This is a genomic window from Telluria sp. LT2P80 (assembly GCF_059685955.1).
Genome location: NZ_JCASIO010000008.1, coordinates 56,212 through 113,882, shown reverse-complemented (window position 1 = coordinate 113,882; position 57,671 = coordinate 56,212). Strand labels below are relative to the sequence as shown.

At 65.0% G+C, this 57,671-nt stretch carries 45 protein-coding genes (2 of these 45 only partly in view); 24 read left to right on the top strand and 21 right to left on the bottom strand.

What is annotated here, in order from left to right; genetic code table 11:
* Nucleotides 1–1,214 carry the 5' portion of an XrtB/PEP-CTERM-associated polysaccharide biosynthesis outer membrane protein EpsL gene (gene epsL, locus AC56LW_RS19400; protein WP_499636889.1) on the bottom strand. The gene continues 16 nt to the left of window position 1, outside the view, so only the first 1,214 of its 1,230 coding nucleotides appear in the window; the start codon lies at nt 1,212–1,214; its stop codon lies off the left edge, out of view.
* 341 nt (nt 1,215–1,555) lie between these two features.
* Nucleotides 1,556–3,061: an undecaprenyl-phosphate glucose phosphotransferase gene (locus AC56LW_RS19395; protein WP_499636887.1), complete on the bottom strand. Its 1,506-nt coding sequence runs from the start codon at nt 3,059–3,061 to the stop codon at nt 1,556–1,558.
* An 830-nt stretch (nt 3,062–3,891) separates the two neighbouring features.
* Between AC56LW_RS19395 and AC56LW_RS19390 the strand changes: the two genes are divergently transcribed.
* The 3 genes from AC56LW_RS19390 to AC56LW_RS19380 all read left to right on the top strand — a co-directional run bounded on the left by AC56LW_RS19390 (nt 3,892) and on the right by AC56LW_RS19380 (nt 7,501).
* A complete protein-coding gene (locus tag AC56LW_RS19390) occupies nt 3,892–4,407 on the top strand; it encodes a dihydrofolate reductase (RefSeq protein ID WP_499636885.1) in 516 nt (171 codons plus the stop codon).
* Entirely contained in the window at nt 4,404–5,039 is a 636-nt protein-coding gene (locus AC56LW_RS19385) for a DUF4337 domain-containing protein (protein WP_332532737.1), read from the top strand. Before AC56LW_RS19390 ends, AC56LW_RS19385 begins: the two co-directional genes overlap by 4 nt.
* 203 nt (nt 5,040–5,242) lie before the next feature.
* Complete coding sequence (locus AC56LW_RS19380) at nt 5,243–7,501, top strand: arginine/lysine/ornithine decarboxylase (protein WP_183551936.1); 2,259 nt, start codon at nt 5,243–5,245, stop codon at nt 7,499–7,501.
* A gap of 85 nt (nt 7,502–7,586) precedes the next feature.
* Here AC56LW_RS19380 and AC56LW_RS19375 read toward each other — a convergent pair whose 3' ends face one another.
* From AC56LW_RS19375 to AC56LW_RS19355, 5 genes are all read right to left on the bottom strand, one after another.
* The gene (locus AC56LW_RS19375) at nt 7,587–9,095 is read right to left on the bottom strand and encodes an alpha/beta hydrolase (protein ID WP_499636883.1); all 1,509 of its coding nucleotides are present in this window, start codon (nt 9,093–9,095) and stop codon (nt 7,587–7,589) included.
* Nucleotides 9,096–9,348: 253 nt separating this feature from the next.
* Nucleotides 9,349–9,915 carry a dCTP deaminase gene (gene dcd / locus AC56LW_RS19370; RefSeq protein WP_332532740.1) on the bottom strand — a complete coding sequence of 189 codons (567 nt, stop codon included), beginning with the start codon at nt 9,913–9,915 and terminating at the stop codon, nt 9,349–9,351.
* 82 nt (nt 9,916–9,997) lie between these two features.
* The gene (locus AC56LW_RS19365; protein ID WP_499636881.1) at nt 9,998–10,807 is read right to left on the bottom strand and encodes an alpha/beta fold hydrolase; all 810 of its coding nucleotides are present in this window, start codon (nt 10,805–10,807) and stop codon (nt 9,998–10,000) included.
* Nucleotides 10,808–10,920: 113 nt separating this feature from the next.
* Nucleotides 10,921–11,832: a dioxygenase family protein gene (locus tag AC56LW_RS19360; protein ID WP_499636879.1), complete on the bottom strand. Its 912-nt coding sequence runs from the start codon at nt 11,830–11,832 to the stop codon at nt 10,921–10,923.
* Nucleotides 11,829–12,371 (bottom strand): Spy/CpxP family protein refolding chaperone, encoded by a 543-nt coding sequence (locus tag AC56LW_RS19355; RefSeq protein WP_499636877.1) that lies wholly within the window; start codon nt 12,369–12,371, stop codon nt 11,829–11,831. The genes AC56LW_RS19360 and AC56LW_RS19355 overlap by 4 nt, the downstream gene beginning before the upstream one ends.
* A 123-nt stretch (nt 12,372–12,494) precedes the next feature.
* On the opposite strand from AC56LW_RS19355, the gene AC56LW_RS19350 reads away from it, so the two are divergent.
* On the top strand, nt 12,495–13,181 hold the full coding sequence (locus AC56LW_RS19350; protein ID WP_183551907.1) for a response regulator transcription factor: 687 nt from the start codon (nt 12,495–12,497) through the stop codon (nt 13,179–13,181).
* Nucleotide 13,182: 1 nt separating this feature from the next.
* A complete protein-coding gene (locus AC56LW_RS19345; RefSeq protein ID WP_499636875.1) occupies nt 13,183–14,628 on the top strand; it encodes a sensor histidine kinase in 1,446 nt (481 codons plus the stop codon).
* Nucleotides 14,629–14,638: 10 nt separating this feature from the next.
* On the opposite strand, the gene AC56LW_RS19340 is transcribed toward AC56LW_RS19345, so the two are convergent.
* The 9 genes from AC56LW_RS19340 to AC56LW_RS19300 all read right to left on the bottom strand — a co-directional run bounded on the left by AC56LW_RS19340 (nt 14,639) and on the right by AC56LW_RS19300 (nt 27,740).
* Entirely contained in the window at nt 14,639–16,990 is a 2,352-nt protein-coding gene (locus AC56LW_RS19340; protein ID WP_499636873.1) for a DNA internalization-related competence protein ComEC/Rec2, read from the bottom strand.
* A 21-nt stretch (nt 16,991–17,011) separates the two neighbouring features.
* A complete protein-coding gene (locus AC56LW_RS19335) occupies nt 17,012–17,137 on the bottom strand; it encodes a hypothetical protein (RefSeq protein WP_499636871.1) in 126 nt (41 codons plus the stop codon).
* Between the two features lie 54 nt (nt 17,138–17,191).
* A complete protein-coding gene (locus AC56LW_RS19330; protein WP_499636869.1) occupies nt 17,192–18,895 on the bottom strand; it encodes a T6SS immunity protein Tli4 family protein in 1,704 nt (567 codons plus the stop codon).
* Nucleotides 18,892–20,601, bottom strand: a complete 1,710-nt coding sequence (locus AC56LW_RS19325; protein ID WP_499636867.1) for an esterase/lipase family protein — start codon at nt 20,599–20,601, stop codon at nt 18,892–18,894. Before AC56LW_RS19325 ends, AC56LW_RS19330 begins: the two co-directional genes overlap by 4 nt.
* Nucleotides 20,598–23,483 (bottom strand): type VI secretion system Vgr family protein, encoded by a 2,886-nt coding sequence (locus AC56LW_RS19320; protein ID WP_499636865.1) that lies wholly within the window; start codon nt 23,481–23,483, stop codon nt 20,598–20,600. The genes AC56LW_RS19325 and AC56LW_RS19320 overlap by 4 nt, the downstream gene beginning before the upstream one ends.
* A gap of 124 nt (nt 23,484–23,607) precedes the next feature.
* Nucleotides 23,608–24,414 (bottom strand): TatD family hydrolase, encoded by an 807-nt coding sequence (locus AC56LW_RS19315; protein WP_499636863.1) that lies wholly within the window; start codon nt 24,412–24,414, stop codon nt 23,608–23,610.
* Nucleotides 24,415–24,418: 4 nt separating this feature from the next.
* The gene (gene lolD, locus AC56LW_RS19310; RefSeq protein ID WP_499636861.1) at nt 24,419–25,150 is read right to left on the bottom strand and encodes a lipoprotein-releasing ABC transporter ATP-binding protein LolD; all 732 of its coding nucleotides are present in this window, start codon (nt 25,148–25,150) and stop codon (nt 24,419–24,421) included.
* Entirely contained in the window at nt 25,143–26,408 is a 1,266-nt protein-coding gene (locus AC56LW_RS19305) for a lipoprotein-releasing ABC transporter permease subunit (RefSeq protein ID WP_332533639.1), read from the bottom strand. The genes lolD and AC56LW_RS19305 overlap by 8 nt, the downstream gene beginning before the upstream one ends.
* Before the next feature lie 48 nt (nt 26,409–26,456).
* Complete coding sequence (locus AC56LW_RS19300) at nt 26,457–27,740, bottom strand: lipoprotein-releasing ABC transporter permease subunit (RefSeq protein ID WP_499636859.1); 1,284 nt, start codon at nt 27,738–27,740, stop codon at nt 26,457–26,459.
* Between the two features lie 195 nt (nt 27,741–27,935).
* Between AC56LW_RS19300 and AC56LW_RS19295 the strand changes: the two genes are divergently transcribed.
* From AC56LW_RS19295 to AC56LW_RS19285, 3 genes are all read left to right on the top strand, one after another.
* Nucleotides 27,936–28,952, top strand: a complete 1,017-nt coding sequence (locus AC56LW_RS19295) for a hypothetical protein (protein ID WP_499636857.1) — start codon at nt 27,936–27,938, stop codon at nt 28,950–28,952.
* 43 nt (nt 28,953–28,995) lie between these two features.
* Complete coding sequence (recJ, locus tag AC56LW_RS19290) at nt 28,996–30,699, top strand: single-stranded-DNA-specific exonuclease RecJ (protein ID WP_499636855.1); 1,704 nt, start codon at nt 28,996–28,998, stop codon at nt 30,697–30,699.
* A 292-nt stretch (nt 30,700–30,991) separates the two neighbouring features.
* A complete protein-coding gene (locus AC56LW_RS19285) occupies nt 30,992–32,101 on the top strand; it encodes a metallophosphoesterase (RefSeq protein ID WP_499636853.1) in 1,110 nt (369 codons plus the stop codon).
* Between the two features lie 28 nt (nt 32,102–32,129).
* Here AC56LW_RS19285 and AC56LW_RS19280 read toward each other — a convergent pair whose 3' ends face one another.
* On the bottom strand, nt 32,130–33,230 hold the full coding sequence (locus tag AC56LW_RS19280; RefSeq protein WP_499636851.1) for an MBL fold metallo-hydrolase: 1,101 nt from the start codon (nt 33,228–33,230) through the stop codon (nt 32,130–32,132).
* 269 nt (nt 33,231–33,499) lie between these two features.
* On the opposite strand from AC56LW_RS19280, the gene AC56LW_RS19275 reads away from it, so the two are divergent.
* The 6 genes from AC56LW_RS19275 to AC56LW_RS19250 all read left to right on the top strand — a co-directional run bounded on the left by AC56LW_RS19275 (nt 33,500) and on the right by AC56LW_RS19250 (nt 37,750).
* The gene (locus AC56LW_RS19275) at nt 33,500–34,666 is read left to right on the top strand and encodes a sialidase family protein (protein WP_499636849.1); all 1,167 of its coding nucleotides are present in this window, start codon (nt 33,500–33,502) and stop codon (nt 34,664–34,666) included.
* Nucleotides 34,667–35,395 carry a hypothetical protein gene (locus AC56LW_RS19270; RefSeq protein WP_499636847.1) on the top strand — a complete coding sequence of 243 codons (729 nt, stop codon included), beginning with the start codon at nt 34,667–34,669 and terminating at the stop codon, nt 35,393–35,395.
* A complete protein-coding gene (locus tag AC56LW_RS19265) occupies nt 35,385–36,212 on the top strand; it encodes a hypothetical protein (RefSeq protein ID WP_499636845.1) in 828 nt (275 codons plus the stop codon). Before AC56LW_RS19270 ends, AC56LW_RS19265 begins: the two co-directional genes overlap by 11 nt.
* 77 nt (nt 36,213–36,289) lie before the next feature.
* Entirely contained in the window at nt 36,290–36,727 is a 438-nt protein-coding gene (locus tag AC56LW_RS19260) for an MbcA/ParS/Xre antitoxin family protein (protein ID WP_499453514.1), read from the top strand.
* The gene (locus AC56LW_RS19255) at nt 36,724–37,413 is read left to right on the top strand and encodes an RES family NAD+ phosphorylase (RefSeq protein ID WP_499636843.1); all 690 of its coding nucleotides are present in this window, start codon (nt 36,724–36,726) and stop codon (nt 37,411–37,413) included. The genes AC56LW_RS19260 and AC56LW_RS19255 overlap by 4 nt, the downstream gene beginning before the upstream one ends.
* 16 nt (nt 37,414–37,429) lie before the next feature.
* Nucleotides 37,430–37,750: a DUF2288 domain-containing protein gene (locus tag AC56LW_RS19250; protein ID WP_332533648.1), complete on the top strand. Its 321-nt coding sequence runs from the start codon at nt 37,430–37,432 to the stop codon at nt 37,748–37,750.
* A 45-nt stretch (nt 37,751–37,795) separates the two neighbouring features.
* Here AC56LW_RS19250 and AC56LW_RS19245 read toward each other — a convergent pair whose 3' ends face one another.
* A complete protein-coding gene (locus AC56LW_RS19245; protein ID WP_499636841.1) occupies nt 37,796–39,817 on the bottom strand; it encodes a bifunctional 2',3'-cyclic-nucleotide 2'-phosphodiesterase/3'-nucleotidase in 2,022 nt (673 codons plus the stop codon).
* 133 nt (nt 39,818–39,950) lie between these two features.
* Here AC56LW_RS19245 and prfB point away from each other — a divergent pair.
* The 3 genes from prfB to lysS all read left to right on the top strand — a co-directional run bounded on the left by prfB (nt 39,951) and on the right by lysS (nt 43,328).
* Nucleotides 39,951–41,055 (top strand): peptide chain release factor 2 gene (gene prfB, locus AC56LW_RS19240; RefSeq protein WP_258837984.1). Its coding sequence is split into 2 segments (ribosomal slippage): nt 39,951–40,031 and nt 40,033–41,055, totalling 1,104 coding nucleotides; the frame shifts between segments, so codons are not numbered across the junction.
* A 13-nt stretch (nt 41,056–41,068) separates the two neighbouring features.
* On the top strand, nt 41,069–41,740 hold the full coding sequence (locus tag AC56LW_RS19235) for an HAD family hydrolase (RefSeq protein WP_499636839.1): 672 nt from the start codon (nt 41,069–41,071) through the stop codon (nt 41,738–41,740).
* Nucleotides 41,741–41,792: 52 nt separating this feature from the next.
* Nucleotides 41,793–43,328: a lysine--tRNA ligase gene (gene lysS, locus AC56LW_RS19230; protein WP_332533626.1), complete on the top strand. Its 1,536-nt coding sequence runs from the start codon at nt 41,793–41,795 to the stop codon at nt 43,326–43,328.
* A 58-nt stretch (nt 43,329–43,386) separates the two neighbouring features.
* Here the strand turns inward: lysS and ppnN are convergent, their stop codons facing one another.
* Nucleotides 43,387–44,808, bottom strand: a complete 1,422-nt coding sequence (ppnN, locus tag AC56LW_RS19225) for a nucleotide 5'-monophosphate nucleosidase PpnN (protein WP_332533625.1) — start codon at nt 44,806–44,808, stop codon at nt 43,387–43,389.
* Nucleotides 44,809–45,125: 317 nt separating this feature from the next.
* On the opposite strand from ppnN, the gene AC56LW_RS19220 reads away from it, so the two are divergent.
* Nucleotides 45,126–46,574, top strand: coding sequence for a peptide MFS transporter (locus AC56LW_RS19220; RefSeq protein ID WP_499502031.1), 1,449 nt, complete (start codon nt 45,126–45,128; stop codon nt 46,572–46,574).
* Nucleotides 46,575–46,962: 388 nt separating this feature from the next.
* Here AC56LW_RS19220 and AC56LW_RS19215 read toward each other — a convergent pair whose 3' ends face one another.
* Nucleotides 46,963–49,209 carry an OPT family oligopeptide transporter gene (locus tag AC56LW_RS19215; RefSeq protein ID WP_499636836.1) on the bottom strand — a complete coding sequence of 749 codons (2,247 nt, stop codon included), beginning with the start codon at nt 49,207–49,209 and terminating at the stop codon, nt 46,963–46,965.
* A 205-nt stretch (nt 49,210–49,414) separates the two neighbouring features.
* Here AC56LW_RS19215 and AC56LW_RS19210 point away from each other — a divergent pair, with 205 nt between their 5' ends.
* On the top strand, nt 49,415–51,871 hold the full coding sequence (locus AC56LW_RS19210) for a penicillin-binding protein 1A (protein ID WP_499637114.1): 2,457 nt from the start codon (nt 49,415–49,417) through the stop codon (nt 51,869–51,871).
* Nucleotides 51,872–51,967: 96 nt separating this feature from the next.
* A complete protein-coding gene (locus tag AC56LW_RS19205; protein WP_332532875.1) occupies nt 51,968–52,327 on the top strand; it encodes a DUF1428 domain-containing protein in 360 nt (119 codons plus the stop codon).
* A 14-nt stretch (nt 52,328–52,341) separates the two neighbouring features.
* On the opposite strand, the gene AC56LW_RS19200 is transcribed toward AC56LW_RS19205, so the two are convergent.
* Entirely contained in the window at nt 52,342–53,568 is a 1,227-nt protein-coding gene (locus AC56LW_RS19200) for an AMP-binding protein (protein ID WP_499636834.1), read from the bottom strand.
* A 154-nt stretch (nt 53,569–53,722) separates the two neighbouring features.
* On the opposite strand from AC56LW_RS19200, the gene AC56LW_RS19195 reads away from it, so the two are divergent.
* From AC56LW_RS19195 to AC56LW_RS19180, 4 genes are all read left to right on the top strand, one after another.
* Nucleotides 53,723–54,145, top strand: coding sequence for a phosphonate transporter (locus AC56LW_RS19195; protein WP_332532877.1), 423 nt, complete (start codon nt 53,723–53,725; stop codon nt 54,143–54,145).
* A complete protein-coding gene (locus AC56LW_RS19190) occupies nt 54,142–55,506 on the top strand; it encodes a sensor domain-containing diguanylate cyclase (protein ID WP_499636832.1) in 1,365 nt (454 codons plus the stop codon). Before AC56LW_RS19195 ends, AC56LW_RS19190 begins: the two co-directional genes overlap by 4 nt.
* A complete protein-coding gene (locus tag AC56LW_RS19185) occupies nt 55,496–57,274 on the top strand; it encodes a putative bifunctional diguanylate cyclase/phosphodiesterase (protein WP_499636830.1) in 1,779 nt (592 codons plus the stop codon). Before AC56LW_RS19190 ends, AC56LW_RS19185 begins: the two co-directional genes overlap by 11 nt.
* Nucleotides 57,275–57,414: 140 nt before the next feature.
* A protein-coding gene (locus AC56LW_RS19180) for a hypothetical protein (protein ID WP_183551816.1) crosses the window boundary here: on the top strand, nt 57,415–57,671 show its 5' portion. The gene runs 4 nt beyond the window's last position; the window shows 257 of its 261 coding nt (coding positions 1–257); it begins with the start codon at nt 57,415–57,417; its stop codon lies beyond the right edge, outside the window.

Below are 57,671 nucleotides of genomic sequence, written 5' to 3'. Positions count from 1 at the left end.
ACAGCGCTCAGCGAGGCGCCGTTGGCCTTGTAGCTGTTCGTGCCGGCTGCAAGACTACCATTGCGCTGGTCGCGGAATACACTCGCCTTCACCGTGATGTTACGCAGCGGCTTGTAGACAAGTCCCACGGAGGCTGTATCACGGCTGTCGCTAGCCAACGGGGACGCCATCACCTGGGCCGTCCCGGTATAGGGTGTAAATTCGCGCGTTTCGGTCTTCCAATCCACCTCACCATTGATTTTTGCGGAGAATTCCCAGGTCACGAGCGCACTCGCGCCCTTCGTCAATGCGCTGTCGATAAGGGCGCCGTCAATGGCGGTAAATTCACGCCAGCCTTGGGCGACGACTTTCACGCGACTTGCTGGTGACCAGTTGATAACCATGCGTGCATTCGTCCCGCTGTCATCACGATCGAACGCTGATTCTTGCTTGCGTTTCACCCACCCGCCGAGAAACGAGACCTGCGTGCTGCCTGTCGCCATCCACAGCACGTTGATCTTTGCCTCATCCTGGACATAGCCATTGATCAAGGAGCCCACGCCGCCAGCCATCACCGCGTTGGGATAATTTCCTTGCAAACGGCGCAACTGGAACCCGGCTGTACTGCCACTGCGCGCCAGATAGTCCACACCTGCTACCCAGGAATTCTCGACGCGATCACTGGCGCGCTGCGAGGCCAGCTCATAGGAGTTCTCCTCTTTCGAGACCTCACCACGCAACTGCCAGCTCGGATGAAACTGCCATCGACCGTCCGCATAACGCCTCTTGCTGATCCGCAGATTGCGCTGGACGACGTCAAAATCGGCAAACGACGCCAGCTCTTGCCGGTAATAGCCGCCGACATGGCCATCGAAACGTGATGCAACGAACCAGTGCCAGTCACCGCGGATGTCTTTGCGGAGATAGTCCAGCTGGCTATTGCGATCAAATTTCACGGACGCGAAGTCTGCAACGCCGCTGAACAACTGACGACTGACAGGACGCTCAAAACGCACGCCACCGCCGGCACTCCGGTAAGTGTCGGAACGCGCACCCGACCGTGCCGATTCATCGTCCGACGCGCGAAACAGGTTATCGTCATGTTGTATACGGGCAGTGACGAACGGCTGCAGAGTGCCCGACACTGCCGGCATGCTGGACAGGGAATAAATCAGCGCTATGCAACCCGCCCCTGTCAGCCTGGAACACAGGCGGCTGACTGGCAGCCGTCGCATTGCTCGCGTTGCGACGGACTCAACATGACGTTCGCAGATTCGCAGTAAGTACAAGAAGAATCCAATCCCAAATAATATGTTTCACGCTTCTTCCCGCTCGCTTGCAAAACATGCACGCCGTGCACTTTCAAACAGTGTCCAAAGACTGAATGAGCCCAACGGGCAAACATGTCTTTTTATCAGGATAAGTTGCAATTCTACTACATAACAGGACTGACACGTGTTCGTTACGCGCGCTTGGCAACGACGGGTTGGGAGCTCAGTCCGGCCTTGATCGAACCGGCGCGGCCGGGGTCGAGACAGACCTGGCAGAATCACGCGCTCCCCATCCACGGCACATGTCAATACGCCGTCTTGTGGAACCAGACGGAAAATGCCGTCATGACGAGGATCTTCAAATCCAGTGCGAGTGACCAGTGCTCTATATAGTGCAGGTCGTGCTCGACACGGCGCTGCATCTTGTCCAGCGTATCGGTCTCTCCACGAAATCCGTTCACTTGCGCCCAACCTGTGATGCCTGGCTTGACGTTGTGACGCGCGTAGTATTCCGAAATGATTGCGCCGAATTCCAGGTTGTGCTTGATCGCATGGGGCCGCGGACCGACGATCGACATATGCCCGAACAACACATTGAAAAGCTGTGGCAGCTCGTCCAGGCTGCTGCGGCGCAGGAAGCTGCCGACACGCGTGACCCGGCTGTCGAAACGCGTTGCCTGCTTGACTTCCGCGCTGGCGCAGTCGTCGAACTTCATGGAGCGGAACTTCCAGACTTCGAATTCCTGATTGTTGAAACCATGGCGCCGCTGCTTGAATATGACCGGGCCGGGACTGTCGAACTTGATCGCGAGAGCGATGATTGCCAACACGGGGCTGACCAGGGCGAGCAGTATGCTGGAGATCACGAGGTCTTCGATCCGCTTCAGACGGCCCATCTGCTCACCGATGCGGCTGTTGGCGATCGTCAGGACTGGAACGCCTGCCAAGCGTTCCATATTAATGGACGGGAATTGCCAGACGACGTTGTTGGGCACCAGGTCAATCCTGACAGGCACTGTGCGCAGTTTCTTGAGCAACGCTTCGACACGCTCGGTCGCGAGCCAGGGTAGCGCTACCACGACACGGTCAACGGGATTTGTGCGGATGTAATCGAGCATCGTGCATGTCGAACCCAGCATGTGCTGGCGCAGCGATTCCGGAATGCCCCGCTCGACGCGGTCGTCGAACACGCCCAGCACGCGGATGTTCGCGTGGCTGTTTCGCTTGATCGCATTGACAATCAGTTCAGCGCGCTCGTTGGCGCCGACGACGATGATCGACTCGTCGAGCATGTTTGCCAAGCGCGCACGGTAAATCATCCGTGTGAGGATGAGGCGATTTGCAAGCAGCAGCACGAACCAGGCGCAGGCACTGGTTGCTACCCAGACGCGCGAAAACTCCGGCAAGGTACCGGACAGGTAGCCGACGATCATGATCAGCGAAAGACCACCGAAGAAGCCCAGACTCAACTTACTCAGGAGGGCATTGAGTGACAGGATCTCGCGCTCGCGATAGGCCTGCGCGCAGTGCAGCGACACAATGATGACGAGCGTGCTCAGGTAAATAAAGAGGTGGCCAGCCGTCGTCAGTCTGGCATCGAAGCCGAACCGTACGAAGAAGCCGCCAAAGCCGGCGAGCAGCAGGACGGCGATGTCGGCGATCTTAAGCAGATTGATGAAGAACGGCAGCCAGTACCGAGCCGACGATTGCGCACTACTCTTCTTGAGCAGTGACCCAAGTTCGCCAGCGGCATCCAGCGATCGATGTTTATCGTGTTCGCCAACAACGGTAGCAGGGTCGAGGTTTTTCATCGTGACAGATCCAATCATCATGAATTGAATAAGGTGCGCAAATTTCAGCCAGCAGGTATGTCATCTTGCGAGCACCTACTGAGAACGCTTGCGACCACGATAACGGCGCAAAGAGCTGCTTGCGCAGATGTCTCAGCTACCGGATACCGCTCCTTTGCGGCCGCAGAGGCTGGATTTGCGTCCCTATCCAATTGTTTGCTGCAGCGCCGCGAAACGCGTACCACTCAAAAATAAGAAAATGAAACCGACTTCATCAAGGACTAAAGCAAAATTATGTTTGCATCATTTGATGCACATCAATAACATAAATAGACTATATGCTAATTAAGCTTCAAAGTCATTAGTTTTGACGCGACGCAGCAAAATATATAAATTACAACTAGCAACGTAAATTTCCCCTTCGCAAACCATCCTCGTTTCGCGTCCACGTGCTGTTCTCGACAGGCAACCTGGATAGTCGATAAAGGGCGTTTACCCGGGGTTTCACATTGCAAAGACATGCGCACCATGCGCTGCTTGCGCCCGGTGCCAACCTGGCGCTGACATTACCCCGGCACTCGGGGACGGTACATACTGCTTACTTTTTATTACTGTTTTCCCGACGCAGCCTGCATGCCCGGACTGGGCGATCAATCGCGAGCCGCTTGATATGGTTTTCCCTCCCGGCGACGCCAACCTGTTGTCAGTACAGCGCATACCGTGCAGATTGCTGCACCTGCTGTCGATTAACGGTATAAATATTGGTATGATGCAAGGTCTTGATTCCTTCAGACACCACAGGACCCTCTGATGCCAGTTTCCAACGCCGCGACCGTCACGCGCCCCCTGCCATGACCGCGCACCTGACCCTGGTAGTTGCCATCGACCGGGACAATGGCATCGGTATCGACAACCGCATGCCATGGCACCTGCCGCACGACCTCGCACACTTCAAACGCGTCACGCTCGGCAAACCGGTGATCATGGGCCGCAAGACGTTCGACTCGATCGGCCGCCCGCTGCCGGGCCGGCGCAATATCGTCATTACGCGCAATGCCGACTGGTCGCATGACGGCGCCGAGCGCGCCCCATCGCTCGATGCCGCCATCGCGCTGCTGGACGGTGCGCCAGCCAGCATCATCGGGGGCGCGCAGATCTTCAATGCCGCAATCGACCAGGCCGACGCCATGATCGTCACGCACATCGATCACCGCTTCACCTGCGACACGTTCTTCCCGCCGATCGACCCTGCCGTGTGGATAGAGACCGCGCGCGAGACGCACCATCAGCCGCAGCGCGACGACGCGCCCGGATTCGATTACGCCTACGTCACTTACCAGCGCAGCGCCAGCAAGGGCGCGCCATGAGCAGCGCGCTCCGCCCCCCTGGTTCGCGCGGCGGTGACGGCTTCGCCGGCCGCGTCGCTGTCCTGATCGCGGTGCTGGCCACGATCGGTACGCTGTTTGCCTTTCTCGGCACCTCGTCTCACAACGACGCGAGCCTGTTCAAGACGACGGCTGCAATGGAAAAGACCAGTGCGGCCAACGCCTGGGCCCATTACCAGGCCAAGTCGAGCCGCCAGAATCTGGCCGAACTGGCCGCCACGCTGCCCGGCGTCGATGCTGGCCGCTACACCCAGCAGGCCGAGCGCTATCGCCTCGAGAAAGACGTGATCCGCAAGGAAGCAGAGCGCTGGGAGGCGTCGTCGCGCGACTGGAACCGGCGCTCCGAAGAAGCGCTGCACCGCCAGCGCCAGTGGGCGGCAGCGTCGGTGGCGCAGCAGATCGCAATTTCACTGGCCGCGATCACGCTGCTGGCGCGCCGCACGTGGCTGCTGACGCTGACCGGCGCCGTCGCCACCTTCGGCATCACGCTCGGTCTGTTCGCGTTTCTGGAAGGGACTACGACGGCATTGTCGCCCGTGCCGCTGGGCGCGGCGCTGGCTGCCGCGCTGCTGACCGAGGGGGTTAGGCGCGCCGGGCGCCATCTGGACAGCTAGGGTGCGACACTGAACTGCGTGAGTGGTTAATGTAGCAAACAAGCTGGCATCGATGCTGGCAAAAAAACCTCACCGGAGCCCGCAATTTCTGCGAAAATCCGCTACTCATTTTCTACGGTGCCGTGCGCGGCGGCCCTGCTCCACTTCGGAATGATCCGGGATGGCGCGGCCGCTCCCCACGGCGCTTCGCTTTGGAGCTGTCCATGAAATTTCGTTTCCCCATCGTCATCATCGACGAGGACTTCCGCTCGGAGAACACCTCCGGCCTTGGCATTCGCGCCCTCGCGGCGGCGATGGAACAAGAAGGCATGGAGGTCGTTGGCGTGACCAGCTATGGCGATCTGTCCCAGTTCGCCCAGCAGCAGTCGCGCGCATCGGCATTCGTGCTGTCGATCGATGACGAGGAATTCGGCAGCGGCTCGCTGGAAGACACCGATTCGGCGCTGGTCGGCCTGCGCGCCTTCGTCAAGGAAATCCGCCACAAGAACGCGGACATCCCGATCTATATCTATGGCGAAACCCGCACCAGCCGCCACATCCCGAACGATGTGCTCAAGGAGCTGCACGGCTTCATTCACATGTTCGAAGACACGCCCGAATTCGTCGCGCGTCACATCATCCGCGAAGCCAAGGCGTATCTGGACAGCCTGGCGCCGCCATTCTTCCGCGCGCTGGTGAACTACGCCTACGACGGTTCGTATTCATGGCATTGCCCTGGCCACTCGGGCGGCGTTGCCTTCCTGAAGTCGCCGATCGGCCAGATGTTCCACCAGTTCTTCGGTGAGAACATGCTGCGCGCCGACGTCTGCAACGCGGTCGAGGAACTCGGCCAGCTACTGGACCACACGGGCCCGATCGCCAAGTCCGAACGCAACGCCGCGCGCATCTATGGCGCCGACCATTGCTACTTCGTGACCAACGGCACCTCGACCTCGAACAAGATGGTCTGGCACTCGACCGTCGCGCCGGGCGACATCGTCGTCGTCGACCGCAACTGCCACAAGTCGATCCTGCACTCGATCATCATGTGCGGCGCGATTCCCGTGTTCCTGATGCCAACCCGGAACAACCTGGGCATCATCGGTCCGATCCCGCTGTCCGAATTCACGCCCGAATCGATCGCCCGCAAGATCGAAGCCAATCCGTTTGCCCGCGAAGCCGTCAACAAGAAGCCGCGCATCCTGACCATCACCCAGTCGACCTACGACGGCGTGGTCTACAACGTCGAGACGCTGCGCGAAATGCTGGACGGTAAAATCGACACGCTGCACTTCGACGAAGCGTGGCTGCCGCACGCGACGTTCCACGACTTCTACAAGAACATGCACGCGATCGGCCAGAACCGTCCGCGCGCGAAAGAGTCGATGATCTTCTCGACGCAGTCGACGCACAAGCTGCTGGCCGGCCTGTCACAGGCTTCGCAAGTGCTGGTGCGCGAATCGCAGTCGGTCAAGCTCGACCAGGATGCGTTCAATGAAGCGTACCTGATGCACACGTCGACCTCGCCGCAGTACTCGATCATCGCTTCGTGCGACGTCGCCGCTGCGATGATGGAAGCGCCAGGCGGCACCGCGCTGGTCGAAGAGTCGATCCTGGAAGCGCTGGACTTCCGCCGCGCGATGAAGAAGGTCGACCAGGACTTCGGCACCGACTGGTGGTTCCAGGTCTGGGGTCCCGACAAGTTCTCGGAAGAAGGCATCGGCACGCAGGACGACTGGATGATCCGCGCCGAAGAATCGTGGCACGGTTTCGGCGACCTGGCACCGGGCTTCAATATGCTCGACCCGATCAAGGCAACCATCGTCACGCCTGGCCTGAACCTGTCGGGCCAGTTCGGCGAGACCGGCATTCCGGCCTCGATCGTCACCAAGTACCTGGCCGAGCACGGCGTCATCATCGAGAAGTGCGGGCTGTATTCGTTCTTCATCATGTTTACGATCGGGATCACCAAGGGCCGCTGGAACACGCTGGTCACGGCGCTGCAGCAGTTCAAGGACGATTACGACCGCAACGCGCAGATGTGGCGTGCGATGCCGCAGTTCGCCGCGGCCAACCCGCGCTACGAAATGCACGGCCTGCGCGACCTGTGCACCGAGATCCACACGTTCTACAAGTCGCACGACGTGGCGCGCCTGACGACCGAGATGTACCTGTCAGACATGATCCCGGCGATGAAGCCGTCGGACGCATTCGCGCACATGGCACACCGCAAGATCGAGCGCGTGGCGATCGACGAACTCGAGGGCCGCATCACTGCGATCCTGCTGACGCCGTACCCGCCGGGAATTCCGCTCCTGATCCCGGGCGAGCGCTTCAACCGCACGATCGTCGATTACCTGCGCTTTGCACGTGACTTCAACGAGCGCTTCCCGGGCTTCGAGACCGATGTGCACGGCCTGGTCAAGCGTGAAGTCGATGGCAAGCGCGGCTACTTCGTCGACTGCGTGCAGCAGGACGACTGATCCCGCAGACTGCGCCGTCAGGCCAGCCAGCCAGTCAAGACAACGCCAGCCAATCGGCTGGCGTTGTTGCATCAAGCGTGCGTGTTCAGCGCGGCGCGCACTGCGGCAACGCGGCCCGCGTGGCCAGCAACGCACGGCTGTCGTCCACCGACGGCGTGTTGTCGGTGAATTTGCAGCCGTACTGCGGATCGGCCACGATGGACGGCGTCAGCACGTCGTCACCCTCGGGCTTGACGCCCTGCTGCTCCCATTTGACCATCGCGTCGAACGCGGATGCCTGTTCGGCGATCGTGAAGTCGCAGTGGGCGATCCCGCGGATGGCGCGCTGGACCAGCAGGTTCGACGTGCCCAGCGCATCGGCGCGGCGCTTGTAGATCTGCTCCATCTTGAACGGCACGTACAGGTCGCCCAGCGTGTGGATGGTCACCACCGGCACGGTGATCCGGGCGTTCGTCTTCGGCACCCAGCGCAAACCGTCGCGGCGCAGCCGGTTCGCACCCGGTGTGGCAGGCACGCGGAAGATGCTCGCATTGTAGGCGACCTCGTCGGCGCTGATGGCAGGGTCGGCATCGAACTGGAAGAAGATGTCATTGGTCGTCACGACGTCATCGAGAAGGATGCCCTGCATCTTGCCGTCGCGCCCGAACGTGCCCCAGACCGTGGCCTGGTACGCGCTGGCATAAGCATAGTCGAACAGTGGACGCGTGCCGCCGCTGAGGCTGGCAACGATCTGCTTCAATCGCAGGCCTTGCGCGGTCGGCACGGCCGGCGCGGTCGGTGTGCTGCCTCCCGGGAAGCTGGAGAACATCTTCGCCCGCACCTGCGGGCCGATGCTCGCCCAGTCGGCCGGCGGCCAGCGCGTGGCCGGCATGCCGGCCTCCACCATGGCGGCAGTCTGATAGGCGGCAAAATAATCGTAGAGCTCCGTGTCGCCCAGCACGCCGCACATCGGCACCGCACCGTGATAGCGGATCTTGTTGATGGCCGTCTCGATGTTTTCCTCATCCACCGCAGCCGCCGTGACATGGCCACCCATCGAATTACCAATGATGTACGTTTTGCTCGGCGCTGCCAGCGTGCGGCCGTTCTTGCCGGCGATGTCACGGAAAGCCAGCGCCAGCGCGTTCGTGTCTTCGACGCCGGCGCGCACGTCGTAGTAGTTCGTGCTGTAGCTCGATGCGGCCCACGCATAGCCCTGGCTGATCAGGTGGCGGCGCAGCGCTGGCGGCGCCACTTCCAGCGCCGGGCCCGTGCCGCCATAGCCGTGGGCGTACATGACCAGCATGCCGTTCCAGTTTTTCGGCACTTCGATCTGGTAACCGGCCTTGTTCAGCACGCCCCACCAGCGGTCGGTCTCCGGCGCATTCGCCATGCTGTTAAATGGCAGGTTGCTTTCGATGACCGCATAGGTGCGCCCGTCTTGTGGGCGCAGTCGTTCGGGCTGGATCGCAACCGGCGGCGTGGTCGCCAGCGGCGGTGCGCCGGCATCGTCGTCGTCTCCACCACAGGCGGACAGCGCCAGGACGGCGATGAGTGACGGTACCACCCGCGCGGCAATGCGCCGGGACGTGCAGGGTACAAGCTGCGTTTTCATCAACACTGTCTCCATGATTTTAGTTTTGCACAGCGAAACCAAAAATCACTGTGTGATTTATTGTAGATCGAAACAGCGCGCGCAGGCGTGCCCGGGACGCGCAGGGTGCAGACAGATGGGGGATGCGGCTTGGCGGTGACGGGGCGGCAGCGCAGGCCTGACCGGGTGTCAGGCCCGTGGAGTACGGGGCATGTGTGGCCGCCTTGCGGCGGTCAGTCTGCCCCGACCGAATACAGAATGGTGGTGCAGTTGCTCAGGCTTTCGGCAGTGTCACGCCGATCTGGCCCTGGTACTTGCCGTCACGGTCCTTGTACGACGTTTCGCAGACTTCATCGCTTTCGAAGAACAGCACCTGCGCGCAACCTTCGCCCGCGTAGATCTTCGCGGGCAGCGGCGTCGTGTTCGAGAACTCGAGCGTCACGTAGCCTTCCCATTCGGGTTCGAACGGGGTGACATTGACGATGATGCCGCAGCGCGCGTAGGTCGATTTGCCCAGACAGATCGTCAGCACGTTGCGCGGGATGCGGAAGTATTCGATCGTGCGCGCCAGCGCGAACGAATTCGGCGGGATGATGCAGACGTCGCTCTTGATGTCGACGAACGAGTTCGAGTCGAAATTCTTCGGGTCGACGATCGTGCTGTTGATGTTGGTGAAGACCTTGAATTCATCGGCGCAGCGGATGTCATAGCCGTACGACGAGGTGCCGAACGAGATGATCCGGCGGCCATCCTGCTCGCGCACCTGCTGCGGCTCGAATGGCTCGATCATGCCAGTGCTTTGCGCCATGCGGCGGATCCAGTTGTCGCTCTTGATAGTCATTTGTGGGTTTCCAGCAGGGAGAAAATCACGCGATTTTACGCGAAAAGGCGCTGGCCGTGAGGCTTTGACAACGATTGATTTGTTACCCTGCCGCCTTGGTGCCGCCAAGCAGACGCTTGATCATCGCGTGAACCAGCCGCGCCGTTTCGGCCGGTTTTTCGAGCGGATACAGATGACCGCCTTCGATCATGGCCAGGTGCTCGCCCACCAGCTTGCGCGTGGAGGCGAGTCCTGCCTGCCGCATCTCTTCAGACATGGTGCCGGCGATGAAGCCGACGGGCACCGGGAACGGCGCGCGGATCACGGCGCCCATGTGGTGCGGCAGGGACTGGTAAATGGCGGATTCGACGTCGCGCCGGAAGCGCAGCGTGACGCCGTCGGGATGCGGCGCCAGGCCGTGCTCCATGTAGTCGTCGAGCGCGCCCGGCGCCCAGGCCTGGAAGATCGACTTCGCGTGGAAGTGGCGGTAGGCGGCGTCACGGTCCGGCCAGTGCTCGCGCCGCTTGTACGAAAAGCGCGCCGGCGACAGCCGTGCGCCCCACCCCGCCAGCTTGGCCAGGCGCCAGACCAGCGCGCGCCAGCCGGCCACCACGGGTGAATCGAGCATCACCACACAACGTACCAGATCGGGCCGGCGCCGCGCCGCCATCGTCGACAGCGCGCCGCCCAGCGAATGGCCAACAAGGATCGCCGGCTGGCCGTAGCCTTCGAGGTGCGCGATCAGCTCGTCGGTCAGCGTGTTCCAGCCATCGCCCACCGGGTAGCGCGGATCGTGGCCATGCATGTCCAGCGTGCGCACGTCGTAGTGTTCGGCAAGCTGCGCCAGCAGGCGGTTGTAGGTGCCAGCCGGGTAGCTGTTCCCGTGGGCGAAGTGCAGCAGCGGTTTGGGCATGGTCAGCGATGGTGGTCAGGGATGGTGGCCGGGGATGGTGGCCAAATTATGCGGCCCATTGTAATGGCGTCTCCGGCCCCGGCCCCGATCTTGGGAGCGCGTTTAGAGCGTATTCACCAATTTACGCCAACTGTCAGCGTGGCGCTGTAGCCCTGGCTGGCCGTGCCCGTGACGCTCGCCATCTGCAGCGCCGTGCCGTCGCTGAACACGTTGTCAAGCGCGAAGCTCATCCGCGCCAGATTGCCGATGCTGCTCGCATAGCCGCTGCTGGTATAGGCCTCATTGGCAATCGCCAGCGGGAACGTGAACTGCGATGTCTTGATGCGGTTCGCGGCGTTCGTCGCCTTGGCCAGCGACGGATAGACCTCGAAGTGCACGTGCGGCATGCGCCCGTCATAGCAACCGGGGAAGATGGTCGTGAACGTGACGTAGCCTTCGCTATCGGCTTCCTGCACGCCGCGCAGGTAGTTCTCGCTCACGATGCCGCTGCTGTACATCGAGTACCCCCCTTCGCGCGTGCAGTGCCACAGGTAGACCGCCGCGCCGGCGGCCGCCGCGCAGCCCTGCGCCACGTTCTCGATCTTCAGGCGGATCGTCAGCGGCACACCGGCCGCCACGCCGCTGGCGCCGGCCACGCTGGTCCGGATATCGCTGCGCACGATGCCCGACAGGACCAGCGCATTGGCCACGCCATTGGCATTGCGATTGGTGCCGTCGCCCGGGTAGGGGCCGCCGGTTTCTTCGGGAATCACCGAACACACCGCGCTGCCGCTGCCCGTGCTGGCGGCGCCCGTGGTTGTGGTGGAACTGGACAACCCGAAGCCATCATCGGCGCTGACGCCGCCGCCGCAGCCGGCAAGCGGCAAGACCGCACTGCCCGCGCCGACAAACAGCCAGCGCAGCGACTGGCGCCGGGTGGCTGACCGGGTCAGCATGCGGGCAACGTCGGCAGCGAGGCCCCGGTGGTGGTCAGCGTCGTGGTCGGCGTGCTGCTCGGTGTCTTGATGATGGCGTGCTGCGGTCATTTTCTGCGGTCTCCCTCATGGATATCGTGTTGTTCATGATCGGCTTTGCGGTCCCTGCCACGCGGCGCGTCAAGCTGCGCACGCTGTTGTGGTGTGAGCACTGCCTTGAGCATGGCGCGTGTCTGCAGCCGCAGCAGCTCCTGGTCGGCGATCGCCTGGCCCAGCGCCTGCGCGGCGGCGGATGCTGCGGCCCCGTCGAATTCCGGTGCACGGGCCACCGCGCGCAGCGCCGCGTCGGCCTTGCGCCCGGCAAGGTCCAGCGCGCGCCGCCGGGGCGCCTGGCCGTGCAGGATCGTGAAGACGCGCTCGTTCTGCGCTTCGCTCAGGTTCAGGCCGCGCAGGAATGGCGGCGTGCCGAACGGGCCGGCTTCGCCGTCGCGCTCGTGCCATTGACCGAACGGCGGGCCGTCGCGCCCAGGACCGCCCGGTGGCGGCATCGGCTGGGCCAGGACCGTGGGCGCGGTCAGCAAGCAGACGGAGAACGCCGTCGCGGCGCGCAATCCGGATAGTGTGGGGCGCGGGGAAGCTGGTCGTGTCATCGAAGACCTCTCGTGTTATCAGAGCGGCCATTGTGTGGCGGCGACGTGTAAAGCGCGTCTAAGCCAGGTAAATCCGCGTAAAGCACCGCAGACGGCGCCGACCTGCTGCGCTATCCTGTCGCCATGAATCACGTTTTGCTCATCGACGACGACGTCGAACTGGTCGGCATGTTTGCCGAATACCTCGAACAGGAAGGCTTTTCCGTCACCTGCATGCACAATGGCGAGGACGGCGCGCGCGCCGCGCTGACCGGCGGCTACGCCATCGCGGTCCTGGATGTCATGATGCCCGGCGCGGGCGGCATCGAAGCGCTGCGCCAGATCCGCGCCGGCAGCCGCATGCCGGTGCTGATGCTCACGGCGCGCGGTGACGACGCCGACCGTATTCTGGGCCTCGAACTGGGCGCCGACGATTACGTGGCCAAGCCGTGCACGCCACGTGAACTGACGGCGCGCGTACGCGCCATCCTGCGCCGCACCCAGGCTGTGCCAGAGAGCGGCCCGGGGGTCGTGCTCAGCGTCGGCAAGCTGACGATGCTGCCCGAACAGCGCCGCGCTACCTGGGACGGCCAGCATCTCGACCTGACCAGCACCGAATTCAATCTGCTCGAAGTCCTGGCCCGCAATGCCGGCCGCCCGGTCAGCAAGAACGATTTGTCCGAACAGGGCCTGGGCCGGCCGCTGGCGCGGTTCGATCGCAATATCGACGTCCACCTGAGCAGCCTGCGGCACAAGCTGGGGCCATTGGCCGACGGCCGCTCGTGCCTGCAGACGATCTACCGCCAGGGCTACCAGCTGATCAAGGAGTAGCATGGGCCGGTTGTTCTGGAAGTTCTTCCTGTGCATCCTGCTGGCGCAGGTGGCCGCAACCATTGGCGTGGGCGGCGTGTTCTGGCTGCGCGATCAGGCGCGCCAGCGCGCCACGCCCGTGCTCGACAGCGGCCCACCGGCAGCGATCGCGCTCGACGCCGCCGCCGCCACGCTGCGCCACGGCGGCTTGCCCGCCCTGCGCAGCCTGCTGCCCGACATGCGGCGCCCACAACTGTTCGTGCTCGACGCGGCGCGCCACGAACTGCTGGGCCGCGCGGTGCCGGCCGAACTGATGCATGCAGTCGAACGTGAACTTCGCGATGGCGCCCAGGCTGGCGACAGTGCCGTGTGGCGCGGCGCGCGGCGCCTGGTCGGCCCGGGCGGCGAGCAGTACATCGCATTCGTATCGCGTGACTTCGGGCGCCAGATCGGCCGCGACGCCGGTCGTCAGGACGGGCTGCGCGACGGTATCGGCCCTGATACGCTGACGCCTGGCCTCGGGCCCGGTCCTGGCCCGCGGCGCCGTATCGGCCAGAGCGTCGTAATCGGCGCCACCGTGCTGGCCAGCCTGCTGTTCGCGGCGCTACTGGCCTGGTATTTCTCACGCCCCATCCGCGCCCTGCGCAGCGCCTTCGAGGCCGCTGCCGCCGGTGACCTGGCGCCACGCTTCGGTCCCGGCGCCAAGGGCGGCGACGAACTGGTCGACCTGGGCCGCGACTTCGACCGCATGAGCGCACGCCTGCGCGCGCTGATGGATGGCCAGCGCCGCCTGCTGCACGACGTCTCGCACGAACTGCGCTCGCCGCTGGCGCGGATGCAGGCGGCGCTGGGCCTGGCGCACCAGCAGCCGGACAAGATCGGCATCACGCTCGAACGCATCGAGCGCGAAAGCAACCGCATGGACAAGCTGATCGGCGAACTCTTGACGCTGTCGCGCCTGGAAGCGTCGCCCGACGTGCTGCGGCGCGAGCCGGTGGATCTGGTGGAGCTGGTCGATGGTCTTGTCGCCGATGCGCGCTTCGAGGCCGGCCAGGCCCGGGCCGCCGACGATCACGGCGCGGCACTGCGCGTCGACTTCGACGCCGACGACAGCGTCAACGTCAGCGGCGACCCGGACCTGCTCTGGAGCGCGCTCGAGAACGTGGTGCGCAATGCAGCCAGACATGGCGCGCCGGGCGGCGTCGTGGCGGTGTCCGTGCGCGCCGTGGATGGCGTGGCACGGGTCGAGGTGTGCGACCGGGGGCCGGGCATCGCGCCCGAAGATCTTTCCGCGATTTTCCAGCCGTTCTTCCGCTCCGGCGCATCGCGCACCGGTGTCGACGGGCACGGTCTTGGACTGGCCATCGCGCAACGTGTCGTGCAGGCACATGACGGCGAGATTTTGGTGGCCAATCGCGATGGCGGGGGCTTGCAGGTGACGATCACGCTGCCTGCGGCCGGACGATGACGTCTGCGGCTCAGCGCCCGTACCAATAGCGGGCGTGGGTCGTACGGTAGGTTGTCACGTCCAGACCTGGCCCGAACGACAGGGTAACCGCGCCACGTTCATCGGTGCGAATGCGCTCGATGCCCATGGCGCCATAGCGCGCGTAGATGAGCTTTTGCGGGTGGCGATACCGATTGCGATGACCTACCTGGAAAATCCCGACTGTCGGCGCCACCGCTTGCAGGAACGCTGCGCTCGACGAGGTGCCGCTGCCATGGTGCGGCGCCAGCAGCACGTCGGCGCGCAGACGGTCGGCATTGGTGTCCAGCAGCGCGGCTTCCTGTGCCGCTTCGATATCGCCGGCCAGCAGGATCGCCTTGCCGCCCGCGCTGATGCGCAGCACGCAACTGCGCGCATTGCTTTTCAGGCGCGGGTTGGCGTAGCTGGCGCCATCGGGTGCGAGCATCTCGAAGCGCACGCCATCCCAGTGCCAGGCCTGGCCGGCGCTGCAACGGGCGGGGTGCGTGGTCTTGCCCAGCAACCGGTGGCCATCGGGAAGTGACGAGATCAGCTGCCCTACCCGTACCGTCTGCAGCACTGCCTCGGCGCCGCCAACGTGATCGAGGTCGCTGTGCGAAATCACCAGTGCATCGAGCCGGCCGATACCCCGGCCGCGCAGATACGGCAGGATCACGCGCGTGGCGCCGCTTGCGCCGGGGGCGTACAGCGGGCCGGTGTCGTACAGCAGCCGGTGGTGCTGCGTTTCGACCAGCAGCGCCATGCCCTGGCCGACATCGAAAGCTGTGACGTCGAATCGGCCTGCGGCCGGCACCTGCGGCAGGTGCGTCAACAGCGGCGTCCACGCGGCCAGGCCCGCCCAGCGCTGCGGCCAGCCGCGCGGCGCCAGCATCCATGCGGTGCCGGCCAGGGCCAGCACGAGGATCCACGGTGTCGGCGCGGGCGCGGTCCACACGGCCAGCGCGGGCGCGGCCAACCACGTCAGGGGCCACACCAGGACGACGATCGCGAGGTGCGCGCTGCCCAGCACCAGATCGGCCAGCGGCGACGGCAGCACGCTGCCGGCCAGCGCCAGCGGCGTCACGAACAGGCTGATCACGGGAATGGCCACCGCGTTGGCAAGGGGGCTGACCAGCGACACCTGCCCGAAAAGCAGCAGCGTGAGCGGCGCCAGGCCCAGCGTGACGGCCCACTGGGTGCGCGCCGCCACCACGAGGCCGGCGCGCCAGCCGCGCGTGGGCACGCCCAGGCGGCCACTGCACGCATACAGGATCGCCGCCACCGCCCCGAACGACAGCCAGAAACCCGGCCACAGCATCGCCCATGGATCGCGCAGCACGGCCACGCCCAGCGCCAGGCACAGCACGTGTGACATTGAGGTGATGCGCCCGCACCACAGCGCGAGCGCGACCACCGCCAGCATGTAGAAAGTGCGCTGGGCCGGCACGCCGAAGCCTGCCAGCAGCACGTACAGCAGCGCTACCAGGGCGCCCGCCAGCGCGGCCGCCTTCTGGGCGGGCAGGTGCAATGGCAGCCTCGCACCGGTGAACAGTGAGCGGCGCCACAGCCACGACGTCGCCCACGCAGCCAGGCCCGCCAGCATCGTGATGTGCAGGCCGGAGATCGAGACGAGGTGGCTGATCCCGGTGCGGTTGAACACGTCCCACGACGCCTGGTCGATACCGCGCTGGTCGCCGATCACCAGCGCGACGATCACGCCCGCATACGGCTTGCCGTTCAGGACCGCCAGGATGCGGCTGCGTAGCCAGCCCCGCGCCCGCTCCAGCGCATAACCGGCGTCCGGCGTCCATGCCGCCAGGCGGGCATTGCGCGGGCCGGCCGGGCGCACGTAGCCCGTCGCGCGGACGCCCTGTTCCAGCAACCATGCCTCGTAATCGAAGCCGTGCGGATTGGCGTTGCCGTGCGGGCGCTGCAGGCGCACGACAAGGCGCCAGCGTTCGCCCGGTTGCACGAAGGCCGGATCGGCGGCGCTGGCGCTGTACCAGGACAGGATGATGGTGGCGGGCACGGTGGCGCCGGCCGTGTCGACGTGCGCGACGTCGAACTGGAAACGCACGCCGCCGTCGAAGCGGTGCGGCAGGCTCGCGACGACGCCGGTCACGGCGATCTCGCGGCCTTCGTCCGCGAGCGGCAATGCGTCGCCCAGCGCAGTGTGGGCAAACAACGCTGCCCAGCAGGCGCCGAGCAGCAGGCCGGCAATCAGCTTGCGGGGCAAGCCGCGCAGGATCACGCAAACGACGATGGCCGTGGCCACGCACGCTGCAAGACTGGTTGGTTCTGGCAATGCGGGCCGGGTCTGGAGCCAGGCAGCGCCTGCGGTGAAGGCAAGGATGGCGCTGCGCATGGGTTAGCGAACGAGCGTCGGTCAGGCGGCCGGGCGGCTGACGCTCGACTTGCGCCCGATCGCCATTGCAGCGACGATGAACCTGGGCGTCGCCACGGCGGTCGGGCGGACCATCCAGTCGTTCTGGCGCGTCACCGGGTCGTCCATGACATCTCCTTCGTGTTTCCGCGTCAAGCGGCTGTCCGGATCGGATCGATGCACTCAAGGCTCGCTTGCAAGCCGCACCAGTGTCCAGCTGCTGTGCCGGCGGACGCGTTGTGCGAACGATGCACGTGGCAGCTGACTGCCGGCAGCAAACCAGCGCGTGCCATCGAGCGCCTCGCTGTCGTCACAGCGCCACCATCCGCTGGCCGGACAGGCTGCACTGCTTTGCGCGACGCTGCCGATCAGGGCGTCGTCGTGTGGCATGAGGCCCGGGTCAGGCGCAACACCGGACGCAAGGTCGGGCGCAATGACGGGGGCAATGACGGGAGCAAGGTCGGGCTCAAGGACGGGGACGGGACCGCGCACGTGCGCCGCGATGGCTAACCCGGTCACGGCAGTCGCTGGCGCGGCGTGAACCGGCGCACGGGGACGGTGGCGTTTGTCCGCCAGACGCCAGCGAGTCGGGCTCCGGCTTTCATAGCTGGGCTGCAAACCCCTGACCCGCTGCCAGACGGTTGGCTGCGGCAGCAGCAGCGCTTGCGGCATGCGCTTGCCTTCGGCGATGAACTGGCGTTGCCCGTTGTAGACGCGCACGCGAGCGTTCACTTCGGTACATTGCCACCAGCCCGTGTGCGGACAACTGTCTCCGGCCAGCGCGATGGCGCCGAGCGCAGTGGCCGGCGGTTCGACAACCGCTGGCGCCTGGAGTACTGGCCGCAGTCGGAGACTGCCGGCGATCCGGTCCCACAGATCGATCAGCGCCCCCTCGGACAACGTCGACTGCACCGGCTTGCCGCCACTGGCCGGATTGGTGCCGGCGGCCAGTTCCAGTGTCATGAACGGCATGTTGACATCCGCCTGGCGCCCGGGCATTTCCCACTGAAACGAATAGCCGGTCGTGAAATTGGGTTCGCGCACCCGCATGACCAGTTCGTCGCCGTCAAGGCCATTGATGGCGCGCGCCGCTTCACGCAGATGCGAGAACGCAAGCTGCATGAACAGCGGACGGCGGTCGACCGTGATCGCATGCCGTTTGAGCAGGCGCGGGGCGGGCGTCACCCCTGCCATCGACGAGAGCACGATACTCACGTCAGGATGGCCCGGCAGGCCGGCGAACAGCACGACGCTTTCCGTGTCGGCGTCGTCATATGGGTCAAGCACGATGGCGTGGCCAAGGCAGAATCCCGGCTCGCGCGGGATCTCGCCAAGCTGCATCGCGCGAAACCGGCGCAGCACGCGTGCCAGGCCGTCCCCGCTGCCCGGCGCCATGCCCTGCGCCTGCGCGTCGATGCTGACGTGGGGTAGTCTCAACAGGCCATGCACGTCCACGTCCTCAATGGCCACAATATGACCGTTTTCGATGGTCTGGGCCGGGCGCCGGTTGTGTACGAACACCTTGCCCTGCCCCGTCGCAGACAGCAAGTCCTTCGCCGACTCCAGCTTGCCGTACTCGTCTTTCCCGTCAAGCAGCGTGTTTTCCAGTGCGCCAAGACGTTCCGTGAAGTCGTCGTCCGTTTCACGATCGGTGCTGGCAACGTCGTAACCGCCGACGAAGCCACGTCGCAGACGCACCGTCGCCTCGGCGGGAAGGTCGATCAGGAAACGGCCCACGCAGACGGTCTTCATCGTGTCGGTCATCTTTGCCACCTTTTGCCTATCCTCGTCGGTCTGGAACGAGTTCGCGAGAAAGGACACCAGCGTCAGGGCTGACGCCATCGCTATACCGACCCAACGCACATGGCGGCTTTTCAGCCGCTTCATCGGACTTCCTGAACGATCTTGACGATGAGATGGCGCGTCAGCAGCAGCATGTCTTCGTGCTGGAAACTGTCCTGGTGCCGAAAACCCGTTGGTGCGAACGCGCCGCGCACGTGCGCTGCCGCCCCTGCGCCGGATTGCAGCGGCACGGTTTCATCGCCTTGTTCGTCCTGCGGCCACAAGACAAAGCGCAGCCGGACACCGTTCGCGGTTTCCACCTCGCGCGTGTCGGCACTGCCTTTCTTACCATCGGCGACCAGCTTTGCCGCCCGCACGTTGGCGGTCGTGAGCACGGCTGGCGACGTCGAGGGCATGCGCGCCACCCAGCGAATCTTGCCATACGCTTTCAGCGTTTTGTCCGCGCCGTAAAAAGCGTAGGAGTGGCGGTGATAGTACGGCGTGCTCTTGCCGCCCTTCCCTTCGACGCCCAGAACCTGGCGATGAAAGCGCTCCGCCTCGTTGATTGCATCGAGAATTTTCTTGACCGGCCCCCCATGCAGCTTGGCGTAGCGCTGCGCCGGGTCCGCCAACGCCGGGTCGATCATCCGGTGCCACGACGTCATGTCCCGATACATATCGTAGGGATTGCCAGCCGGCAGTGACACGATGTCGCGCAGATCCTCGTGCGCGCTCACGCCACGCAACGTTTTGATCACCAGCCACGGCGCCGGGTACAGATGATTCGGCAGCAGTTGCAGCAGGCCGGGCGCCACCGCCATCACCGGCATCGTCTTGGCGCTCGTGTCGCCGGCAATGTCGGCGAACCCGGACGCCGCAAAATTGGCCAGTGGCCCGTTGGTGAAGTTGCCTGCCTCGGTGCCGCAGGCCATGCGCCGGTACGCCACCGGGGCGCCCAGCGCCGGCATCACGGCGTGCACGATGCCGGCAATATCCGAGGCGCCACCTGCCCCCTCGCTCAGGCGCGCGCAGGCGCGCGCGACCAGTCCGCCCATCGAGTGGGTTACCAGGATCACGTGGCGGCATGCATGCTTGCGGTTGGTCCAGAAGGCGCGTATCCCGGCGATCCGTGCGCGCAGGCGTTTTGCCGCCACGTCGCACGACGCCAGCCAGTTGTAGCCGAAGGCATAGACCGGATACTGGTAGCCGGCGTAGTGTTCGAGTTCGGCTTCGGTGACATGCTCGATCTGCCGCACGCCCCAGCGTTCGGGGTTGCACTGCATGACCCGCTTCCAGTGCTGACGCACCATGCGCGCGCCCTTGGGTGAGAGCTGGAACGTCTTGTCCAGGTTGCGTTGCAGGTCGACCAGCAGCGCGCCGTACGAGTCGGCGTGGATTTCTCCCCAGCCCCGCTCACGCATGACGTCCGGCTCCAGGCCGCAGAGCGGGAAGTCGAGTTCGCCGTCAGGGTCCACCTCGAGAATGGCGGGATCGAGGATGCGCTGGCGCAGTGCAGGCGCGCGCGTTTGCCATACGTCGGCCTCGCGGTATTTGCCGGCGAGGTGATTCGGTGGCCGCCATGCAAGCTCGCCCGGCCGCAGGGCGTCGTCGTCACGTTTGTTCAAGCCGGCGCGCGCCCGCAGGTTCGAGCCCATGCTGCCGGGAACAAAAATAACGGGAATGACCTTGCGCGATCCGATCGTGACGCGGGCGCGCACCTTGAATGCGACTGGCGTGGCGACCGTGTGGGCCACCAGACTGCCGTCGCGCTCGACGGTGGGCTGGTGAATGGGCCGGGTCGGCTCGCTCATGCTCTGTCCGTGCTGGCGGGCGTCGGATCGCTGGACTGGTCATCGGCCAGCAAGCGGATTTCGATGTCGCCCATGGCGTAGCTGTGAAGGATGCCCGTGCGGCCTTCATCGTCGGTGATGCCTTCGATGCGGGTGCCGTCCTCGTGCTGTGCCACATAGCGCTGCCCCCTGGCCGGCAGATTGGTCTGGCGGTCGATGACCACCACGCGCTCATCGGTTTCGAGGATGGTGGCCGGCAGCCGCAGGCCAGCCGGCATGCCGCCACCGCCTGTGAGGTAGTCGACGCTGGCGGCCTTGATGACGTGGTTGCCGCTGCTCTGGTGGGTGATCGCGCCGCCGTGCCAGTCGGTTTGCGTGCCCTGCGACACCACCTTGACCGACGGCGCTTCGAGCTCGATGCCGGTGGCGGCGATCAGGCGAATCCGGTTGGACGACTTGATCTCGATATCGCCCTTGTGCGTTTCGACGACGATGTCGCCGCGCGCCGCAATCAGTTTCATGCCCAGGTCATAGGCGAACAGGCTGAGCGCGCGCGACGCCCGCAGGAACAAGCTGCGCCCGGCCGCCAGTTCGGTGTCGCCGGTCGAGACGATGTCGATCTTGGTCCGCGCGCCCAGCGCGATGGCGTCGTCGCTGGCCAGCATCACCCCGGCCGGCGCGCTCACCGCCACCATCGGCGCGCCGCCCTGCGCCAGACCTGGGGCCACACTGGAACCGTCATGCCAGCGGCGCAGGCGTTCGGTAAGCTCGGCCAGGCGCGGGCTGGCCGCCTGCTCTTCGCCGTGCGCGCCCGCCAGCCGGCCCAGTTCATCGAGCACGCCGTGCATCACCTCGGCGATGCCGACGAGCGCGCCGCGTTCGAGCTGGGCGCCACCATCGGCGTCGCTGCCGCCGGCACTGAGCAGGATGCCTTCGCCGCCGCGCACGGCAACGGCCTTGTTGCTGCGCAGTTCGGCGCCCTCACCGCGTGCCCTGGCCGTGCCACTCGAGCGAGGATCGGACAGCCAGCCCAGATTGAGTTCGGCAGCCGCGTGATCGCTCGCCAGCTGAACGCCGATCTGGCCTGGTGTGTCGTCGAACAGCAACTGCCCGCCACGCGCACCGCCAATCTCGCGGCTGCGCATGCCGGCTAGGTAGCGATTGCCCGGCAAGCCGCCCGCGCGGCTCAGCGCCGGGGGCTGCGAACGCTCGTTGTACAGCTGTGACAGGATCACGGGCCGGTCGGGATCGCCGCCCATGAACGCCACCAGGACCTCGGTGCCCACGCGCGGCATGCCAAGCGTGCCCGATTGCTGCTGGCTGCCGGCGCCAGCCCCGGCCCAGTTGGACGCGACGCGCACCCAGGCCGAGTCGGCGGGCGTACCCGACGCCCCCGCCCCATGTGCGTGCCGGTGGTCGTCCGTGCGCATGCCGGGAAAGCGGATCTTGACGCGGCCCAGCGCATCGCAATGGACTTCTTCGCCGGGCGGACCGGTCACGATGGCACTTTGCAGTTGCGGATGCGGCAGGTCGGTACGCGGGTCGAACCCGGGGGCGAGCGGAATGCCGCGCCGCACGGCGTCGAAGCTGACCCGCACGCGTATGGCGCCGGATGCAGCCGAAGATGCGGGCGCATGCGCCAGCGCAGCCCCGGCCACTGACGCCAGCACCGTCGCCGCAAACGCGCAGTCGGCGCCAGTGAGCGCCGTTCCCATCAGCCGCCGCACGCGCTGCGCAACGTCAGCCGGCAGGTTGTTCTCGGCCTCGACCTGCAGTGCGGTGATGACGAAGTCGCGTTCGGCGGGCGGGTGCGTGTCGATCTCGGGATGGCCGCCAAGGGTGAACCACTCGCCGGCGCGCAGGTCGCGTACGGTGCCCGCGCCATGAAAGCATTTGGTGTCGAGCTCGTGCCGGTTCATGCGCAGCTGCCCCAAGCGCCAGTGGTCTTCGACATCGTTGCCGGCATGGGGCATCTCGACCTGGTAGTCGTCCAGGCTGGCGGCCAGCCCATTGCCGCTGGGCCCCTGGTCGGCCATGCCGCGCGCGGTGGCCGTCATGAAGCTGGTGCCCAGCGGATTGCGATAATCCCAGCTGTGCCGCGTCGTGCTGCCGGCCTGCAAGCGGCGCGCGGCGCACCACGACACGATCGTGTCGCGCTCTTCGCTGGCGCCGCCCTGGTGGTACCGCACGGCGCCGGCGCTATTGCGGGGCAGCGTGTTGGGATCGTTGAACAGCACCAGCGTGTGGGCAGGTGAAGCGTCGCGTTCGCTGCCCATCGGCCTGCTGCGCGCGTGGCCCGGGCGGAAGGTCCAGGCCACGCCACGCCGGCGCAGCAGGCGGCGCACGAAGGCGGCGTCGGACTCGTTGTATTGCATGGTCTGCTCGCGCGGCGGAAACTGGCGCGGGTCGAACAGCGGATCGAGTTCGTAATCGAAGGCGCTGGCCAGCACGCTGTTCGACAGGCGCCATTCATCGAACAGCACCTGCACGATCTCAAGTTCGTTCTGGTAGCGAAACACGCGGCTGTTGATGCGCTTTTCCATGATCGCCAGCGCGTCGCGGATCACCAGCTGGTACACGCCCAGGCCACCGTCGAAATCGCCGGCGCGTGCTTCGGCCACGATGCCGCACACGCCGCGCAAGCCGCCACGATCGGTGACGAGCCCGATCTCGGCCGGCAGCGCGATCAGTTCCTTGAGCGGCAGGCGCGGTGTGGATGCGACGCACGTGACGGTGTACTCGAGGCCGCCGCAAATGGCTTCGCTGCCCGTGACACGCTGCGGCAACAGGATGGTGGCAAGTGGATGATCAGCATGGCCGAGACGCAGCCGGATGGGCCGGTGCGCCCCCGATAGCGAACGGTCGTTCTGCAGCATGCGCAGGAATTCGCTGGCGTTGTCCACGTGAACCTCCTGTCCATCCAATGCGCTTCGCGGGGAAGCACATCTTGGCACGCCGTACTGATGGCGTTTTGTCAGGTGTCACAGATGCCAGGCGCCGTTTCGGGAACTTCGCCGGGCCGGCTGGCTAGACGGCAGCACACAAACCGGCCAGGCGCGGGATGGCGGCCAGCGAGGCGCGATGGGCAGCGATGCGCACGACATCCGTGTCCAGGCCGCGCAATTCTGCCAGTGCCGCGCCGATGCCCGGCAAATTCTCGGGGCTGTTGCGGCCCGGATGAATCCAGCTGGGGGCGATGTCGGGTGAGTCAGTTTCCAACACGATCCAGTCGAGCGGCAACTCGGTGGCGAGGCGCCGGATCTGCAGTGCACGCGTAAAAGTCAGGTTGCCGCCGAAGCCCAGGTGCAGCCCCAGGTCGATGAAATTCTGCGCCTGCTGGAAGCTGCCATTGAAGGCATGCGCGATGCCGCTCGGCGGGCGGATCTGGCGCAGGTGCTTGAGCACCTGGTCCTGCGAGCGGCGCACATGCGTCATCACTGGCAAGCCGAAGTCGCGCGCAATGCGCAGCTGTTCGCGGAAGAACCGCGCCTGCTTCTCGCGCATCTCGGGCGTGGTGAGTTCGGGGATGAAGAAATCCAGGCCGATTTCACCGATGCCCACGAAGCGCGGATCGCCCATCGCCGCTTCGACGCGCGTGCGCAGGTACGCCAGGTCGTCATCGTGTGCCTGCGGCACGCACATCGGATGGATGCCCAGCGCGTAGCAGGCGTTCGGGCTGCCCGCGGCCAGCGCGGCAACGGTATCGAAATTGCCCCGCTCGACCGCCATGATGACGATCATCGAGACGCCGGCCGCTTCGGCCCTGCGCGCGACGCCAGCGCCATCGCCGCCGTATTCGCGGGCGTCGAGGTGAACGTGCGTATCGATCCACATGGCGTCAGCCCTCTGCAGCCTGCAGCCCGTGCTCGGTCATGCGCAGCACGCGGTCGCAGCGGCGCGCCAGTTCCATGTCGTGCGTGACAATCACAAACGCGGTGCCCAGGGTGCGCGACAGTTCGAGCATCAGGTCGAAGATGATCTGCGCGGTCGTGTGATCGAGGTTGCCGGTCGGTTCATCGGCCAGCACGCAGGCCGGTTGCGTGACCAGTGCGCGCGCCAGCGCGACCCGCTGGCGCTCGCCGCCGGACAATTCGCCGGGCCGGTGCATGACGCGCTTGCCCAGGCCCACGCGTTCGAGGATTGCCTGCGCCAGCGTCAGCGCCTCGGCGCGCGGCATGCGGCGGATCAGCAGCGGCATCATGACGTTGTCGAGCGCCGTGAATTCGGGCAGCAGGTGATGGAACTGGTAGACGAAGCCCAGCGCCGTGTTGCGCAGTTCGCCGCGCCGGGATTCGGACAGGCTCGCAAAATCCTCGCCGCGCAGGCTGACCGTGCCGCTGCTCGGCGTATCCAGGCCGCCGAGCAGGTGCAGCAGCGTCGACTTGCCCGAGCCGGACGCGCCGACAATCGCCACGCGCTCGCCACGATAGACGGCAAAGTCGATGCCGTCGATGACGCGCACGATGGCATCACCCTGGTTGAAGGTCTTGCCCAGGCCACGGCAGGCCAGCACGGGTACGTCGTTGGTGTTGTTCACGTGGTTCATCGAATCGTTCATCAGATTATTCATAGCGTAGCGCCTCTGCCGGCTTCACGCGCGAGGCGGCCCAGCTTGGGTAGATCGTGGCCGCAAAGGCCAGCACCACCGACACGATGCCGATGGTGACGACGTCCGGCGTGTACAGCTCGGACGGCACGGTACTGATCAAATAGATATCCTTGGATAAGAACTCCACGCCCAGCAAGCGTTCGATGAACGGGACAATGACACCGATGTTCTTGCTCACGCCCACGCCCATGGCCACGCCCGCGAGCGTGCCGAGCACACCGACGACCGCGCCCTGCACCATGAAGATTTTCATGATCGAGCCGGGCGAGGCACCCAGCGTGCGCAGGATCGCGATGTCGGCCTGCTTCTCGGTCACCGTCATCACGAGGCTCGACACCAGGTTGAAGGCGGCCACCGCGATAATCAGCGTCAGAATGATGAACATCATCTTTTTTTCGGTCTGCACCGCAGCGTACCAGTTGGCGTTGAGCTTGGGCCAGTCGCGCACGACCAGGTCGCCCTTCATCGAGGCCTTCAATTCGGCCGCAACTTGCGGCGCTTCGCGCATGTTCGCGATGCGCAGGCGCAGGCCCGATGGCGCCTGCTGGCGCTCGAGCCGCTGCGCATCCTCGATGTGCACGAACGACAGCGCCGCATCGAAGTCGAAGTGCCCGGCCTCGAAGATGCCGGCCACCGTGAAGCTGCGCGTGCGCGGCACCATGCCGGCCGGCGTGACCTGGCCCTGGGCCAGCACCATGGTGACCTTGTCACCCATGCCCACGCCCAGCGCGCGCGCCAGCGCATACCCGAGCACGATATTGAAGCTGCCGGGCTTCAGGGCATCGAAGCTGCCGGCGCGGATCTGCTTCGCCACCGTCGACACATTGTCTTCAACGCCGGGCAGCACACCGCGCACGATCGACGGGCGCATGATCCCGTCACGCACCAGCAGGCCCTGGGTTTCGACGAAGGGGGCCGAGCCCAGTACGGCCGGATTCTGCGCCGCCTCTTTCGCCCTGGCCTGCCAGTCCGGCATGCTGCCCGATGCATCGAACACCTCGATATGGGCCAGCACCGACAGCATGCGGTCGGTGACCTGCTTCTGGAAGCCGTTCATCACCGACAGCACGATGATCAGGGCCGCGACGCCGAGCGCGATGCCGGCCACGGAAATGAGCGAGATGAACGAAATGAAGCTGCTGCGACCGCTGCTCTTGCCGGCGCGCGTGTAGCGCAGGCCGACCTGCCACTCGTACGGCAGTTTGTGGATGATGCTCATGAATTTTCGTGCTTCAGATTGGAATCGGGGCGGACGACACAGGCGCGGTTACTCATAGCGCAGTGCCTCTGCCGGTTTCACGCGCGAGGCGGCCCAGCTTGGGTAGATCGTGGCAAGGAACGACAGCAGCACGGCCACGCCGCCGATCCAGCCAACGTCGGCCCACAGCAGTTCAGACGGCATCTCGCTGATCAGATACACCTCTTGCGACAGGAAGTGCACGCCCGAGACGCGCTCGATGGCCGGCACGATGACGTCGACATTGAGAGCCACCAGCACGCCCAGGCCCACGCCGAGCAGGCCGCCCAGGAGGCCCACGAGCGTGCCTTGCACCATGAAGATTTTCATGATCGCGCGTGGCGAGGCGCCCAGCGTGCGCAGGATGGCGATGTCGGACTGCTTGTCCTTGACGGTCATGACGAGCGTCGAGACCAGGTTGAACGCGGCCACCGCGACGATCATCGTCAGGATAATGAACATCATGTTCTTTTGCGACTGCACGGCGGCGAACCAGACGGTGTTGACCTTGGTCCAGTCGCGCATGATCAATTCGCCCGGCATCGAGCGCTGCAATTCGTAGGCCACGCGTGGCGCCTGGTGCAGGTCTTGCAGCCGCAGGCGGATGCCGGCCGGCGCCGTCGCGCCCGTTGCTACTTGGGCATCGTCGATATTGATCAGGGCGAGCGTGGAATCGAACTCGAAATGGCCGGCCTCGAAAATGCCGGACACGGTCAGCGCCCGCGTGCGCGGCAGCGGGTTCTCGCCCGGCGTGCTGGCGCCGCCCAGGATGCCGCTGCTGGCCACGAGCAGCGTGACGCGGTCGCCCACGTCGACGCCCAGCGACTTGGCCAGCGCGCGGCCCAGCACCACATTGAACGAGCCGGCGCGCAGCGATGCGAAGCTGCCGGCCTTCATCTGGCGCGTGATGTCCGATACCTGCGCTTCTTCGACCGGCGCCACGCCGCGCAGCAGCGCCGGCTTCATGACGCCATCGACCAGCAGCATCGATTGCGCGTCGATGAACGGTGCGGCGGCCTTGACCTCGGGGTTGCGTAGCGCCTGCAGGCTGGTGGCGCGCCAGTCGGGCAGCGCGCCGCGGCTGTCGAAAATCTCGACGTGGGCCAGCATCGACAGCATGCGGTTGGTGACTTCCTTCTGAAAGCCGTTCATTACAGACAGCACGACGATCAGCGCGGCCACGCCGAGGGCGATGCCGGCCACCGAGGCCATCGAAATGAAGGAGATGAAGCTGTTGCGGCCGCTGCGCTTGCCGGCGCGCGTGTAGCGCAGGCCGATCTGCCATTCGTAGGGGAGTTTGTGGGTGATGCTCATGCTGTCCGTGTCGACCGATCCGCTGTGTTTTTGTATTAGTAGCGCAGCGCCGGGCTGCATCAGCCCGGCAGTTTGCCAGACAAAACGGGATTGTGGCGCAATTATCAAAAACTCACTAGGGCATTCCAGTGGGCATGCGGGGCAGAAACGGGATGGCGATCCGCTGGCGGCGGCGATTTGCCCTAGAATAGCGGGATGGCTCATATTACGCTCGTCCTGCCGTTCGCTCTGCCGCTTCCCGAATTTGCTCCCGACCTGATCCGCGCGATGAACACGCCGGCGCTGGCGCTGCTGCTCTCACGCACGTCGAGCGCCACGCGCACGCGGACGGCCGAACATACCCATGCCCTGCCCCACGAAACCTGGCTGGCGCGCGCGCTCGGGCTGGGCGCCGCGGGCGGGGTTGCCGTGGCCGTTGCCGCCATGCGCGGCTTCGGGCTGGATTCCGATGGCGGGAACTGGTACATCGTGTCCCCCGGTCACATCCAGATCGCGGGCACGCACCTGACGATGGCCGATACGCGCCAGGTTCCGCTGGCAGATGACGACAGCCGCGCGCTGTTCGCCGCGGCTGCCGAACTCTGCGAAAGCATTGGCCATGCGCTGCGCTACGGCGATGCGCAGACATGGTTTTTGCGCGCCGACGACTGGACCGGCTTCGAGACCGCCACGCCCGATACGGTCGTGAACATGGACCTGACGGATTTCATGCCGAAGGGGCAGCCGGCGCTGGCCTACCGGCGCCTGCAGAACGAAGTCCAGATGGCGTGGCATGCGCATCCGGTAAACGCCGCGCGCGAAACGCAGCGGCTGCCGATCGTGAACGCGTTCTGGATGTGGGGCGCGGGCCGGACGGCGCCCGCAGCGACGCAGCCGCTGGCCAGTGTTGCCGTGCCGGGCTGGCTGGGCGCGCTCGGCGATCAGCGGTTCGAGACGCTCGACCGGTTGGCCGACCTGCTGTCAACCGACCGCACGCTGGTGGTCGGCCCGCTGGCCGAAGCGGCGCAGGCAGCCGACTGGGGCGTCTGGCTGCAGGTGATGCAGCAACTGGAAGATACGCTGTTCGCACCGCTGCTGGCTGCCGTCAAGGCGGGCCGCGTGAGCAAGCTGACGCTGGTGCTGAGCAGCCGCGAAGGCCTGCTGGAGACGACGACGAGCGCGCTGGCGCAGCGCAAATTCTGGCGCAGCCCGACGCTCGACGCACTGAAGTGAGAACACTGGTGAGCGCACTGAAATAACCCGACCGAGATAGACATTGACCCTGAAGACCCGACTTTCCACCCGCCCTTGCCCGTTCCGCACCTCCGAACTGCTGCGCCAGGATGGCGTGCACCCCGTGCTGGCCCGCATCTACGCGTCGCGCGGCCTGCTCGATGCACGTGAGCTTTCGAGCGAGCTGGCGGCGCTGTCGCCGCCGTCCGGCCTGAAGCACATCGATGCCGCCGCCGCGTTCCTGGCCGACGCCATCGGCGCCGGCAAGCGCATGACGATCGTCGCCGACTACGATTGCGACGGCGCCACCGCCTGCGCCGTCGCCCTGCGCGGCTTGCGCGCGATGGGGGCGCAGGTCGACTACATCGTCCCGAACCGCTTTGAATACGGCTACGGCCTGACGCCCGAAATTGTCGCGCTAACGGCACGCGAAAAAGCGCCCGACATCATCGTCACGGTCGACAACGGCATCGCCAGCGTCGACGGCGTGCTGGCCGCCAATCAGCTGGGCATCGACGTCGTCGTTACCGACCACCATCTGCCGGGTGATGTGCTGCCGGCAGCGCGCGTGATCGTCAATCCGAACCAGCCTGAATGCGGCTTCCCGAGCAAAAACCTGGCCGGCGTGGGCGTGGTGTTCTACGTACTGCTGGCCCTGCGCGCTGAATTGCGCCGCCGCGGCGCATTCGACGCACAGACGCAGCCCAAGCTCGACAGCCTGCTCGACCTGGTCGCGCTCGGCACAGTGGCCGACGTCGTCAAGCTCGATGCCAACAACCGCATCCTCGTCGCACAGGGCTTGAAGCGCATGCGCGCAGGCCGCATGCATGCCGGCGTGGCGGCGCTGTTCCGGGTGGCCGGCCGAGAAGCGCGCTGCGCCACCCCGTTCGACCTGGGCTTTGCCGTCGGCCCGCGCCTGAACGCGGCCGGCCGCCTGCAGGACATGGCGCTCGGCATCGAGTGCCTGACCACCGACGACGAAGGGCGCGCCTGGGCCATCGCCCAGCAACTGAACGAAATCAACCTGAAGCGCCGCGAAATCGAAGCCGAGATGCAGGACACCGCGCTGCTGCACCTGGACACGTTCGAGCCGACCGGCGCCAGCACGATCACCGTGTTCGACGAAGGCTGGCACCAGGGCGTGATCGGCATCGTCGCCTCGCGCCTGAAAGAGAAATTCTACCGCCCGACATTCACCTTCGCGCCAGCCGGCGACGGGATGATCAAGGGCTCGGGCCGCTCGATTCCGGGCTTTCACTTGCGCGACGCGCTGGACCTGGTGTCCAAGCGCGTGCCGGGCCTGATCGACAAGTTCGGCGGCCACGCGATGGCCGCCGGCCTGTCGCTGCGGCACGACAATTTCGACACCTTCTGCCAGGCCTTCGAAGCCGTCGGCCAGGCATGGCTGACCGAAGCGCAGCTCGAACGCATCATCGAAACCGACGGTCCTCTCGAAGACGAGTTCTATTCGACCCAGTTCATCGAACTGATGGACGGCCAGGTCTGGGGCCAGGGCTTCGCGCCACCGATCTTCTGCGACGAGTTCCGCGTCGTCAGCCAGCGCATCCTGAAAGAGCGTCACCTGAAGCTGCAGCTTGAAAAGAACGGCCGCCGCTACGACGCCATCTGGTTCGGCCACACCGACAGCCTGAGCGACCGCGCCCGCGTCGCCTTCCGCCTCGACGCCAATGAGTACAACGGCGTCACCAAAGTTCAGCTACTGGTCGAGCACGCCGAATCCGCCTGACCGCTCAGGCCAAGCCCCTGAGCAATTGCAAAATAATTCGACTCTGACCCCAATTGCAGGTCGCTCGAATTGAGGCAATTGCCCAATAATTCGACTCTGACCCCAATTGTTACGTTCACTGCAGAGCCCGTCTAACAATTAGGGTCAGAGTCGAATTGTTTGATAACTATTTGCGGGCGGGATACTTACAGGCGACATGATCCTGGCGTGTTCGCTATGATGAGCCGGTTTGCCGGTTTGGCCATTCCCCTCTCATTCCCTGTGCGCTGGCTGGCTGCTGGCGGGAGCATGCATGTTTTCGATCATTATCAATTTTCTCGGCTCACTGATGCATTTTTACGTGGCGCATCGCCTGTATGCGCTGGGGCCGGTTCGTGCGCGCGTGCCGGCGCGTGTCTGGTGGGTGGGCGCTGTGCTTCTGTGGGCGTTTTATCTGTGGGGCGTGCAACTCGGGGATGCGGCGCTCGACTGGCGCTGGTGGCCGGGGCAGTTCTCGATGACGTGGCTTGGCGTGCTGTTCTGCATGACGCAGTATCTGCTTCTGGCCGACATCATCACGGGCTTTGGCTTCTGGCTGCGGACCTGGGCGCCGCGCATTCTGGCGCTTGGCGCGATCGCGGGCGTCTCTGTCAGCGCCTTTGCGATTTTTCAGGCGTTGCGCGCACCGGCCATCGTTGAACAGGAGGTCACCCTGCCCGGCCTGCCCAAGGCGCTCGATGGCACCGTGCTGGTAGCAATCAGCGATACGCACCTTGGGGCGCAGCGCCGCGCAGAGTGGCTTGGCGCGCGGGTCGACCAGATCAATGCCCTCGATCCGGATGCCGTCGTGATGCTGGGCGACCAGGTTGAAGATGAACCGATCAACGACGCCCAGCTCGCACCTGTCCTCAAACGGCTGCGGCCCGCCATGGGCGTCTGGGCCATTACTGGCAACCATGAATACTATGGCGACGCCGGCGGCACGATCCACGAGTTCGCAGCCGGCGGCGTCAAGTGGCTGCGCGACCAGCACGTCGAGATCGCACCAGGCCTGCACTTGGCGGGCCTGGACGATATCGGGCGCGCCCGGCGCGGTGGGCGCGACGTGAATGCCGGTCTCGAACGCATGCTGCCCAAACGGCTGGACGGTGCGACGATCCTGCTCTCGCACATCCCCGACCCTCTACTAATCGAGCGCGCTGCGCAAAAGGACATCGACCTGATGCTGTCCGGGCATACCCACGGCGGCCAGGTCTGGCCATTCACGTATCTGGCCCAGCGCGAGTTTCCCTATCTGGTGGGCTGGTACCGCATCGGCCACATGCAGCTGGTGGTCAGCCGCGGTGCCGGTGGCTGGGGCCCGCGCATGCGGCTCTGGCAACCCGGCGAGATTCTCAAGCTGACCCTGCGCGCCCAGCCTTGACCCAGGGGCATGAGCACCCCGCCGCCACTCACGGCGCGATGGGTGGCCTGTACGTTTGCCCGTGCCGCATCACGAAGAACGCATCGTCCGCTACACCCTGCGCCGCGCGCGCCAGTGCCAGGTCGCGCGGCGCCTGGTCGAGGCGCTCCTGCCCCATCGGATAGGTCCCCCAATGCATGCCCACGCTGCGCTTGACGCGCAGCTCACGGTGGATGCGCACCGCCTCGTCGGGACTCACGTGCGAATTGCGGTACCACAGCGGCTGGTAGGCCCCGATGCCGATGGCCGCGAGATCGAAGCCACCGAAGCGCGCGGCGATGTCGCCAATGTCCTTCGAATAGCCCAGGTCACCCGAGAAGAAGAATGCAAATCCGGGACGCGTGACGGCAAAGCCGCCCCACAGTGTCGCATTGCGGTCCCACAGCGAGCGGGCCGACCAGTGATGTACCGGCAGCAGGTGCAGTTCCAGTCCCCGGTACACGGTCTTTTCCCACCAGTCGAGCTTGACGATGCGCGAGCGGTCGCCCCCCGTCACGTTCTTCGCGAGCCAGATATCGAGGCCCAGCGGCGCCACCAGCAGCGGCGGCCCGCCCGGCTGGCGGTACAGCGCGCGCAGCGACGCCTTCGACAAGTGGTCGTAGTGAGAATGACTGAGCAGGATGACGTCGATGCGCGGCAAGTCGGCCAGCGCCACACCGGGCGCCTGATGGCGCCTGGGTCCCGCGAACGGCAGCGGCGAGGCACGCTCGTCGAACACGGGGTCGGTCAGGATGTTCACGCCGGTTCCGCTCTGGAACAGGAACGTTGCGTGGCCGATCCAGGTCAGCGCCGGTTCGCTGTGGTTGGCGTGAATGAAGGCCAGGTCGGGCGCCACCGGCGCGATCGGCGCAAGCGGTGCACGCACGGCGGCGTCCTCGGTCCAGTTGGCGATCCGCGCCGCCCAGCCCTCGAAGAAGCCGCGCGGCGGCCGTTGATACGCAGGGTTGGCTGGATAATTGTTCGCAAAGCCTTCGACGCGATGATGGGTTTTGGCGGCGTCGTAATAGGGATTATGGTGCGCGCAACCGGTTGCGAGCAGAGCGCACGCAAGAACGGAAGCAGTCAGCAATGGCGTCAGTATGGTGCGCATGCGGCAATACCCGAACGGTCAAAAAGGCCAGTATAGGCGGTGTTACCGACGACGCGCCGGATGCGAATCGACGCGTCGTTTCGGCGCGTAACGACGCGTCTTTTATCAGCGCCCAATGTTCTTTCTCGCTGCTTTACGGTAGGATAGCGCCTTTTCCCGGTCACGATCGTACGCTGGCGCCCGCGACATTGGCATGACTTTACCGGTGAAAAATTCATTGCCCGAACCCCGTGCGCAACGCACTTGCCGGGTTCTTCGACTGGAAGCGAATGGAGAAGTCCGCGATCCCCCGGCCGCCTAGACATCATGCGATCCTTCTCGGCGGCCTGCTGCTTGCCGTGCTGGTGCTCGTGATCGCGGCGGAGGCGCTGCGCTGGCGCGGCGCGTCTGGTGCAGCTGCCATGCCCACCGTGACCACGGCGAGCCCTGGCCGCGTGACGCTTACCGAACTCTCGCACGCCCACATCCCCGCGCCGCGCGGCATGCCATCGGCCCACGCCAGCACGCTGGCCGCCCTGCCAGGCAATCGCATGCTCGCGTTCTGGTGGGCCGGCAGCCGCGAGAGCGGTCCGGATGTCAAAGTCTTTGCCTCGACCTGGGCCCACGGTGCGTGGAGCGCGCCAAGGATGGTCGCCAGCCGCGATACGCTGGGCACCGAACTGGGTTTCGGCGTGCGCCGCATCGGCAACCCCGTCGCCTGGACCGACCGCGCCGGCAAGATCCACCTGTACGTGGTGGCCACGGGCCTGGGCGGCTGGGCCGCCGCGCGCATTGCGCACCTGGTGTCGAACGACCAGGGCGCTACCTTCCACGTGCGCCGGATCCTGCCGACCTCGCCCCTGTTCAACACCAGCGCGCTGGTGCGCACCGCACCGCTGATGCTGAGCGATGGCGGCTGGTGGCTCCCCGTGTATTTCGAGATCGGCAACAAGTACCCGATGCTGATGGCGTTCGACGCCGACGGCAACCCGACCACGCTGGCGCGCATCGGCAACAGTACCACGACACTGCAGCCAGCCCTCGTGGCCATCTCGAAGAACGAAGTGCGCGCCGTGATGCGCGACGACAGCGAACAGCAACTGGTCCAGCATGCGGCAAGTCTCGATGGCGGCGCCACCTGGCGCGATCTGCCGGCGCTCGACCTGCCCAATTACAGCACGTCGGTCGCCGCGATACGCCTTTCCAGCGGCCAGTTCCTGATGCTGCATAATCACGTCGAAGGCGGCGCGTCGGCGCGCAGCATCCTGCGCCTGTCGATCTCGGACGACATGCGCAGCTGGCGCACGATCGCCGACATCGCCAAGGGGCCGGCCGGCGACGAATTTTCGTACCCATCGATGCAGCAGGTCGGCAACGAACTGCACATTACCTACACCTGGCAGCGCCAGGCGATTGCGCACCATCGCTACCGTATTCAACCGGAAGGTTCCACCTAGATGACACTGCCGGATCTCGCAAGCCAGATCGTGTACGGCCGCATTGGCTGGGCGATCGTCGCCGCCACCGTGGCCTGCGCGCTGTGGCGCGGTGCGGCGCCGCTGTCGCGCACCGGGGTGGCTGCCATCCTGGGCGGCGCACTGGCCCTGATGGCGCTGCCCGGCAACCTGTCGCCTGCCTGGTACCTGGGTCTGGCGTTCCAGTATCCGAGCGGCCTGCTGGTGGGCTGCTGCCTGGTCCGCCTGACGGAGCGCTGGAACGGCGCCCGCCGCAGCGCGGCCATGCCGCCATCGCTGGCAGGGGTGCTGGCCGTGGCCGGAACGCTGCTGTACGTCGACGCAGTCGGCTTTCTCACGAGCGGTTACTATTACGCCGGTTTCGGCAGCGTCCTGGCGCCGCTCGTCGCGGTCATCCTGGCCGGCGCCTGCGCACTGGCGATCGTGCGGCATCACGCGCGCGGGATTGCAACAGCGGTGCTGGGCGCGGTCGTCCTGTTCTCGGTGCTGCGCCTGCCAAGCGGGAATCTGTGGGACGCCCTGCTCGATCCGCTGCTGTTTGGCTGGGCCATTGCGGCGCTGCTGGCCGGCGCGCTGCGCCGCAGGGGGCGCCGCGTCGCTGACCGCAGCCCATCAAGTCATAGCGATCCCGATTCCGCACCGGGCCCCGCGCTGCAGCCAATCGCGGCTGAACATTTCACGTCTCTGAAGGAGCAAGTTGGTGGTCAATAAGTTAGCAGTCAATCATCCCTGGTACAAACATCCGGTCATCATCTCGGCCACCGTCATCAATGCATTCATCCTGCTGCTGGCACTGGCATGGTCGGGCAATCCGCATGAGCTCTCGCGCCTGCTGGTCGAGGATGGCATCGTCGAATGGATGCAGTTCCTGGCGTTCTCGCTCACATCGGGCCTGCTCGGCTACGTGGCGGTGGACCGCTGGAAGAACGGCGGCATGCGGCTCGAAGTGCTGGTGCTGCTTGGCCTGACCGGTCTGGTGGCCGTGGCTGCACTGGAAGAAATCAGCTGGTTCCAGCGCATCCTGCAGATCCAGTCGCCCGAGTTCTTCCTGCAGAATAACCGCCAGGCCGAAACCAATCTGCACAACCTGGGTTTTGGCGAGGAAAGCCTGCACAAGGCCGTGCTGCTCAAGGTCATCCTGATTTCGGGCCTGATCCACAACCTGTTCCTGCCGCTGCTGGCGCGCAAGCGCCCTGCCGTGCGCACCTTCGTCGAGCGCTTCGGCCTGTACCTGCCGCCGCTGGCCGCCTCGATTCCGTACCTGGTGCTGGTGATCCTGTCGCACCTGCTGATCGACCATCCGCGCAAGGGCGAACTGGGCGAGACGTTCGGCGCCGTGCACTACCTCGCCACCGTGTTCGGCGCCTACTTCGTTGGCGTCGCCTACGACAAGAAGCCGCTGTTTGGGGGCCTGGATGCCCGCCGCGTCTCGGTGTTGTTTACGCTGCTGATGTTTTATCTCTTGATGACGGGCTGGATGCTCAGCGCCGGCGCTGGCGCGATCATCACCGCGGTTGGCGCCGACTGAGTCGATCGTGCGCCAGCCGTACGGGGCTTGCGATCGATCCCGAATTGGAGTATAAATACTCCAAAACCGGAGGAATCATGAGCCTTGCCTATGCCTACCCCAAGAGCCGTTTCGAGCCGGCGACGCTGGTCGACCTGACATCCAAGGCCGAGCGCGAGCGTTTGTCGCGTTCGGCCCTGACGGGCTTTTTCCGGCTTGCCGCCGCCTGGGGCCTGCGTGACGACGACGCGCGCGAGCTGCTCGGCGGCCTGTCTTCGTCGTCGTTCTACGACTGGAAGAAAAACCCCGACCGGGTGCTCGAAGTCGACCGCATCACACGCATCTCGTACCTGCTCGGCATCTACAAAAGCCTGCACATCCTGTATGGCGACAAGCTCGCCGACGAATGGGTGCGCCTGCCCAACACCAACCCGATTTTTGCCGGCCGCACGCCGCTCGCCTTCATGCAGGCCGGCGGCCTGCTGGCGATGCAAACCGTGCGCAAGCTGCTCGACGCCAGGCGCGGCGGCCTGTGAGCTCGCACGTCACGCCAAGGCTGACGCTGCTGCGCCAGCTCGATACCTGCCGCCTGATCCCGTCGCGCTTCGCCGATGTCGAAGACTCGGTGCTCGCACCCCTGGCCGACAGCGCCGACGCGCTGCGCGACCTGTTCGACCTGGATAACGCCACCAATGAACGCCTGCGCGCCGAATCCGGCCAGGCCCCTGGCATCGGCATGGACGAACTGGTGTTCGGCGTGCCGAACTTTCGCATCATCAACGCCGCGTTCACCTATGCGCGCCCGGAAGGCAGCCGTTTCAACGACGGCGAACGTGGCGCCTGGTACTGCGGGTTCGATGCGGCCACGTCGCTGGCCGAAGTCATCTTTCACAAGACCGTCGAATACGCCGAAATCAACCGTTTCGATGACAGCGTCAGCTACCAGTGCCTGCTGGCTGACTTCAGCGCGACCTTCCACGACCTGCGCGGCATCGCCGCTTTCGACGATTGCCTCGACCCGGCCAGCTACGTGGCCTCGCAGGCTCTGGCCAACGAGTTGCTGGCCGCCGGTTCGCTCGGCGTGATCTTCCCCAGCGTGCGCCAGGCCGGCGGCACGTGCCTGGCATGCTTCCGCCCGGCGCTGGTGGGCAACGTGCGCAAGGCGCACACCTATCGGTTAACATGGACGGGTTCGCCGCAACCTGCGGTCGAGATTCTTTGACCAGATCACCATGCACATGAAGACCAAACCCGAGAACGACACCGAACTGCACGACAAGATCAACCGCGAGACCGGCCGCGTCGCCTGGAGCGAGCTGCAGCGCCACTTTGCCAGCGGCAGCGTGGTGTGGGTGTCAAGCACGCTGGACCTGATCGATGTCGCACTGCGCATCGCGCACGACGACCGTGACAGCATCACGCGCTGGATGGGTGATGGCCAGGTGGCCAAGGTCAGCGACGAGCAGGCGCAAGCCTGGCTGGCGACGGATGCGACGCTGTGGGCATCGGTCGTGAGTCCGTTCGTGCTGGTGCAGGACGAGAAAAAGCCGGTGCACTGAAAGAAATGCCGGCCCTCGGGCCGGCATTTATGAAGGCAAAACGGCTTACTTCGACAGATCAACCGCGTACGACGCCGTCCCCTTGCCGCTGCCATCGTCGGCCTTCACCTGGCTGACATTGCCCAGCCCCGCTTCGCGTGCCAGTCCTTCCAGGCCTGGCGCCGAATGGAATACCACCTGTCCCTTCGTCTCGACCCGTGCAAACCGCCAGCTGCGCGCCGCGCCATGCGACGCGCGCGTCAGTTCTTTCGCTGCGCGGATGTGCGCGATCAGGATGTCGCGGTTATTGTCGGGCGACGCGATGACGACATTGCTGCCATCGAGTCCCAGGAAGCCGCCACCGCCACTGGCGCGGTAGTTGTTGGTCGCAACCAGGAACGCCTGCGCCGGCGCCACCGGTTTACCCATATACGTCAGGTTCACAATGCGCTCGCCCGGCTTCCTGGTCACGTCGATCTCGTAGCTGACATCCTTTGACGTGATCGTGTCGAAGTTAAAACTCGGGAAGCGCGTGTTGACCAGCTCCTGCGGCGCGGCTACCGCCGGGTCGATCGTGTTGAAACGCTGCGCCGCCGTCTCCAGCCACGCCTTCAGACCTGCGCCATCGACCTTCACCGCATACAGCGAGTTCGGGAACAGGTACAGGTCGGCCGCGTTGTTCAGCGCCAGGTCGCCGGCCGGCACGTCGGTGTAATCCGTCACGCTCGGAAACCCCGCCTTGAACGGCGCCGACACCGACAGCACCGGCACGCCGGCGTACTGCGGCAGGTTGGTCTTGACGTAGTTGCTCACGTACTCGGCCTGCGCGCGGTTGACGACTTCAAGCGCCGACGGGTCGCCCACGTCAGCGAAATAACTCGTCATGCGAAACGCCGAGCGGCCCACGGGCGTTTTCACGTAGGCGATTGTCGCTTCGTGCTCGGCGCGCACCAGGGCGGCAACGTCAGCATCCGGTTCGACGAAGGTCTTGGGCCCCGTCTGCGTGGCGCGCGCCTGCACGACGGTCTTGTCCTTGTCGACCGCCCAGGTCTTGCCGTCATAGGTCAGGTGCAGCTGGACCACGCCCAGGTGCTTGCCCCACTGGCTCGGCATCACGGTCGGCACGCCGTGCACCAGCCCGCGCACCTTGTCCACGCCCGGCAGGTTGAATTGCGGGACCGTGCTGTCGGCATTCGGGAACAGCTGGTGCGCGTGCCCCATCAGCATGACGTCAACGCCCGGCACTTTGGCCAGGTGCCAGTTGGCGTTTTCCATGGCTGGTGAATACGGAGCGTCATCCAGACCGCCGTGCGACAGCGCCACGATCAGCTGCGCGCCTTTCTTGCGCATCTCGGGGATGTATTTTTCCGCCGTTTCGCGCACGCCGGCGGTGACCACGCGGCCTTCCAGCCAGCGCTTGTCCCACGCCATGATATCGGGCGGCGTGAAGCCGATGATGCCGACCTTTACCAGCGTCTCGACCGGCTTGCCATCGGGGCCGCGCGCCGTGATCTTCTTGTCGATGATCCGGTATGGCGCAAACAGCGGCGCTTTTGTTTGCAGGCTGTTCACGTTGGCCAGCACGATCGGGAACGCCGGACCGGCGCAGCGCGGGCCCTTGTCGACGCCCTTGACCTGGAACTGGCTGCCCGTGATCCGGTTCAGGAACGGCAGTCCGTAGTTGAATTCGTGGTTGCCAACCGTGCCGCCTTCATAGCCCAGCGCATTCATGATCTTGTAGATGCCCAGCACCTCGTTGCAAGCGGGCGGTTTGACCAGTGCCTGGTAGTCGGCGAACGCCGTGCCCTGGATCGTGTCGCCGTTGTCGAGCAACAGCGTGTTGGTGAATTCCTTGCGCGCGGCCTTGATCAGCGTGGCGGTGCGATCGACGCCGATCGAGGGCTCGGCAGCCAGCTTGTAATAGTCGTAGCCGACGACGTTGGCGTGCAGGTCGGACGTTTCCAGCACGGCCAGGACAGCGGTGGCGCCGGCGGGCGCTTTGGCCGCATAGGCAGGAGCATTGAACAGCAATGGAACGAAGGTGGTGACGAGCGCGGTGCCGATCTGATAACGCAGGGAGCGGTTCATGGGTAATCCGGGTAACGAGACCGCGCGATGGTACCCCTTGCCCCGCCGCCGGGCAAGCCATAGCGCTACATTGGGGCTACGCGTCGGGTATAATCCCCGGTTCGATTCAACCCACATTGAGACTGCCGATATCATGGAAGCCGAACGCATCAACGCCATTTCCGCCCTGCTGAACGACCTGACGGGTCGTGAGGCCGAACTTCGGAGGTATCTTTGACTTCGATAAGAAGTCAGAGAAACTAGAACAGGTCAACCAGGAGCTGGAAGACCCGGCGATCTGGAATGACCAGAAGCGTGCCCAGGAAATGGGCAAAGAAAAGAAGGCGCTCGAGGGCGTCGTGCTGACACTCGAAAAAGCCAAGGCCGATCTCGCTGACGCCCTGGACCTGTTCCAGATGGCGCGCGAAGAAGGCGACGAAGACACGATGGAAGCCGTCGCGGGCGACGTCGAGGCGATCCAGAAGATCATCGAAGCCATGGAATTCCGCCGGATGTTCTCCAATCCGATGGACCACGCCAGCTGCTTCATCGACATCCAGGCCGGCGCCGGCGGCACCGAGGCGCAGGACTGGGCCTCGATGCTGCTGCGTCAATACCTGCGCTACTGCGAACGCAAGGGCTTCAAGGCCGAGATCCTCGAGCAGTCCGACGGTGAAGTCGCGGGCATCAAGACCGCCACCATCAAGGTCGACGGCGAATACGCGTATGGCCACTTGCGCACCGAAACGGGCGTGCACCGCCTCGTGCGCAAGTCGCCGTTCGACTCGGCCAATGGCCGCCACACGTCGTTTACGTCGCTGTTCGTGTATCCCGAAGTCGACGATTCGATCGAGATCGAAATCAATCCGGCCGACGTGCGCATCGATACCTACCGCGCGTCCGGCGCCGGTGGTCAGCACATCAACAAGACCGACTCCGCAGTGCGCCTGACGCACGGCCCGTCGGGCATCGTGGTCCAGTGCCAGAACGACCGCTCGCAGCACCGCAACAAGGCCGAAGCCTGGGACATGCTGCGCGCCAAGCTGTACGAGCTCGAACTGCGCAACCGCATGAGCGAGCAGCAGAAGCTCGAAGACTCCAAGACCGACGTCGGCTGGGGCCATCAAATTCGCTCGTACGTGCTGGACCAGTCGCGCATCAAGGATTTGCGTACCGGCTTCGAGACCGGCAACACGAAGAACGTGCTGGACGGCGACCTCGATGATTTCATCTCGGCGTCCCTGAAGCAAAACGTATAAAGGCTTTCATCGCATGACGACACCCGCCCGCGCACTGATCTTCGACATGGATGGCACCATCGTCGACAACATGGACTTCCACACCCGTGCGTGGATCACGTTCTTTGCGCGGCGGGGCCAAACCATCGAGCCCGATGCGTTCTTTCGCGACACGGCCGGCCGTCAGGGCAAGGAAATCCTGCGCCACTATCTGGGCGCAGAGCTGGACGACGATGCGCTGGCCACGCTGAACCACGAAAAGGAAGTGCTGTACCGCGAGCTGTATGGCCCGCACCGCCGCACGATCGACGGCTTCGACGCCTTCATCGACCGCGCACGCGAACAGGGCTGGGCCCTGGCGGTGGCCACGTCGGCGTCGCCAGGCAGCGCCCGTTTCATCCTCGACGAGATGGACCTGCAGCGCAAGTTCGATGCCGTCGTCGTCGGTACCGTGGATGTCCCCCGCGGCAAACCGCACCCTGACGTGTTCCTCAAGGCCGCCGACCGCTGCAGCGTACTGCCGGCGCACTGCATCGTGTTCGAAGATGCGCCGCTGGGCGTGGAAGCGGCGCGCCGCGCGGGCATGCGCGCCGTGGTGCTGACCACCACGCTGCCCGCCGAGGCGTTTGCCGAATTCGACAACGTCATTGCGATCGTCAACGACTTCACGCAGCTGGACGTTGAAGCGCTGCTGTCGCTGTCTTAATTACTGCGCGCCGTACCGGCGGCATGCTCAACCAATATCAACCACCACCACTATGACCACCGAGAACCAAGAACAGGCACCTTTGCCAGGCGCCGACGAAAACAAGATCATGGCCGAGCGCCGCGTCAAGCTGGCGGCGATCCGCGAGAAAGGCGTCGCGTTCCCGAACGACTTCGTCCCTCAGCACAAGGCGGCCGACCTGGTCCAGGCGTATGGCGAAAAAACGCGCGAAGAACTCGAAGCCGAGCCGATTCCAGTGGTGCTGGCAGGCCGCATGATGCTGCGCCGCGAAGCGGGCAAGAAAGCGGCGTTCGCGACGCTGCAGGACAGCTCGGGTCCGTCGGCCAGCGGCCGCATCCAGATCTACATCACGCTCGACAGCGCCGGCGAAGCCGCGATGGACGAACTGCGCAGTTATGATTTGGGCGACATTCTGGGCGTCGAAGGCACGCTGTTCAAGACCAAGGTCGACGAACTCACGGTCAAGGTCAGCCAGCTGCGCCTGATCACCAAGGCGATCCGTCCGCTGCCGGACAAGTTCCACGGCCTGGCCGACCAGGAAACGAAGTACCGCCAGCGTTACGTCGACCTGATCATGAACGAAGACACGCGTCGCACGTTCAAGGCGCGCACCGCCGCGATGTCGTCGATGCGCCGCTTCATGGAAGACAACGGCTTCATGGAAGTCGAAACGCCGATGCTGCACCCGATCCCGGGCGGCGCCGCGGCCAAGCCCTTCGTCACGCACCACAATGCGCTGGACATGGAAATGTACCTGCGCATCGCACCGGAGCTGTACCTCAAGCGCCTGGTGGTCGGCGGGTTCGACCGCGTGTTCGAAGTGAACCGCAACTTCCGCAACGAAGGCGTCTCGGTCCGCCACAACCCTGAATTCACGATGATGGAATTCTATGCGGCGTACACCGACTACAAGTGGATCATGAACTTCACCGAACAGGTGATCCGCCAGGCCGCGGTCGACGCGCATGGCAGCGCCGTGCTGTCGTACGGTGGCCGTGAGCTGGACCTGTCCAAGCCGTTCCAGCGCCTGACCATCATCGAGGCGATCGACAAGTACGCGCCGGGCTACACGCCGGAGCAGCTGAACGACGCCGAGTTCATCAAGACCGAACTGAAGAAGTTCGGCGTCAAGCCATTCGCCACCGCCGGCCTGGGCGCGCTGCAACTGGCGCTGTTCGAAGAAACCGCCGAAGCGCAGCTGTGGGAGCCGACCTTCATCGTCGACTACCCGGCTGAAGTCTCGCCACTGGCGCGCGCATCGGACACCCGCGCCGGCGTGACCGAACGCTTCGAGCTGTTCATGGTCGGCCGCGAGATCGCCAACGGCTTCTCGGAGCTGAACGATCCGGAAGACCAGGCAGCGCGCTTCCTGGCGCAGGTCGAGGCCAAGGATGCAGGCGATGAAGAGGCGATGTTCTATGACGCCGACTACATCCGCGCGCTGGAATACGGCATGCCGCCGGCAGGTGGTTGCGGCATCGGCATCGATCGCCTGATGATGCTGATTACCGATTCGCCGAACATCCGCGACGTGCTGCTGTTCCCGCACTTGCGCAAGGAAGACTGAGTAACCGGGCGTTGACGCTTGAATGAAAAAGGCCGCCTTCGGGCGGCCTTTTTTTTGCTTACTGCACGATCGTGTAGCAAGGCGTATAAGCCTTGCCCGGCAACTTCATGCGGCTTTGTTCGACGAACGACGCCAGCAGCGCATCCATCGGCCCCATGATCGCGGCTTCGCCACGGATCTCGTACTTGCCAAATTGCTCGATCGCGCGGATCCCCTCTTCCTTCACATTCCCGGCCACCACGCCCGAAAATGCCCGGCGCAGATTGGCCGCCAGCAGGTGTGTCGGGATGCCCCGGTGCAGGTCGAGGTTGCGCATGTTCTCGTGCGTCGGGCGGAACGGCTTCTGGAATTCGTGGTCGATCTTCAGGCGCCAGTTGTAATAGTAGGCGTCGCTGTGCGCCTTGCGGAAGGCCCGCACTTCGCTGATGCCCTTGACCATTGCGACGGCTACCGCATCCGGATCGTCGATGATGATCTGGTAGCGCTTCTGCGCCGCCTCGCCCAGCGTCAGCGCCAGGAAGGCGTCGATCTGCGTGAAGTAGTCGCGCGACGATGCCGGGCCGGTGAAGATCAGCGGGAACGGGATCTCGGCGTTATCGGGATGCAGCAAGATACCGAGGATGTACAGGATTTCTTCGGCCGTGCCCGCACCGCCCGGGAACACCACGATACCGTGGCCCGTGCGCACGAAGGCTTCCAGGCGCTTTTCGATGTCCGGCATGATCACCAGGTCGTTGACGATCGGGTTCGGGGACTCGGCCGCGATGATGCCCGGCTCCGAAATGCCCAGATAACGACCGCCCGACAGGCGCTGCTTCGAATGGCCAATCGTGGCACCTTTCATCGGCCCCTTCATCGCGCCCGGGCCGCAGCCGGTGCAGATATCGAGTTCGCGCAGGCCGAGCGCGTAGCCGACCTTCTTCGTGTAGTTGTACTCGATGCGCGAGATCGAGTGGCCGCCCCAGCACACGACCAGGTTCGGATTGCGCTGCGCCTGCAGCACATTGGCGTTGCGCAGGATGTGGAATACGGCATCGGTGATGCCGTCAGTGCGGGTCAGGTCGAACTTCGGGTTGTCGGTGACGTCGAAATTGACGAACACGATGTCGCGCAGTACGGCGAACAGGTGCTCGTGAATCCCGCGGATCATTTTGCCATCGACGAACGCGCTGGCCGGCGCGCCGCGGATATCGAGCTTGATGCCGCGCTCGCGCTGAAGGATGCTGATGTCGAAGCTCGCGTACCGCTCGAGCAGTTCCTTGCCGTCGTCGATGTCGCTGCCGCTATTGAGTACTGCAAGCGCACATTTACGAAACACGTCGTACAGGCCGGTGCGGCCGGTGTCGAGCAGCTTGCTGACTTCGGATTTGGACAGCACTTCGAGCTGGCCTTCCGGCGAAATCAGCGTGTCGACGACCTGCCGGCTTTCGGGGGACAACTCGGTATCTACTACGGGTAATTCACTTGCTGCTTGCGTCATGGTCTGATGTCCTCGTTCGATTCTGTGATGCGGACTGCCAATAATCTGACCGTCCTGTACAGCAATATACGCCAATCCGATGGCGCATGCGCGCCCCAAAACAGGGTGCAGTGCACCATGTTCGGGACCCGTTGGCGCACCGGCAAAAAAGCTTCGTATGATGCAGGATATGCACTAGAATGCGTGCCTATTGGAACGTTCGCCCGTCGAATAGCGCCATATAACAATTACCTTGTCATTACATTTTCGGGAGGAACCGCATGAGCGGTGCAGCTACTACCCCAGCTCGGGGACCTCTTCCAGAGTTCAAGCAGATCATGGGCCATCCAGCACCGCTGTGGATGCTGTTCATGACGGAATTCTGGGAGCGCTTCGCTTTTTATGGCATTCGTTGGGCACTCGTCCTCTACATCGTCGGCCAGTTCTATGCCGGCGACGCAGCTGGCCAGGCCAGTGCCAACCTCACCTACGGTTCCTACCTCGCGCTGGTGTATGCCGGCGCCGTCTTCGGCGGCTATGTGGCCGACCGCGTCATCGGTTATCAACGCTCGATCCTGGTCGGCGCCATCTTCATGGCGGCCGGCCTGTTCATGATTTCGATTCCGAACCAGGACGTGTTCAAGCTGGGTCTGGCCACGATCATTGTCGGTAACGGCATGTTCAAGCCGAATATCTCGGCCATGGTTGGCCAGCTGTACGCGCTGAACGACACCCGTCGCGATTCCGGCTTCACCATCTTCTACATGGGCATCAACGTCGGCGCATTCTTTGCACCGATCCTGACCCAGCTGCTGGCTGAAAAAGTGTTCGGCACCGCCGCCATGCCAGCCTACAAGATCGTGTTCCTGGCCTCGGGCATCGGCATGCTGATCTCGCTGGTCTGGTTCTTCATCGGCCGCAAGACGCTCCAGGGCATCGGCGCACCGGTCGGCGAACTGGCCAGCCCAAAGCGCCTGGCCGTCGTCATCGTCGGTTCGCTGATCGTGATCCCGATCGTCTACATGCTGCTGCAAGCAGGCGCCGCCAACCTGCAGATCCTGCTGACCGTATTGTTCATCGGCCTGGCCGCGATGCTGATCATCGAAGGTATCCGCGAAGGCAAAGTCGCGCGCGACAAGACCTGGGCGATGATGATCATCTTCTTCTTCAACGTCCTGTTCTGGTGCTTCTTCGAGCAGGCCGGCAGCTCGTTCACGTTCCTGGCCGATAACATCGTCGACCGCGACCTGAACGGCTGGACCTTCCCTGTCGCCTGGTTCCAGTCGGTGAACTCGGTGGCCATCATCGTCTTCGCACCGATCATCGCTGCCGTCTGGGTCTGGCTGGGCAAGCGCAACGCCAACCCATCGATCCCGCGCAAATTCGGCCTGGGCCTGATCTTCAACGGCATCGCGTTCGGCCTGCTGGTCTACGCCCTGTCGCAGCTGATCGACGGTAACGGCAAGATCCCGTTCTGGACACTGTTCGCCGTCTACGTGATCCAGTCGGTCGGTGAGCTGTGCCTGTCGCCAATCGGCCTGTCGATGGTCACCAAGCTGGCCCCTACCCGCCTCGTCGGCCTGGGCATGGGCGGCTGGTTCCTGTCAACCGGTATCGGCAACAACCTGTCTGGCATCTTCGCCTCGCACGTCTCGGGTGAAACCGGCATGACGGTGGCATCGGCGCTCGACGGCTACAACTTCGGCCTGCTGTCCCTGCTGGGCGGCGGCATCCTGCTGGTGCTGCTGGCACCGGTGATCCAGAAGCTGATGCACGGCGTGAAGTAACAGCGCTACGCACGAACAAAAACGGCGGCCTGCGGGCCGCCGTTTTTGTTTCAACCACCTCACATTGTTTGAAGAACTTGGCAAAAGCCGGGATCAAAAAGCCGGGGTCAGGTCTGACATTCGGACACGACCTCAACCAAAAGCCAGGGTCAGGTCTGACATTTGGACACGAGCTCGACAGTCGAGGAGTCGGAACTAGCTGGCCCATTGCCGTGCTAATACTGGCAACGCGACTTTGGCAGTGTCTAAGGCTGAGGTCGTGTCCGAATGTCAGACCTGACCCCAGCTGTTTGACCCCAGCTGTTGGAAGCGACTAAGGCTGAGGTCGTGTCCGAATGTCAGACCTGACCCCAGCTGTTGCCTTGGCGACTGCGCGTCCCGGTCCGCCCTACTTCACCGGCTTTTCACGCGCCACCCAGAACAGCAGGCCCACGATCACCGCATATGGCAGCATGCTCAGCACGTTGGCGCTGTCGCCTGCGAAGAACGGGTTGTACGCTTCGGCCCAGCGCGCCGCGGCGGCGTCGAAGTCCGTCAGGACGCCCGCCGTGATCGCGATGATGATTCCTGCCAGCGCGCCGCCGGCGATGTAGCCGGATGCCAGCAGCACGCCCGAGCTGCGGTCGTTTGCAGCCTGGCGTTCTTCTTCGTTCAGGCCCACATTCTGCGGCAGCTTGTTGTTGCGGCGGTCTGCCAGCCAGCGCACCGTGCCGCCAATCGCGATCGGCAGCGTCGCCACCAGCGGCAGGTAGACGCCTACTGAAAACGCCAGCGATGCGATCCCCGCCATTTCCAGCACGATCGCGATCATCACGCCAAACAGCACGAGCGTCCACGGCAGCTCGCGGTCCAGGATGCCCTTGATGATGTACGACATCAGCACCGCTTTTGGCGCATCGTATTTCTTCACTTCGGTGCCGTCGGTCCGCGTCTTGTGGTGACCGTTGATGCCCGGATCGACCAGGTACACGGCCTTGCCTGCATTGTCGACGAAGTACTTGCCGGCCGGGCCGCCGACCGTGTCGGTCTTGTGCCAGACTTTATAGGTGTTCTTGTCCGTGTCGGCTTGCGGTCCATGCAGCGTGCCAGTGTCGGTCAGCCGGGATGCATCGACCGTCAGGCCAGGCGCCACCTGCGCTGCCGGCACGTACACGGTGCCCGCGTCATTCAGCTTGAGCAGCACCGGCCCCAGGATCAGCGCCGATGCAAACGCGCCGCACAGGATCGCGTACTGCTGCATGCGCGGCGTGGAGCCAACCAGGTAGCCGGTCTTCAGATCCTGCGACGTCGTGCCGGCATTGCTGGCGGCGATGCAGACGATCGCGCCGACCGACAGCGCCGTCACGTAGTACTGGCCGCCCGTCCAGCCCATCAGCAAGAAGATCAGGCAGGTAAACAGCAGCGTCGCCACGGCCATCCCCGAAATCGGATTGGACGACGACCCGATCTCGCCCACGAGCCGCGACGACACGGTCGCGAACAGAAAACCGAATACCAGGATCAGCACCGCACCGAGCACGTTCATGTGCAGCGGCGCGGCCAGCGAAATGACGGCGACGATCGCCAGGCACCCAATGACGACCCACTTCATCGGGATGTCGCGGTCGGTGCGCAGCGACGCATCGGCGCTGCTGCCGTTCTTCATGCCCGCCAGGCCGCCACGCAAGCCGTTCCAGATCGTCGGCAGCGAGCGCGCCAGCGAGATCAGGCCGCCCGTGGCGACGGCGCCGGCGCCGATGTAGAGGATGTAGGCGCTGCGGATATCGTCGCCCGTCATGTCGCGGATCGGAATCGTGCCGGGCGAGAGCGGCGTGCTGGCCAGCTCGCCGAAGAACTTGATCATCGGGACCAGCATCAGCGACGCCAGCACACCACCGGCCGCCATCGTGAAGGCGATGCGTGGCCCGATGATGTAGCCCACGCCCACCAGCTCGGGCGAGATCTCGGCGCCGATGCTGCCCGTCTTGAGTGGCGCGCCGAACTCGAAGTTGACCGTATCGCGCCAGCCCTTGAACGACACGCTGAGCGTCTTGTACAGGATGCCGATGCCAAAGCCGCCGAAGATCAACAGCGCGCGACGCTTGGCGATGCGGACTGCGTCGCTGCCGGCGATGCGCACTTCACCTGCGGCGTCGCGCGAGACATCGGTGGCGGCAGCCTTGAGCACTTCGGCGCAGGCCGTGCCTTCCGGGTATTTCAGTTCGCGGTGCTGATCGACGATCAGCGTGCGGCGCAGCGGGATCATCATCAGGATGCCCAGCAGGCCGCCGAGCACGCCCACCAGCAGCACGCGCGAGATTTCCAGGTCGAAGCCCAGGATCAGGATCGCCGGCATGGTCACGCCCAGGCCGAAGGCCAGCGACTCGCCGGCCGAACCGGCCGTCTGCGCAATGCTGTTTTCCAGGATCGTCGATTCGCGCGCGCCGAGCTGCCTGGCCACGCCGAACAGCGTGATGGCGATGACCGCCACCGGGATCGACGCGCTGACGGTCAGCCCGACCTTGAGCACCAGATAGAGCGACGACGCGCCGAAGATCATGCCGAGGATGACGCCCATGATCAGGGCGCGCGGCGTCATTTCGGCCAGTTGGGCATGAGCGGGAATATAGGGTTTGAAGCTTGAATCGGGCGGCATGGTGTCCTTGGTTGCGGGCGTAGCTCGCCGCTGCGGACGAACCGAAAGCAGGAATATCGCACATGCACGTACGGAAAGAAAGCGCGCGCTGAAAGCGGACTATAATCGCCCGATCCTGGCCCGTCACGTGGTCCGAAGCAAGTTTTAAAGTGAGAGTTCGGCATTGAAAGCGACCAACCAACAGTCCGGAAAAACCCTGCTGGGCATGAAGCGCGCGTACGCGTACGTGCTGATCTTTTTCGCCGCGCTGGTGCTGATCGCGGCCGGCCTTGCCATAGGCGTGTGGAGCGCGATCAGCGCCAAGGTGCCGCCGATCGACGCCGTCACCGACTACCGTCCCAAGATCCCGCTGCGCATCTACACGCAAGACAATGTACTGATCGGCCAGTTCGGCGTCGAGCACCGCGACTTTGTCCCGATCGCGAAAATCCCCACGATGATGAAAAGCGCCGTGCTCGCGATCGAGGACACGCGCTTCTATGAACACGGCGGCATCGACTTCATCCGCGCGATGGGCGCGGCACGTGCCAACCTGCGCGGCGGCTTCCGCCAGGGCGCGTCGACCATCACGATGCAGGTCGCGCGCAACTTCTTCCTCACCAACGAAAAGACCCTCTCGCGCAAACTGACCGAAGTCGCCCTCGCCTACAAGATCGAAGGCTCGCTGACCAAGGACCAGATCCTCGAGCTGTACATGAACCAGATCTACCTGGGCCAGCGCTCGTACGGTTTTTCGAGCGCTGCGCGCAGCTACTTCGGCAAGACGCTCGATCAGCTGTCGCTGGCCGAGACGGCGATGCTGGCCGGCCTGCCGCAGAATCCGGCGCGTACCAATCCCGTGTCGAACCCGAAACGCGCCGCGGCGCGCCAGCACGCCATCCTCAAGCGCCTGCTCGAACTGGGAACGATCACCCAGGCGCAGTACACCACCGCGCTGGCCGAACCGCTGCGCGTCAAGCGCGACGCCGGCCAGAAATTCGACACGCCGGCCCAGTATGTCGCGGAGCTGGCGCGCCAGGCGGTCTACGAACAGTTCGGCGAAGAAGCCTACACGCGCGGCATCGTGGTCACGACGACGATTCGCGCGGCCGAGCAAAAGGCCGCGTATGAATCGGTGCGCCGCAACGTGCTGGCCTACGATGGCCGCCATGGCTACCGCGGCCCCGAGGCGCGCGTCGAGCTGCCGCAGGACCCCGAGCAGCGCGACGAAGCCATTGCCGATGCGCTGCAGGCGCGCCGCTCCAGCGACGGCTTGCTGGCCGGTGTCGTGCTGGCGGCCAGCCCGAGCCAGGTGCGGGTGACGCTGCTGTCCGGCGAAGACATCGTCGTCAAGGGTGCGGGCCTGAAGTTCGCCAGCCCGGGCCTCCAGCCGACGGCGCGCGAGTCGCTGCGGATCACGCCGGGCGCCGTCATCCGCGTCAGCAAGGACAAAGCCGGCGACTGGTCGATCGTGCAGGTGCCGCAGGTCGAGGCGGCGTTCGTCGCGATCGACGCCGACACCGGCGCCTACCACGCGCTGGTTGGCGGCTTCGACTACAACCTGCAGAAGTTCAACCACGTGACGCAGGCGTGGCGCCAGCCGGGATCGAGCATCAAGCCGTTCGTGTATTCGGCCGCTCTTGAAAAAGGCTACTCACCCACCACCCGCATTCTCGATGCGCCGATCGAACTGCCCGGCGCCAGCGAAGACAATCCGTGGCGGCCGCAGAACGACGACGGTGTGTTCGACGGCGAAGTCACGCTGCGCCAGGCACTCGTCAAGTCGAAGAACGTGCCAACGGTGCGCGTGCTGCGCGCGGTGTCGGTCGATTTCGCGCACCAGTATCTCGAGCACTTCGGCTTCGACCTGGCGCGCCATCCGCGCAACTACACGATGGCGCTGGGCACGGGCGCCGTCACGCCGCTGCAGCTGGCCGGCGCGTACTCGGTGTTTGCCAACGGCGGCTACCGCGTCAAGCCCTACCTGATCCAGCGCATCGTCGACGGCAATGGCAGCGTGATTGCCGATGTGCCGCCGTCGCAGGGTCCGCAGGAAGCCAACCGCGTCATCACGGCGAGGAATGCCTTCGTCGTCGACAGCATGCTGCGCGATGTGGCCCGCTTCGGCACTGCCGCCGGCTCGGCCAAGCAGCTCGGCCGCACCGACCTGGCCGGCAAGACCGGCACCACGAACGATGCCATTGACGGCTGGTTCGCCGGCTACGCGGGCAAGGTGGTGGCGGTATCGTGGATGGGCTACGACGAACCGCGCTCGCTGGGCGGCCGCGAATTCGGCTCGACGCTGGCGATGCCGATCTGGATCGACTACATGCGCGTTGCGCTGGCCAAGGTTCCACCGCAGGAGCGCACGCCGCCGGAGGACCTGGTCAACGCTGGCCGCGACTGGATCTATCCCGAATACGCCGATGCGGCCGAGACCCGCACCATCGACATCGCAGTCGCGCCGCCGGCTGCGCCCGTGGACGAGTTCCAGCAGCCGCTCGACGACGCGCCGCTCGAGGGACCGTCGCCGCTCGAGGCCCTGCCCAATGTCGCGCCCCCGTCGCCGCCGGTGCAGCCGCCGCAGCCATCACCGCAGCCGGCACCGCAAGCACCGCAGCCGCCACCACTGCCCCCGCAACAACCCCCGCAAGCACCGCCCCCCGACAACAGCGTGTGGTAGCCTGATGTTCCCGCCACCACTGGCGGGAACATCGTGGACCGTGTACTGGTGGGTCACAGACGCGCTCCGCGCATCCAACTGTCCAGGGAGATCCACATGGCATATGTCGATGGTTTTGTCCTTCCGCTTCCCACCTCCAGCATCGAAGCATATCGCGCCCAGGCGCAGCTGGCCGGCGCCGTCTGGCGCGAGCATGGCGCGCTCGAATACCGTGAATGGATCGCGGACGATGTCCCGTCCGGCGAACACACGTCGTTCCCGCGAAGTGTACAACTCGAAGAAGGCGAAACGGTGATCCTCGCCTGGGCCGTCTATGAATCGCGCGCCCACCGCGACGCGGTCAACGAAAAGGTCATGAACGATCCGCGCCTGGCCGCCATGATGCAACCGGGCGGCGTACCGTTCGACGTCAAGCGCATGTTCTTTGGCGGCTTCGAAAGCTTCGTCGCGCTGTAGGCCCGCGCACGCCGCTAGACGTTGCTGTCGATGATCCAGTCGGCCAGCTTGCCGCTCGCCCCACGCGGCAGGCGCGGTCCGAACGAATAGGCCCCCGGGCATTCGGGCGCCGTCAGGCGCTCGCTCAGCCAGGCATGCAAACTGGTCTGCAAACCGGCGTCAAGCGTGACGCCGTCACGCACCACCACGAAGGCCTTGAGCCGCTCCCCTTCATCAGGCCGCATGCGGCGTACGCTCGCCTCCAGCACGGCCGGATGCAGCCGCAGCACATCGGCAACATAACCCGGGAACACATTGACGCCGCCGACCTGCACCGCCTGGTCGATGCGCCCGTCCGGCTGAAAACGCCCGTCGTCGCGCCACGCCAACCGGTCCTGCAAAATGGCTGGCTGGCCCGACCCGTCCGGACACTGGCGCGTCAGGCCATCGCCCTGGCCAGTGCGCGACCAGTACGGGAACAGCAGATAGCCGCCCTCCGGTTCGTCGCGCCAGCCGACGCCGGCGGTCTCCGAGCTGCCATACACCTGCACCAGCCGCGCCAACCCCGTGCCGAGCGCCGCCCGGGCCACCTCGGGCGGGCACGGCGCCGTCGACGTCACACCGACCACGTCCGGCGCCAGCGGCCCGGCAGCCTGGCCGAACGCACGCCACAGATCGGGATGCCCGATGACGAGATCGCCCGCCCTCAACTGGGCCGCCAGCGCCGCCGGCGCATGGCCGCGCAGGTCGCACACGTCGATACCGAGGCGGCGCGGCAGCAGGACAGTAAACAGGAAGCCATAGATATGGTGCGCCGCCACCAGGCTGACGATACGCCGGCGGCCGCGCAGCAATTGGGCGAGCGCCTCGACCTCTTGCCACAACCAGGCCAGCGGATGCGTGCATGGCTTGGGCGCGCCGCTGCTGCCCGAGGTGCGAAACGTCAGCGCGCTTCCGTTCGCATCCAGGCCGGCGCGCGCCGCGTCCAGCCAGTCTGCCAGGCGCGTTTGCACCAGCAATGGCGCGTCGGCCGCCCCCTGCAGGTGCAATTGTGTTTCCAGCGCCGACGCCAGTCCCATCAGCTCGAGGGAATCGGCGCCCAGATCGCCGCGCAGATCGAGCGACGCCGGCCAGGGCTGCGCCAGCGTCTGCCTGCCGGGCCGCAGCGCCGCCAGTTCGGCGCCCAGCAGGTCGGCGACCACGCGCCGCAGGCTGGTCCCGTCCCGCCACCAGCAGGCTGCATCATCCGGTTTGTGTGTCATGAAATGTGAGAACATGAAGAGGAAGGCATGGTGACGTTGAAACACAAGGCTGTCAATTTGCCGGCGACTGTGGTGAAACACCCATTCTCGCAATTAAATAGTGAATTATTGCAATCGGGCAATTGACACGGGTTTATTGCACATGGCAACATCAATGACCAATATCCAATGGCCGCGCGTCGGCATCCAATTCATGACCTTTGCCTTTGACTTTCCCGAGATGGCCAGCCGACTCGACGCGTGTTCTTCCGAAGAACTGGACCAGCTCGATTTCGGCGTCATCGGTTTCGACGCGAACACCGAGGTCAACCGCTACAACGCGTTCGAGTCGCAAGCCGCAGGCCTGTCGCCTCAGCGCGTCCTGGGCCACCCGCTGTTTACGAACGTTGCACCGTGCATGAACAACTTCATGGTGGCGCAGCGTTTCGATGACGCGCTGGAACAGAACAGTGCCCTCGACGAAACCATCGACTACGTGCTGACGCTGCGCATGCGTCCCGTCAAAGTCGCGCTGCGCCTGCTGTCCACCCCGGGCAGCGCGACGCGCTACGTCCTGGTCAAGCGGCAGCCAAAATGACTGACGACCTCGCCCAACTCAGCGCGGAATACGAGGCGCTGATCCAGTTCCTGTATCTCGCGCCGGTTGGGCTGGTCCAGCTCGACGCCGACGGTGAGATCGCCATGATCAACCCGATCGCGGCCCAACTGCTGATGCCGCACTCGCGCAATGGCGGGCTCGATAACCTGTTCGTCGCGCTCGAGGACATCGCACCCGACCTGCGCAATCTGTGCCAGCAAAGCACGGTCCAGAGCGGCAAGATCTGCGACGGCATGCACGTGCACCTGCATGCCGGCAGCGGCTGCAGCAAGCGCATGCCGCAGATCCTGTCGATCACGCTGCTCCGGCTCGATGCCAGCCGAATCATGGCCGTCATCGACGACATCACCGAGCAGGTACGGCGCGAATGCCGCCAGCGGCAGAACGACGCCTGGCTCAATGCGGTCCTGACCGGTATCACCGATTACGCATTGGCCAGCCTGGACTCCCAGGGCCGCCTGTGCGAATGGAACCCGAGCATCGGCCGCGTAACCGGCTTCGGCCCGGACACCGAGGGCCAGAGCTACACGATGTTCTATCCGGACGATGCGATCACGCCCGAGCGCGCACTGGACCGCCTGCGCGAAGCCGATGCCGATGGCTGGGCGCTGGACGAAAGCCGCCTGCTGCGTGCCGACGGCAGCGCATTCTGGGGCAGCGTGATGATCGCACCGCTGCCGGAAGCCGATCGCGACGCCGCCGATGGCGCCCCTGGCCTGCCCTGCGAAGAAGGCCCGGCCTACTGCCTGATCCTGCGCGACGTGACCGACAAGCGCGACATCGCCGAGCGGCGCCGGCGCGAAGCATTCAGCGACCACCTCACTGGCCTGGCCAACCGCCGCGCGCTGTTCGACGCCGCCAGCCAGGAGTTCGAACGCAGCCGCGCCGCGCCGCGGCCGACGGCGATGATCATCCTCGACGCCGACCACTTCAAGGCCATCAACGACCGCTTCGGACATCCGGGCGGCGATGCCGTGCTGCAGCACCTGGCGGCGATCCTGCTCGACTTCTTCCGCGAAGTCGACGTCGTGGCGCGCATCGGCGGCGAGGAATTCGCCGTGCTGCTGCCGTCGACCGACCTGGCACATGCGCTGGATCTGGCCGAACGCCTGTGTGCGCGCGTCGCGCTGGACGCCAAGAGCTTCGACGGCCAGGCAATCGTGTGCACGATCAGCGCTGGCGTGGCAGTCGCCCTCGACGGCCATGGCGGCGTCGACCTGCTCATCAAGCAAGCCGACCAGGCCCTGTACACCGCCAAGCGCGCAGGCCGCAACCGCGCCCTGGCCTGGCAACCCGAAGCCGCCGTTGCTACTCCCCAGGAGGCGCTCGATGGAGCCTAAAGTGCAGCATGAGGCGGTCGATGCCTACGAAGCGCTGGTGCAGTTCCTGTACCGGGCGCCGATCGGCCTGGCCCAGACCTCGCTCGACGGCACGGTCGACATGCTCAACCCGATGGCGTCGCGGCTCCTGATGCCGCTGGCCACCGCGCAGGGCCTGGACAACCTGTTCGACGTGCTCGCGCCCGTGGCACCGCACCTGGCGTCGATGGTCGAGGCATTTCTCGAACCGTCCGGCATGATCTGCGAAGGCCTGCGCCTGCCGGTGGGCGTGCCGCACGCCGCCAGCGGCAGCCTGCAGGTACTGGCACTCAACCTGATGAAGCTCGACCCCGAACGCCTGATGGCGACCGTGGCCGACGCCACGTTCGAAGTGCAGCGCGAACAAGAGGTGCTGTCGCGCCGCCTGCGCAACGCCGCGCGCACCGACAACCTGACCCGCATGCCCAACCGCGAAGCGGTGCGCGACGCGCTGCAGCACCTGCTGGCGCAGCCGGTGTCCGACGTCGGCTTCGCGGTGCTGACCCTGAACTGCGACCGCTTCCGCCAGCTCAACGACAGCCTGGGCCAGGCCGTCGGCGACCATCTGCTGATGCACATGGCCGACCGCCTGCGCGGCGCGCTGCGCCCGGCGCTGGGCCGTATTGAACCAGGCACGCAGGCCGGCCAGCTGGCAGCCCGCACGGGTGGAGACGAATTCGTCGTCCTGCTCGACGGCCTGCGCGGACGCGCCGACGCCGAGCGCATCGCGCTGCGCCTGCTCGACGCACTGGCCCACCCGTATCTGGTGGATGGCCACGACATCGTCTGCGGCGCCAGCGTGGGCCTGGCCTGGAGCCAGGACGACCCGGAGATCGCACTGCGCGAGCCGGACGACGTGCTGCGCGACGCCGGCATCGCGATGGTCGAGGCCAAGCGGGCCGGCGGCAACCGCCACGTGGTATTCGCGCCAAGCATGCGCGAACGCGCTGCGCGCCGCGCCGGCATCGAAGCCGAACTGCGTCAGGCCCTGGTCGAAGAACAGCTGTTCGTCGTGTACCAGCCGGTCGTGCGCCTGCTGCCGTGCGGCGGTGTCGATTACGCCGCCGGAGTCGAGGCGCTGGTACGCTGGCGCCATCCGGTGCGCGGCATCGTGCCGCCGATCGACTTCATTGAAGTGGCCGAGGAATGCGGCCTGATCGGCATGCTGGGCGACTTCGTCCTCGAACGCGCCTGTCGCGATTTTCTCGACTGGCGCGCGCGCCTGGGCGACCGTGCCCCCGGCCTGATGGCCGTGAACCTGTCACGCGCACAGCTGGCGCAACCGGGCTGGATCGACGGCGTACGCCGGATCCTGCGCGACACCGGCATGCCGCCGGGCTGCCTGCAGCTGGAAGTGACCGAAAGCCTGGCCGCCCAGGACCAGGATATCCAGCAGCGCCTTCACGACCTGAAAACTCTGGGCATCCAGCTGGCGCTCGACGACTTCGGTACCGGTTATTCATCGCTGTCAAGTTTGCACCTGCTGCCGGTGGACACGGTCAAGATCGATCGCTCGTTCGTCTGCCAGGCCGATACCAGCGCCCACCATCGCGTGCTGATCGAAGCCACCGTCAAGGTCGCCCGCAGCCTGGGGATGACCACGGTGGCCGAGGGCATCGAAACGCAGTCTCAGCTGGACGTGGTCCGCAATCACCTGTGCGATAAGGTACAAGGCTATTTCTACAGCCGACCGTTACCGGCCCCTGAGCTGCTGGCCTGGCTGGCTACGCACGACGCAGAAGTTCATTGACCCCTGTATTGAGCCCTGCACTGACGCCTGCGCTGACGTGCGCTGGGCGTGTCGTCCTACAAGAATGAACTCTCCGTTCCTATTCGTGTAAACCCGCGGTTGCTTGATGATAAAACAACTTAATCATCACGGAGACAACCATGACACGCACCCTCGGAACCGCACTGATCGCAGGCATGATGGCTTTTGGCCTGGCAGCATGCGATACGCCAAGCAAGACGACCGACAGCATGTCGGGCTCGAGCAGCACGATGTCGACCACCGGCTCGGTGCAGACCCCAAGCACCACCGCAGGTCAGGGTAGCTGGAATTCGGGCGCCACCGGTGCTACCGGCGTGAACAGCGCCTCGGGCACCACCAGCAACAACGAGCCAGTCACCAACTCGGCCACCGGCCG

Bases quoted from the DNA above. Each gene is read 5' to 3' on its own strand.
- AC56LW_RS19360 (WP_499636879.1), bottom strand. From the start codon at position 11,832: ATGACCGCAGCACGCCATCATCAAGACACCGAGCAGCACGCCGACCAC.
- AC56LW_RS19325 (WP_499636867.1), bottom strand. From the start codon at position 20,601: ATGAGCGAGCCGACCCGGCCCATTCACCAGCCCACCGTCGAGCGCGAC.
- AC56LW_RS19350 (WP_183551907.1), top strand. From the start codon at position 12,495: ATGAATCACGTTTTGCTCATCGACGACGACGTCGAACTGGTCGGCATG.
- AC56LW_RS19250 (WP_332533648.1), top strand. From the start codon at position 37,430: ATGAAGACCAAACCCGAGAACGACACCGAACTGCACGACAAGATCAAC.
- AC56LW_RS19380 (WP_183551936.1), top strand. From the start codon at position 5,243: ATGAAATTTCGTTTCCCCATCGTCATCATCGACGAGGACTTCCGCTCG.
- lolD (WP_499636861.1), bottom strand. From the start codon at position 25,150: ATGAATAATCTGATGAACGATTCGATGAACCACGTGAACAACACCAAC.
- AC56LW_RS19210 (WP_499637114.1), top strand. From the start codon at position 49,415: ATGAAGCGCGCGTACGCGTACGTGCTGATCTTTTTCGCCGCGCTGGTG.
- AC56LW_RS19185 (WP_499636830.1), top strand. From the start codon at position 55,496: ATGGAGCCTAAAGTGCAGCATGAGGCGGTCGATGCCTACGAAGCGCTG.
- AC56LW_RS19220 (WP_499502031.1), top strand. From the start codon at position 45,126: ATGGGCCATCCAGCACCGCTGTGGATGCTGTTCATGACGGAATTCTGG.
- AC56LW_RS19300 (WP_499636859.1), bottom strand. From the start codon at position 27,740: ATGAGCATCACCCACAAACTCCCCTACGAATGGCAGATCGGCCTGCGC.
- AC56LW_RS19340 (WP_499636873.1), bottom strand. From the start codon at position 16,990: ATGCGCAGCGCCATCCTTGCCTTCACCGCAGGCGCTGCCTGGCTCCAG.
- AC56LW_RS19245 (WP_499636841.1), bottom strand. From the start codon at position 39,817: ATGAACCGCTCCCTGCGTTATCAGATCGGCACCGCGCTCGTCACCACC.
- AC56LW_RS19335 (WP_499636871.1), bottom strand. From the start codon at position 17,137: ATGGACGACCCGGTGACGCGCCAGAACGACTGGATGGTCCGCCCGACC.
- AC56LW_RS19190 (WP_499636832.1), top strand. From the start codon at position 54,142: ATGACTGACGACCTCGCCCAACTCAGCGCGGAATACGAGGCGCTGATC.
- AC56LW_RS19235 (WP_499636839.1), top strand. From the start codon at position 41,069: ATGACGACACCCGCCCGCGCACTGATCTTCGACATGGATGGCACCATC.
- AC56LW_RS19275 (WP_499636849.1), top strand. From the start codon at position 33,500: ATGGAGAAGTCCGCGATCCCCCGGCCGCCTAGACATCATGCGATCCTT.
- AC56LW_RS19390 (WP_499636885.1), top strand. From the start codon at position 3,892: ATGACCGCGCACCTGACCCTGGTAGTTGCCATCGACCGGGACAATGGC.
- AC56LW_RS19385 (WP_332532737.1), top strand. From the start codon at position 4,404: ATGAGCAGCGCGCTCCGCCCCCCTGGTTCGCGCGGCGGTGACGGCTTC.
- AC56LW_RS19365 (WP_499636881.1), bottom strand. From the start codon at position 10,807: ATGCCCAAACCGCTGCTGCACTTCGCCCACGGGAACAGCTACCCGGCT.
- AC56LW_RS19305 (WP_332533639.1), bottom strand. From the start codon at position 26,408: ATGAGCATCATCCACAAACTGCCGTACGAGTGGCAGGTCGGCCTGCGC.
- AC56LW_RS19330 (WP_499636869.1), bottom strand. From the start codon at position 18,895: ATGAAGCGGCTGAAAAGCCGCCATGTGCGTTGGGTCGGTATAGCGATG.
- AC56LW_RS19195 (WP_332532877.1), top strand. From the start codon at position 53,723: ATGACCAATATCCAATGGCCGCGCGTCGGCATCCAATTCATGACCTTT.
- AC56LW_RS19200 (WP_499636834.1), bottom strand. From the start codon at position 53,568: ATGACACACAAACCGGATGATGCAGCCTGCTGGTGGCGGGACGGGACC.
- AC56LW_RS19270 (WP_499636847.1), top strand. From the start codon at position 34,667: ATGACACTGCCGGATCTCGCAAGCCAGATCGTGTACGGCCGCATTGGC.
- ppnN (WP_332533625.1), bottom strand. From the start codon at position 44,808: ATGACGCAAGCAGCAAGTGAATTACCCGTAGTAGATACCGAGTTGTCC.
- AC56LW_RS19260 (WP_499453514.1), top strand. From the start codon at position 36,290: ATGAGCCTTGCCTATGCCTACCCCAAGAGCCGTTTCGAGCCGGCGACG.
- AC56LW_RS19205 (WP_332532875.1), top strand. From the start codon at position 51,968: ATGGCATATGTCGATGGTTTTGTCCTTCCGCTTCCCACCTCCAGCATC.
- AC56LW_RS19295 (WP_499636857.1), top strand. From the start codon at position 27,936: ATGGCTCATATTACGCTCGTCCTGCCGTTCGCTCTGCCGCTTCCCGAA.
- AC56LW_RS19395 (WP_499636887.1), bottom strand. From the start codon at position 3,061: ATGAAAAACCTCGACCCTGCTACCGTTGTTGGCGAACACGATAAACAT.
- AC56LW_RS19215 (WP_499636836.1), bottom strand. From the start codon at position 49,209: ATGCCGCCCGATTCAAGCTTCAAACCCTATATTCCCGCTCATGCCCAA.
- AC56LW_RS19315 (WP_499636863.1), bottom strand. From the start codon at position 24,414: ATGTGGATCGATACGCACGTTCACCTCGACGCCCGCGAATACGGCGGC.
- dcd (WP_332532740.1), bottom strand. From the start codon at position 9,915: ATGACTATCAAGAGCGACAACTGGATCCGCCGCATGGCGCAAAGCACT.
- AC56LW_RS19285 (WP_499636853.1), top strand. From the start codon at position 30,992: ATGTTTTCGATCATTATCAATTTTCTCGGCTCACTGATGCATTTTTAC.
- AC56LW_RS19345 (WP_499636875.1), top strand. From the start codon at position 13,183: ATGGGCCGGTTGTTCTGGAAGTTCTTCCTGTGCATCCTGCTGGCGCAG.
- AC56LW_RS19375 (WP_499636883.1), bottom strand. From the start codon at position 9,095: ATGAAAACGCAGCTTGTACCCTGCACGTCCCGGCGCATTGCCGCGCGG.
- lysS (WP_332533626.1), top strand. From the start codon at position 41,793: ATGACCACCGAGAACCAAGAACAGGCACCTTTGCCAGGCGCCGACGAA.
- AC56LW_RS19355 (WP_499636877.1), bottom strand. From the start codon at position 12,371: ATGACACGACCAGCTTCCCCGCGCCCCACACTATCCGGATTGCGCGCC.
- AC56LW_RS19280 (WP_499636851.1), bottom strand. From the start codon at position 33,230: ATGCGCACCATACTGACGCCATTGCTGACTGCTTCCGTTCTTGCGTGC.